Below are 57,671 nucleotides of genomic sequence, written 5' to 3'. Positions count from 1 at the left end.
TTTTGAAAATATCGGTAAAATCTGGTATGTAATTTTGTTCTCTTCCTAAAAGTCGAAATGTGGTTGTGTTTTGAAGTTTGGTTTTAAGACTTATTTTGTCACCAGTGTTAATTTAGTTGGGGAAAATTTTCTAGATATTGGGAAAAGCAATCCCGTTAATCATTTCGTAATTTCAATTCATATCAAAACCTACATATTTAACCGGTCAGATCATGTTTAACAGAAGAGATTTTTTGCGTGTTTCCGGTTTATCAGTTGCGCCGGCTCTTTCGACGATTGATGTTTTTGCTACACAGGGAAAGTCAGGAGCTCCCGCAAAGGAAAGTGTTTATTTCATGGGGGATGGCCCAATGTATTCCCCTGACGAATATTTGGAAAAATTGTATCAGATTAACAAAGATAAGCCTGTTGTCAAAGATGTATATGGAAAGGGCGGAAGCGTTGAGCAGCTTTTGAAGAAATTTTGTGAAATAACAGGAAAAGAATCCGCCATTTACATGCCGACAGGCACGATGGCAAATCAACTGGCGATTTCTGTTTTATGTGGTGAGAATACAAAGGCATTTGTACAGGACACAAGTCATGTTTATCGTGATGAAGCAGATTCAGCACAGTCGGTATTTAGTAAACGGCTTATTCCGCTGGCTGCGGGCAAAGCATATTTTACCCTGGAAGAATTACAGGGTTCGATTGAGGAACTTGCTCAAAGAGAAGTATTCAAAAGTGGGATAGGAGCAGTATCGATTGAAAATCCGGTTAGGCGCAACGACGGACAATTTGTTCCTTTAAGTGAGATTAAAAAGATAAGTGCTTTTTGCAAGGCGCAAGGTTATAAACTTCACCTGGACGGCGCGCGTATTTATCTGGCGTCAGCTTTTTCAGGAAATTCAGTTTCCGAATATGCGTCTTATTTTGATACCGTATACATTTCATTGTACAAATATCTTGGAGCCGCAGGAGGTGCTGTTCTATGTGGTCCCAAAAATATCATAGACAAAATGGAACATTTGGTGAAAGTACATGGCGGCGTTGTTTACTCAAACTGGACGAATGCAGCCATGGCCTTACATCATTTGACAGGTATTGAAGATCGTTTCAAACGTTTTGCGTCTCAATCGGAGCAGCTTTTCAAAATACTGAATCAAATACCGGAATTAACAATAACATCCATAAAAGATGGAACCAATATTTCCATATTAAAACTTTCTGCCTCTGTGAATTCTAAAAAGTTAAGTGAAACATTGTGGCAGAGATATAATATTGCATTACCGCTTGCAAAATCAGACGGAACCATAAAATTGATGGTAAACGATAGTCTGTTGACGCAATCTAATGAACAAATTGCAGCTGCTTTTAAAGATGCTCTGAGTATGTCAAAAGTTTAAAGCAGTCATGGCATTCACATCTGTTCAACCAGTTTTTTCAATACATCTACATCAATCGGTTTTTGGATAAAATCTTTTACAGGCCCAATGGACATGGCACGGTTATAATCATCCTGATCTTCGGAAGAGCTAGTCATATAAAGTGTTATGTCCTTTTTTATGATAGGAGCCAGCTTGGAATAGCCATCCAGAAACTGCCAGCCATCAAGAATCGGCATATTGATATCGAGCAATATCAATTCCGGAAGTTCTTCGGGCTGCATCTTCTTGTCTACAAAAAATTCGAGCGCTTCCAGACCATTTTTGAAAAAAATTGTGTTTTCGGCAACCTCCGCATGTTTGATTATTCTTTTGATTAGAAATGTATAGATTTCATCATCGTCGATAACACATAAAAGTTTAATTTTTCTCATAAAATGCAATTTTAAATTTGGTTCCGAAATTCAGTTTACTTTCCACAGTGATTTTTCCGCCTTGCGATTCGATCTGATTTTTAATCAGAAATAACCCTACACCGTTAGCATCTTTATGTTTGTGGAATGTTTTATAAAGTCCAAAAATTTTCTCACCATGTAATTCAAGGTCGATGCCCATGCCATTGTCACTATATTCAAGAATGGTAATCTGATTTTGATCGGTGTAAGTCTTTAATTCAATGCGTAAGTCTTCGTTTTCTTTTTTATATTTTATACCGTTGGAAACCAGATTCATAATGATACTTTCAAGATAAATTCCGGGAAACATGACTGTATCAATTTCGAAGTTAATATCCACGACGGCATGGCTCTGGCTCAGGCCGGTATCCAACACACCCAATACTTTTTCTGTTGTAGCTCTGAAACTTAATTCCTGGCTTGGCAAATAGCTTTCCCTGATTTTGATAACCGTTGAAAGATCATTTAACGTCTCGTTCAGATTTTCGGAAACACGTTTAATCTTCTGGAAAATTTCAATGTTATTCTTATCCATCGCAGTTTCATCAACGATATTCGTAAGCATCGAAATGTTACTGGAATGATTTCTAAGATTGTGCGAGAGAATATGTGTAAAATTTTTAAGCTGATTGTTTTGCTGAGCCATCAAATCAACCGATTTGCTTAGAGCCAATTCATTCGTTTTATACTTATCAATATCCATAATAACTCCACGCATTTTAACCAGATTTCCATCTGAGTCAAATAGAGGCTTGCCATAATAGCGGACCCATTTTTTATTTTGGTCGGGCGTTACAAGCTGCAATTCCATATCCCAACCTACGCCTTGGCTGTAAGCATTTTGAAGCGTTTTTCTCAGGATTTCCTGATGCGGTTTGATAAAAGAAGCTATGGACTCTTCCGGGCCGATAAAATAATCCTCGCTTTGTCCGTAAATCTCGTAAGCTGTTTTGGACCAATAGAATTCTTTGGTTTGCACATCAAATTCCCATCCGCCCACACGTCCGACATGTCCGGCTTCTGATAATAAAAATTCACTGGCTGCCAGTTTCTCTTCTACTAGCCGGCGTTCATTAATTTCATGTTCTAACTCTTTTACGGACCTTAGCAGCAAAACATTTGGTAGAATTCTATAAAGAACATACACGGTTGTCATCGAAATAATCGCCGTTAGCAGCCTAATTAAAGCACTCAGGCGATAGACCGGCCACCAGAAAATGATGGCATCAATAAAATGGGTTGTTCCGCAGAAGACAATAAATGCACCAAAGAGCCAAACCACTTTGGGAAAAGGGAAATCTTTCCTGAGCAGCACCAGGCGAAATAGGAATGTTGGAATCAGGAAATAAGCGGCCCAGATCAGAAGATCGGAGGTTATATAAAGCCACCCATGAAAATCAGACCAGTTTCCGCAGTACCATCGTGGAGGCCAGTTCGTGGTATCCAAAAGGCCTGTAAAAAACGTGATGATTTGGTCGCCGAGCCCTGCCTGAGCCACAGCGTGATGAGTATACCCGGTTGCACAAAGTGGTCCGCAATCCGGAATATTGGAAATAGTTGTGTCTTGTGGCTTCACGGTGAGTAGTTAAAGTGTGTTGTAGTTGAGAATTTACCAAATAGATAATTTTTACTTTCAATTAAAAAAGTAAAAAAGACCTGTTATTATTTCGAGATGTTGCCAGGAAATTACCAGTATTGATACCAGCGCGTCTTCTAGTCTGTCTTCAAAATTAAATTGGACTTTATTTTATCGAAGTGATGCCGGGATATGAAAATCGAAGGACTGTGCCCCTGAAAAGATAACGTATAAGTAAAGCAGTGATTCATAGTATTTTAATTGGAGGATTAAAGTAGTGACGGTCAGTGTTATGGGCTCTCGCGCGTTTATATACGATTCAAAGTTTTCTTTGGATCATTTTAATTCATTTTTTTTATTTTTTGATCATCAGGTTCAATTCCCTTATTAATACTCTTTACTGAGTGGTTACATAATAAAGAAGTTCGCAAATTAACATTTGAAAATAAATTTTTAAAACCGTAAAGTCATAAGTACCAAATTATATTAATCCTCAATTTTTTTGATTTAATGTGCTGAATTCGGCAAAGGCATAGTAATTGTATCACCAATTTTTAATTAAAATTTGGGAATGGTCTTTGTGCCTGTTTAGATTAAAAGTTATACTTCATCATGGAAAATTTTACAATGCTGCAATTTTTTGAGTGGTATTATCCTGCCGACGGAAGTCTGTGGAATCACTTTAAAAATGAGGCAGAACGACTTAAATCAATTGGTATTGATTCGGTTTGGCTTCCGCCTGCACATAAAGGAATGGAGGGAAGCAAGTCTCCTGGTTACGATTCTTACGATTTGTATGACCTCGGCGAATTCGACCAAAAAGGATCTGTAAGAACAAAGTATGGGACAAAACAGGAATTGATCGATGCCGTTAATGCCGGAAAAGAAGCAGGCCTTCAGGTATACGCCGATGTGGTTTTGAATCATATGGGTGGTGCTGACGAAAAGGAAGTGGTCACAGTAAAAAAAGTGACACCCGAAAATCGGAATGAATTCATCAGTGAGCCCATGGAAATTGAAGCTTACACAAAATTCACTTTTCCGGGCAGACAAGGAAAATATTCATCTTTTGTTTGGGATTACCAATGTTTTTCAGGTGTCGATTTTGACGCGAAAAATGAAGAAACAGCAATTTTCAGCATTCAGAATCAATATGGCGAAGGTTGGCAGGATGTGCTGGATGTTGAAAACGGAAACTATGATTACCTGATGCTTTCTGATATTGATTTCCGGAATCCATTCGTAAAAGAAGAGCTAAAACGTTGGGGAGAATGGTTTTATGAAACAGTTGGTGTTGACGGGTTTCGCCTCGACGCAATCAAACACATGGATCCGGAATTTTACAATGAATGGCTGGACCATTTAAGGGGGAAATATCAAAAGGAATTTTATACAGTAGGAGAGTATTGGGCTCCGTATGATTTGCCTTCGATGCTTACTTATATTGAGGCGACAAACAGAAGAATGTCTCTTTTTGATGCACCTCTTCAAGGCAATTTTTATAAAGCTTCAAAAGAAAACAGCGATTTCAATCTTTGTACTATTTTTGATAATACGCTGGTTCAGGCTTGTCCGGAACTTGCCGTTACGCTGGTTGAAAATCATGATACCCAGCCGCTGCAATCACTGGAACAAACTGTTGAGGCTTGGTTCCGTCCATTGGCCTATGCCTTGATTTTGTTTAGAAAGGATGGATATCCTTGCATCTTTTACACGGATTTGTACGGAACAAAATACACCGATAAAGGGAATGACGGCGAAGAGCACGAGATCACACTTGAAAGAATCGACAAGCTGGAAGTGTTTCTTTACGTTAGAAAACATTTGGCATATGGTCAGCAAAATGAATATTTCGATCATCCGAATTGCATCGGCTGGACAAGGGAAGGCGATGACGACCATGAAAATTCTGGTTGTGCCATTCTGATTTCAAACGGTGAAGACGGTACAAAAGCAATGTTTGTCGGTGAAAAACACGCCGGAAAAACATTTGTAGATTACCTCGGAAATGTGGGTGATGAAATCGTCATCGGCGAAGACGGTTCAGCAACGTTTAAGGTTAACGGTAGGTCCGTTGCCCTGTGGGGATTGAAAAATAATTGATCTACAACACTTCAGTTTAAATGAAAAGAGCGGTCGAATTTTTTCGACCGCTCTTTTCATTATTGTAATACCTCAGGACTCAGCATTTGCTCAAATTCTTTAACGGCTTTTCGTAACTGTTTTTCAGAAATCCCACTGTATTTTGTCTGAAGTGCTCTCGCTTGTTCTGCATTCAGTTTTTTAAGTTTCCAGAACTTGGGATGCGTTTCTACAATCGGTAAACGAAATTCTTCTTCTTTGGGGTCTTTAATCAGCACATTAACGGTTATTGTTATCTTCGAAAAATCTTCTGCTAGTAATCCCTCTGTTATTACTTTCAGGCATCGCCCGGTTTCGAGCATAAATATTTTTTCTTGTCTCATGTCTAAATCCATATCTTCTGAGTCGCAAAGGTATTTATTGTCCTCAGTATAAATAAGGGCTTAACAAAATGATAATTTAGAAAAATTTTAAGATGGCTGATTAAGATGAATGTATTATTTTCCCTTAAAAAAGAAATTTATTTTTAGGCCTACCAGGGCAATTCTTCGCCAAGGTGGATGAATTTGCCGGTAGGGCCATCGGCATTTAGTAATGCAAGTTCAACGCTCGTTTTAGCTCCATCCGTGATATTCATCGGTGCGCCATCACCCCCCAGTTCCGTTTGAACCCAGCCTGGATGTGCAGAATTGACTTTAATACCTGTACCTTCCAGTTCCGCAGAAAGATGGGTTGTAAACATATTCAAAGCTGCTTTTGATGCATTATAAGAAAGTACCCTAAATGAAGCAATAGGACTATTTTCCTGGGAATGAAGGGTCAGAGATCCAAGTATGCTCGACAAATTTACGATACGTCCGGCACTGCTTTTTTTGATTAATGGCAAAAGTTCTTTGGTCAGGTAAACAACGCTGAATAGGTTGGTATTGAAAACATATTCAAATTCATCGGCTGTCGTATCTATGGTTTTGTTGACAGACAATGTTTCTTTCGGAGCCACACCGGCGTTGTTGATCAGAATGTCAAGTTTGCTAAATTTATCAGAAAGATATTCTGCTACCGCTTTTCTCTCATCAGCTTTGGTAACATCCAGCTGAACACCGAAAGCGTCGATTCCCTGTGCTTTTAGTTTATCAGCGGCCTCTTGTGCTACGTTTAACTGACGCGCCGTTAACACAACAGTTACGCCTTTTTCGCCAAGTTGTTTTGCAGTTTCAAATCCGATTCCACGATTGGCACCGGTTATAAGAGCTATTTTTTGATTTTCCATTTTCTTTTATGTTTTGTAATTTTTTAGACTATTTGGTCTATTTTATTTCAAAAAAAATTCAATTTTTCTTTGCGTTTATATTCAGACAAAATAATAGACCATTTAGTTTATTTTAGCCCAGTTATTTTTGATTTATTTTATAGATATATCAAATTAATTGCAAACAATTGATAATCAATAATAAGTGTTAAAGGTGCCAAGTTTAAAAATGGGAATGACGGTTACAGTTTAGATCGGCCCGACAATAAATGTAACTTTGCGGTTTCTTTTTATACTAGCAATGTCAGAAAGCAAACTACCCAGAATATTGATTACCGGTGCTACCGGCCAGGTTGGAAACAAAACAATAGAGTTTCTCAAAAATAATAATGAAGTTGAAGTTATAGCGGCTGTACGTACACAGGATAAGGCCCGCCAATTTAAGAGGAAGGGAATAGATACTGTTCTTTTTGATTTTGACGATGAACTTTCCCACGCTGAGGCATTGAAAAATGTTGACCGCGTTTTAATTGTAACAGATTACACTGTTGACATGCTTCGTCAGAGCAAGGTTTTTCTGGATAGTGCAAAAGTTGCAGGCGTAAAACATGTTGTCCATCTGGGTGCCTGTGGACCGGATAATACCACGGTCGCACATTGGGCCTGGCATCAGCTGGTTGAAAAATATATTGAATCTGCTGGCTTTTCTTTTACCCATTTGAGACCGGAAACTTTTATGCAGAATATGCTAAGCTACGGTGGTAAGCAGGTTGTTAAGGAGGGGATTTTTAATCAGTATGTTGAAAACGCAACAAAAAGCTGGGTAGACGCAGAGGATGTTGCACAGGTTGCAGCCTTGTCTTTATTGCATCCGGATATTCATTCGGGAAAAACTTACCGGATGGGATACGACGCCAAATCGTACGATGATATTGCTGAAATGCTGACAAAAATGATAAAAAAGCCATTTCAATATCAACCGCAGTCACCAGACGTTTTTCTGAAATCCATGCAGGAATCCGGAGCTGATATGGCTTACATGCATTGTGTATACGATCATTACAAGCGTTACGCAGCCGGGACAATTCCGGGAGCGGACGAGATATTTGATAATTTTCCGCTGATCACAGGAAATAATCCTGTGACCTGGGAAACATTTATCAAAAAACACAAAGCCGAATTTGATTACTAGCACGACATTTTTTACTGGTTTTTGTAAATCTTAGAAATTCATTTCTACTGCTTTAAATGTAATATTTTTCAGGAGCTCTCATCGCCCACCTTTGAATTATCAATTTAAACAAAAGAAAACATGAGCACTTTAAAAGACAAAGTAATATTGGTAACGGGTTCTTCAAGAGGTATTGGCGCGGTTATCGCACAGAAACTTGCAGCGGCCGGTGCCAAAGTAATTGTTAATTATGCCGGGGGAAAAGACGCTGCCGAAGAAGTAGTAAGCCAGATTATCAGTAATGGAGGCGATGCTATTGCGTTTCAGGCTGATGTGAGCAAGTCAGAAGATGTGAAAAATCTTTTTGACGCTGCGATCAGTCATTATGGAAAAATTGATGTGCTGGTAAATAATGCCGGGATCCTGATCAACAAACTGATCAAGGACACAACGGATGAAGATTTTACACGTCAGTTCGATATCAATGTCAGAGGTACTTTTAATACCATGCGCGAGGCGGCCACCCGTTTGGCTGAGAACGGAAGTGTTATTAATTTTTCAACTTCGGTAAACCGTATCATGTTGCCGACGTACGCAACCTACGTCGCTACGAAAGCTGCCGTTGAACAACTGACACGCGTATTTTCGAAAGAAGTGGGAGCAAGAGGAATTAATGTTAATTCAGTTTCTCCGGGACCAACCAATACTGAGCTTTTTACCAAAGGAAAACCGCAGGAAGTAATTGACCGGCTGGCTTCACTTTCTGCTTTTAATCGCATCGGCGAGCCGGAAGATATCGCTCAGGTTGTTGTGTTTCTTGCCAGTGACGAAGCAAAATGGATTTCTGCCCAAAATATCGGTGCAAACGGTGGGATGGCATGATTTCAGGAGTTGTATAAAAAAGAAAAAGGAGCCAATTTTAAACTGACTCCTTTCTCCTTTTTTATTTATTATTTTGCCTTCTGGTTGAGCTCAATTAGATAGCCGTCCGGATCAGAAAAGTAGATTTGGGTAACACCGTCAAACCTTACTTGTTTGTGAAATTTTATGTTTTTTTCTGTCAAAAACTTTTCAGCCTGATCAATCGAAGCCACAAATAGTGCCATGTGACCTCCGTCTTTATCATGCACAATTGGTTCAGTACGTCCGGCCAATAAGTGAATCATTTGTCCGTTTCCCGCATCAAACCAGCCTCGGATCGCTTTTAAGTTGTCAGGAACCTGGACCGGTTTCATACCAATAATTTCCCTGTAAAAAGTTTTACTGGCTTCAATATCTTTCACATGAAGCGCCATATGATTCCAGCCTGTATAGCCGAGTTTTGAAGTCATGTCCTGTGCAGAAGAAGTTGCTGAATTGAATAATTGGGTCAGCAGTAATAGAAAAAATAAACGTTTCATGAATGTTAAATTAGTTTTGAACCTTAAATCAAAGGTAGGATCAGGAATAGTAATATTGGTAATATTGCTGCATTAAATTTGATTTAATACAGCATAACATGCCTACAACCGGCGGATTTTGATATTTTTATACCACATTTCCTGTCCATGATGCTGAAACATGATATGCCCCTCAGAATACTGAGCAAAGCCAACGATATCCTTATACTTACTTGCCTGAATTAATGCGTTCAACTCCGGACTGTCGATCGTATATTCGACCACTTTTCGTCCGTTGAGCCAGTGTTCAACATGTTTATCTTTGACAATCAAACGTGAGTTATTAAACGTACCAACCGGTTTGAGCACTTTGTTTTTTGGAGCGATCAAATCATATAAAGATCCGGCGGAACGTTTGGGTTCTTTGTCGTTGAAACCGATATCATCCAGAAGCTGCATTTCGAAATTGGTCAGCCAGTTTGGGCTGTTGCCATTTCCTGCTTCGTGTTTCGCATCTTCAATCACATTATAAAAAACACCGCCATTGCCACCAACAGATGTTTTCCAGTCAAATTGCAGTTCAAAATTTTTGTATTGTTGTTTGGTCAGAATGTCGGTATTTTTTACTCCGGGAATCGTTTTAAGTAAGCCGTTTTCTATCGACCAGCATTCCAAAGGAAAATCAGTTCTTTGATAAGCTCTCAGTTTTTCAACGGACTTTCCGTCAAAAAGTACGTCCCAGGAACCTGTTTGAGAATTGTTTGTAAATGAAGTAAGGGTAAAAGCCGAAATCAACAATGTCAGGGCCGAAATAAGAATGTTACGCATGTTAGAAATAGTTTTAGAGGCAAGAACAAAACTAGCAACAACAACCATACTTAAAGTAAGGGATGTTAGCCAATTTATTAAAAATCTTAGCAAGATTAGTAATTACAGACTATAATTTAGGTAAATATGAATGTTTTTCTGACAGATTTAAAATAGATTTGTATGTAACCCTTTTGTATTTACTGAATTTCAGCATGCCATGCAGCCCAGATTCCATAAAATTCTGACGCCACCATCCAACAGTATCAATGTTGTAAAAAATAAACGTCACCATTTCGTAAACCCATTTCATTATCATCCGGAAATGGAAATTTCATTGATATTGAAGAGTTCCGGATTTCGGTTTGTGGGTGATTCTGTTGAATCTTTTGAGGCCGGTGATTTAATTTTTGTTGGGGCGGACATACCTCATTGCTGGCGGAACGATCAGTCAAATATCATGAACCCGAGCCATGAAGCGGAAATTCTTACGGTTCATTTTCCCAAAGCTTTTATTGGTGATGCCTTTTATAATCTGCCCGAATGTTCCGCGATTGATCTGTTTTTGAAAAAATCAAAACAGGGAATAAAAGTGGTCGGGAAAACGCGGGACGAAGTGGCCGATATGCTTTTAGCTTTACAGGAGCAGGACGGCATGAATAGAATTATTACGCTATTATCAATCCTTGACCGGCTATCCAAATGCCTGGAAATATTGCCGTTGGCCAGCGCCGGTTTCGTGAACCGCTATTCCGAGGCAGAATCCGACCGGATTAATTTGGTCTTCCTGCATGTAATCAATAATCTGTCGGCAAAAATTACTTTGCAGGAAGTAGCAGCACTGACAAATTTAAGTGAAACTGCTTTTTGCAGGTATTTTAAATCCAAAACCGGGAAACGGTTTTCTAATTTTTTGAACGAAGTACGGATCGGATATGCCTGTAAAATCCTGATCAGCTCAAATCGGAGCGTTACCGAAATTGCTTATGAAAGCGGATATAACAGTCTGGCCAATTTCCTGATTCAATTTAAAAGTATCATGAAATTAACTCCAAGACAGTATCAGCTTCAATACCGCGCCATGTAAAATTCCAGTTTATTATGATTGATTTCACCGATATTTCTTATCTGAAAAATGGAAATATAAAACAACGTGCTGTTTTTAACCTATTGATAAATAATCGTATACTGGATTTACTGGCCACTTTTAACCCGATTCTGGCGGGAACAATTCCGTTAAATATTGATATAGAAAAAAGTGACCTGGATATAATCTGTTACTGGAAAGATAAGGATGAATTTGTCTCTGTTATTCTAAGTCAATTTTCTGATAAAGAAAGTTTTCAGATCAAAGATGCTGTTATTAATAATCAGGAAACGGTTATAGCCAATTTTTTTATTGATGATTTTGAAATAGAGATTTTTGGACAAAACATTCCATCACATCAGCAAACGGCTTTCAGGCATATGCTTGTGGAATATAAAATTTTGCTTGAAAAAGGGGAAGATTTCAGAAATGCTGTGATAGAATTAAAACGGCAGGGGATTAAAACTGAGCCGGCATTTGCAGAATTATTAGGACTTACCGGAAATCCATATGAATCTCTGTTAGCTTTTGAGGAGAAATAAAAAAATTGGCAGCGACTATTTTGTCTATACCAACTTTTTTATTTCCATACAAATATTACTATTACCAGGCGCTGGCAGAGTTCAATTTTTCAATAGCGGCTTCATCCAGATTGATGGTTGCCGCCTGGGTTAACTGTTCCAGCTGATCAAGCGTTGTCGCACTTGCTATCGGAGCCGTTACCGCAGGATGTGCGATCAGCCATGCAAGAGAAACTGTCGCCGGGTTGCTGTTATATTCAGCCGAGAGCTCATCCAGTGCTGCCAGTATTTTAAAGCCTCTTTCGGTAAGATATTTTTCAACCATACCACCTCTTTTGCTTCCTTTCAAATCGTCTTTTGAACGATATTTTCCCGAAAGAAAACCGCTTGCAAGAGAGAAATAGCTTATTACACTCAGGTTGTTGTCGACGGTGAACGGTGCAATGTTTTCTTCAAAATCCTGTCTGTCAAACAAATTAAATTCAGGCTGGAATGTTTGGTAAACGGCCAGATTTTCCTGCTGACTTACTTTAATTGATTCTTCCAGTCTTGGTATCGGGAAGTTGGATGCGCCAATAATACGTACTTTTCCTGCCTTTACAAGGTCATAATAAGCTTCCAGTGTTTCTTCAACGGGTGTTTCAGGATCATCATAATGCGATTGATACAAATCGATGTAATCAGTTTGTAATCTTTTCAATGAACTTTCAACTGCTTCCAGAATATATTTTTTACTAAGTCCTTTTTTGCCGGGACCCATCTCGGAAGCCACTTTGGTAGCTAAAATAATTCTATCCCGTTTTCCGCTTTTTTTTAACCACTTGCCAATGGCCGTTTCGGATTCTCCGCCATGATTTCCCGGAACCCATGCTGAGTAAACATCCGCTGTGTCCACAGCATTAAAACCAGCATCTACAAAAGCGTCAAGCAATTCGAATGTACGGTTATCATCTGTTGTCCAGCCAAAAACATTTCCACCAAACACAAGCGGTGCAATTTCAATATCTGAATTTCCTAATTTCCTTTTTTCCATTTTGGTAATGTTTGATTCTGAAAATATTGGTTCAATCCTTATGCCAGACAAATTTTCGCAATACTTATTTATTCTGGCCCGTCTGGCAGGACTGTTTATTTGTTACTGATCCGAAATTACGGTAGTTTTGAATTTAATAAATAAATTATGTGCGATATTCTCAATTTGTTCATCATTGCTGAACTTTATGATACAATCAGTAGAAAGAGCTTTTCAAATACTGGAATATATCGCATTTAACGGGAACTTTGTCAGGCTAAATGATATTGCAGATGCGGTGGGTTTGAAAAAAACGACTGTGCATAATTTTTTGAACACGCTTAAAGAACTTGGTTATATTGAACAGGACGAATTGACGCCTCGCTACCGGATTACCTATAAATTTCAGTGTCTGTATTCTCCTGATGTGTCGCTTTTCCAAATAAAAAAAGAATTGAAACCGGTTCTGGAAAGCATCACCGAAGTGACCAGAGAAACGTCTTACCTTGCCATTCAAATGGGGTCCTATTTTCGGCATGAACTGAAATGTGAGCCCAACCGTTCTGTACGGATTTCGTTGGAATTGGGTAAAGAATATGAGATGACAACTACTGCAATAGGCAAAGTTTTTCTATCGTATTCGGATCATCTTCAAAATAGCCTGATCAAATTTCAGGATGACAGTTTTCATGAAACATTGAGACAAGATGTTGTAAAAATTAAGAAAAACGGTTACGCACTTGACATTGAAAAATACGAGCCCGACCTTAATTGTGTGGCTGTTCCTGTTTTTCACCAGCGAAAGGTGATTGCAGTAGTTTGTGTTTCCGGACCGTCCTACCGGTTTGGGGAAAAGGAGATCAGTTTTACACTGACAAAGCTGGAAGAAATGTTATCGCGACTGGATAAATATTCTTCACGGCAGATTTAATTTCATTGTTGAACTTTCAAGTTAGTTATGGCAAGATCAAAAGAATTTGATGAAGAACTTGTGCTGGACAAAGCAATGGATTTGTTCTGGTTTAAAGGATATAATGGTATTTCGGCCCAGGAACTTGTTGACGGATTAAGTCTTAGCCGTTCAAGTTTATATGATACCTATGGCGATAAAAGAACGCTGTTTATCAGAGCTTTAAGGCGTTATCGCAGCAAGGTTACCGGAAATATGATTTCCCTTCTGGATAATGCCGGGGATGTTCCTGCTGTCATTAAAGCAATTTTTCAGGCAACGGCTGTGGAGTGTCTTGGTGATAACTCACCAAAGGGTTGTTTTATGGTTAATTCAAGAATTGAACTTGCGCCGCACGATGCAGAAATTGCAGAAATAATCACTGAAAATCGTCAGGCGATTGAAGATGGGTTTTATAAAGCAATTAAAAGAGGGCAGGAGCTGGGCCAAATTACAACAAAACAGTCAGCGAAGGCATTAGCCGGATTTTTTGTCAATAACCTCTGGGGATTAAAGGCTTACAGTAAATCTGAACCGGAAAAAGAGATCATTGAAGGGACGATTAAAATTGTTCTGTCTGTTCTGGAAAATTGATCGGACTGCATTAATACTTTTTGATATAATAAAGAAGTCAACCCCGAAATGCAAAACGCTGAGGGTTGACTTCTTTTTTTATTTCAAATTCATGCTTCAAAACCGGTGGATTTTGTCAGATCTTCCCACTTTTCATATTCTTGAGTCAAAACCTCCATTTTTTTGAATGCCCGTTCATAGGCATCTTTTCCTAGTAAAAGATATAAGGGAGGATTTTGTTCTGAAACAATCTGAATCATGGCAGCAGCGGCTTTTTCAGGGTCGCCGGCCTGGTTTCCATCCATGTTTAAGTATTTGGCATGTGAATCTCTCACAGCCTGGTATTCCTCAATCGGATTGCTGGTCATTACCAAAGATTCCGGTGTTAGGAAACTTGTGCGAAAGGCGCCGGGAGCCACAACGGTTACCTTAATACCAAACGATTTTACATCATCTGCCAATACTTCCGACAAACCGATCACAGCATATTTCGTTGCCGCATATATTGACCAGCCAGTTCCCGGCGCTATGCCCGCAATGGAAGAAATGTTGATAATATGCCCTGATTTTTGCTTTCTCAAGTAAGGCAGCGCTTTTCTGATCACATTCAGCATAGCAAATACATTGACATCAAAACTTAAACGGGTCTCTTCGTCCGTGAGCTCTTCAATGCTTCCACCGATTCCATAACCAGCATTGTTAATGACGACATCTATACTGCCGAATTGTGCATTCGTTTTTTCAAGCGCATCGGCTACACTCTTCTCGTTAGCTAAATCAACAGAAATGGGCAGGAAAGAGTCCCCGGAAGAATTTACCGCCTTGGTTAATTCTTCGATATTTCTTGATGTAGCAGCAACATTTTGCCCTGCTTCCAATAATTGTTTTACCAAACTAAGCCCCAAACCTTTTGACGCTCCTGTTACAAACCATGTTTTCTGGGAATCCATATTTTTGTTCTTTTTGTTAAAACAAAAGTACCGTCACTGCTGTCAATATCTGTTGCTTGTATCAAACGGATGATTGCAAAATTCAAACAATCCAGATTTTGATTTCCAAAAAGTAATGTATCACCACAGTTAATTATTCCTTTTTGACATTTTCAAAAAGCGGTTGATTAAAAACACGGAGGCCAAAGTAAGACCTATGATCAATCCAAGCCAGATGCCGGGAGCACCCATTTTAAAATGAAAAGCAAGTAAATAACCTGTTGGCAAACCGATCACCCAATAAGCAATGGCGATCAATATCGTTGGCGCTTTCACGTCTTTTATACCTCTCAACAAACCGGCACTGATGGCTTGCGTGCTATCAGATATCTGAAAAACGGCGGCAAATAAAAGGAGTAAAGCAGCCAACTGTAAAACTTCGGCATTGTCATTAAATGCTTTTGGTAATTCATAACGGAACACGGCAAAGGCAACGGCACAGAAGGTACCATAAATCAATGCGGTGATCATTGTACTTTTTCCAATCAGAGCAATTTTCGGCCAGTTGGATGTCCCAAAAGCGTTGCTCACCCGGATGGAACCTGCTTGCGCAAGGCCCATAGATACCATAAATGTAAAAGATGCGCTGCTTAGAGCAATCTGATGTGCTGCTTGTGCCACAGCTCCGATTGTTCCAATAATAATACCGGAAACAGCGAAAGCTCCGGCTTCCATGCCGATTTGTAAACTGCTGGGAATACCAATATGAAGCAATTCTCCAAGTGTTTTCCGTTGTAAAACCCATTGTTTACTTCTAACCGCAATATATTTGCGAAACGTTTTGTGTCTTAAAATTGTGGTACCCAAAGCAAGGAAAATGAGGGTACGGGTAATTAAAGTGGCATAGCCTGCGCCAACCAGTTCCAGTCGAGGGAATCCCCAGTTTCCATAAATAAGCAGCCAGTTCAAAAGAATATTTACAGGCATACCGGCAAGGGAAAGAAACATGGCGGTTTTTGTAAATTCCAGGCCGTCTGTAAATTGTTTCAGCGTCATAAAAAGCAACATCGGAATGATCGATAATCCCATGAGCTGCATGAAAGGAAGCGCAAGGCGTACAACCTCCGGATCCTGACCCAGATGATACAGGACATTTTTGCCAAAAACAAGAGTTAGCGAAATAAGGATTGCCGTAAGCGCGCATAAACAAAACCCGTTAAACAAATAATGGGAAACCTGCTGCCCGTCGCGCCTTCCATGTGAAAGTGAAACCATTTGAGAAACAGAAATTGTCATACCAATTCCGATCACAAAAGGAATGTTCATCGTGTTGACCACCAGGGCCGCAGCCGCCAGTTGTTTGTAACTAATGGCACCAACCATGGCCGAGTCAATCAGGTGGAGAGCCATTTGGGCTAGTTCTCCGATAATAATTGGCAATGCCAGCTTTATTGTTTTTGTAGCTTCACTTTTCATAAAATTGCAACACTGTCTTAGAATGTTACAAAGTTATCAAAGTTTGAAGGAAGCACGTCAGAGAATTAAAAAGTTATCAAAAAAGCTTCTGGAAACCATATTTAGAAAATTCGGTTCTGGAAAATTATATAAAACGTTTCAGGTTATTCTTGGTTTCAGGCAATTTCTTCTACTACTTTTCTGGAAACGACAGTAGATTTATTTTTTACGAGCAGCGATAAAAAAAGTGTTGAGATTCCTGTTATCAGCCAGAAAATATCAGTTCCCGCTACAAAATAATTAGATTTGAACAAAGCAACCCAGATCCAGTCTCCGGTTTTTAAACCATTTGTCAAAGGAATTATGAGCGAAAAAATTCCGGTCAATACCAGAAAAACTTTGGTCATTTTTGTTTCAGTTTTACAAATTAATCCTAAAATGATAAGCATCAGCCACGAGATAAAAAAGGTTGTGTTAACCCAGAATGTATGTTTGGATGACTCGGAAGATACCAGCAGTTCAGCATTGAAAAGAATAGCTGTTGCAGGAAATAATCCAAAACAAATGGAAAGGTACCACATTGTAACGCGGTGGTGAAAACGTTTTTGTTTCTCTGTATAATTCTTCTTATTTCTTGCTTCCTTCCACAACAGAACTCCGCTTATAATCACAAAACAGGTAAATAAGGCAAGGATAAAATAAACCGTTTTCAATAACAAACCTCCAAACTTTGCGAAATGCAACCGTGCAATACCATCTAGTACCGATTCTACATAAGCCTTATTGCCAGGGATTACTTCAACAACTTTTTTTCCGTCACGAAGCCTGACCGATATGATGCCGTCGCCCGTAAAATGTCTGTCGTCAACAATCCGGGTGGTCATCACACCATCTTCCCGACCATAATTGTCAATGTTTAAAAAGGTAAGATGATAATCCGGATGCTCTGTTTTGAGATTAGAAATAATTTGACTGATTGATAAATTTTTTGTTGTCTCAGGCGATTTCGGATCAAATTTTATTCCCTCGTAAGGACGAATAACGGATAATAGTTTTTGCTGATCGCCGCCGTATAAAACCATAACTGCCGGTGCAAGAATCAGCAATGTAAGTAAATAAAATGCCCCGGTGATGGCATACATCATTTGAAAGGGCAATCCTATCAATCCGAAAACGGTATGCGCATTGGTCCAAATCTGTCTCCACGTGCCTTTTAATGAATATCCGTAGAATTTGCTGAATATATTTCGCCAGTGAATAAGAAGACCGGTAAGACTTGCAAAGAAAAAGAACAATGCGATGAAACCGGCAAGGTAACGGCCAAGTAAAGGAAGCTGATCCAGAAAATGAAGCCGGTATAGTGTTTCGCCAACTGTGGTTGTATAAGGAGTGTCAGATTGCAGCTCATGGCTGACCGGGTTGTATATAAAGCCCACATAAGCTGGCTCGCTACCTTTTTTTACTTCTCTTCCACGAATATTGATTAACGGATTCTCCTTGGAAGGAATTGCGACGTACAGATCTTTATCTGTTTCAAAATAAGGATTTTTACGTTTTATCTGTCTAAAAACATTGTCATAATCAATATCGGAAACGAGAGGAACCCGCGCTTTCGGATTTTCCCACTGATAAAATTCATCTTTGAAAAGTGTAAAAGCGCCGGCGAAAAAAATAACGTACAAAGCAAAACTGATCACAATGCCAGATACAGTATGCGTATGAAACATAATATTATATGCCCGGTTTCCTAAACCTTTTAATTTCATGGCTATCGAAGAAAATAAATGATCAATGCGAATAACAAGCTGAGGGATAGATAAATACCCCAGATTTTCCATCCACTATTTGACAGAAAGGCAAGGACCATAAAGACGACCCAGCAGATAAATACCGAGAAAGCTCCTGTTAAAAGCACTTCACTGCGGAAAGGAATCAGGGCGGCCAAAGCAAGATGCAGGGCCGACGAGAGCAAGTATCCTCCCAGAATTCCTGCCGAAATTTTCAAGGCTCTCTGAGCCGGCGTGGTTAAATATTCTTTTTTTGCAGGCATTAACTTAACAGATCTAAGATTATCAGGCTATGAGCGAAAATGGCCAGACTGTAAAAATATTTTTTCCCCAGCACCGCTGTAAATTGAATCAGTATAACCGCCAGAGAACATGACACGATGGAGAGCAAAAAACCGCTAACCCAGCCTTCACGAAAAATGTTTAACCCAATTCCCGCAATCAGGATAGCTGGTGAAAACCAATCCATTGATGACGCAGGACGGAAAATTTGTAAAGGAAAATATTTTGACCTGCTGTAATAAAAGTAGCAGCCCAGCATAAAGAGATAGAATGAAATCATACAAAAGATTTTCTGCAAATATTATTCTTATTTAGGCTGAATACAAATAGTGTAATATTTATTTTTATAATCTGCGTTATGTGTATAAAAACGGACAATATGTTTCGGGGTCTATGATATTGTTGATGAAGACAGTACGTATAAATCTCAGGCTACGGGATTTCTATGAAAATGATGATGTTTCAGATTGTGGTACGGTTATTTTATATGGCTGTTACCTGACTATCAACTTTAAAATGAAACCGTTATGATACATTTACTCAAATATTCCGACACCTTTGGTCCTTATTTTTTCATGATCCTGGTCATAGCAATTACAACCGGCGCGATCTGGTTAATCGCTCAATTAAAAAGATCTACTGTCGCTAAGAATGATTGGTTTGAAAAACGTAACACTGAAGGTTTCAAGAAAATGATAATCAACTAGCTGCTTTCCGTAAGCTGGGAAATAGAATTTATCTGAAGGGAAGAAATACATTAATCGCTTACAAAGCTGGCATATCCCAATTTGCCGGCTTTTCTTATTTTATACTGCTTGTATTACGATTGGAGAGATAATGACAAGAAAGCAAAATGGATGCTGATAAGTAAATAATAATAACAATTTAGATTTTAATCCGGATCTGGTAAATCATTTCATTTTGTCTTAATATTTGAAAGTAGATGATTTACAACCGGTTACAAAATAAATTGGGCATAAAAAAACATCCCTAAGGTATCACCTACGGGATGTCCGATTTTACTCAACGTTATGAGAACCATTTAACTGGTTTTCAGTCACAAAGCTAACAAGTTTTTGCAAGATCACCAGTATTTTATTGAATAATCTATTTAAACTTTTGGTTTTTTCGTATTGTTAGGATATGGAAAGAATAAGAAAATTCATATTTTGAATTTGAAGGAGCATTAATGAATTTCTGAAATCTACTCAATTGCTATGTTTTATTATTGTTAAATTTAAAATATGAAAAATACTATATTGATTCGGTGGATACTTATTAAAGTACCGCAACTCATGTTAATGTTATATTTTTCTATCCGTTAGGCCTCGTTGGAAAGCGTAAATTCATTCGAATTCGAAGGGCGGTTTTTTAATTAAATTCTATTTCCCAGTCCGAAATGTTGATACTTTATTTTTTTAAAAATTTTTTAAATTTTTTTTGAAAAAATTAATTTTAATAGCTGATTTATACTAAAAAAAATAGGAGATAGAAATCTTTTGTAGTTAGTTTTTAACTGTTTTCACTCGTTACTTAATTTATTATCAGTAAGATGTGAAAATATTTTAGCCTAGATATAGAATTAATACTACAATCGTGCCAGCCATTATTTATTCGCTTCCATTTCGTACTGCATCGATGAATTTTTGTAAATCGGCTAAGGAATATTTGTTTCTTTCCAATTGCTCAAATTCTCTGTGTATGTTAAGCATTTTATTATATTTTGTTAATGATCTTGTACTGTGAGATTTTAACTCACGGCCTTTATATTCATGATACTCATCCATCCTGTCAACCAGGTATGACATCATATAATAATGCATCCCGCTGTTTTCATCAAATCCCTCAAATTCCAGGCTGCTGAGGTCAATCGCCTCCTTGTCGGAATCCGATAGTAATCGAATGGAGTCATTGATTGCACTGTACATTTTTAATATACTCTCAACTTCCTCGTACACGCTGATAGGTACTTCTTCATATAATGTGTTAAAAACCTTCTGATAAAGGCCTGTGTATCCCTTTTCCAGAATTTCAATTCGTCTCTCATTTAACGCCTTTTCGGTAGAATCTCCGAAAACGGATAGAATTTTGCACTGAGTAATTAATAGTTGCCGCTCCACCAAAGAGATGGTTTCGGGAATCATATTGTTACGCTTTTCTGAATCCATTAAGTTTTTACAACGCTTGTCAAGTGAATAATTTTTAAATATAATGGGTTTGTTCAAAATATAATTATAATAATTTGAGCGCATTTCATTTCAACGTTTTGTCCTAACGCCTTGGCATCTCAGGCATTGATTTTCCCTTAAATTCTAGCTATAACATAGTGAATTTCCAATTCACGATTATTTGTACAACAAAAGGCAGTTTATAGACATTTCTTTCACCATTTCATTGAGATAAGTTTGCTGATCACATTCGATTTAAATTTCATAAATTATTCACTAACTTTTTCTCTCCAATGGCACAGGTAAAATGGAAATTAGATCCGGCTCACAGCGAAATATCATTTAAAGTTAAACATTTGATGATCAGTACTATTACTGGTTATTTTAGAAAGTTTGATCTTGAAGTTGATACTGTGGATGAAGATTTCACAAAAGCTTCAAATATTCTGTTCAGTGCAGATATTGATTCGATCGATACAAAAAATGAGCAGAGAGATACGCATTTAAAATCACAAGACTTCTTTAACTCAGAGGAGCATAGCCAGATCAAGTTTGTTGGAACCGGATTCCATGAAGAAGATGGTGAAACGAAGCTAAAAGGAAATCTGACTATAAAAGGAGTGACACACCACATAAAAGTAAAGGTTGAATTCGGTGGTGTGGCGGTTGATCCTTATGGCCAGACCAAGGCAGGATTTATAATCAAAGGAAAGATAAGCCGCGAAGATTTTGGCCTGACATGGAACGCAGTCACAGAAGCCGGGAGCGTTGTGGTGGGCGATAAAGTAAAATTTTCGGGTGAAATTCAGCTGATCAGGCAGGCATGAAAAGATAGCACAAAAGAAAGGAAGGGCCATATCCTTATGTTTCTAATTTTGCCTGTATATACGCTGATAATTTGATAAAAATACCGATTCTTATGCAGATATTTGAGGGAAACTGGATGTTGACAAATAATGGCAATTGATCAATCAAATTCCCGGAATATGAATTATTCTTCTTTATTGGCAGAGGTTGAAAGTTATGTTAAGTCGGCAGAAAATGGAAATCATTCCGATGAATTGCTCTATCACAATATAGGCCATACGCAGAATGTTGTTACGCATGCAATCCAAATAGCGAAACATTATAACCTCGACGACAAAGATTATTTCACGGTACTGACAGCCGCCTGGTTTCATGACTCCGGATATTACAACGGTATCGCTGCCGGACATGAGGAAAGAGGAATCAATGTGGCCACTGCTTTTCTAAAAGAAAAGATGGTTCAGGACGAAATTATCAGCGCTATTGGCGGATGCATACGTGCCACACATATGCCTCAGTCGCCCAATAATATGCTCGAAGAAATTCTATGTGATGCCGATTTATATCACTTCGGGACAGACGATTTTCAGGAGATAAGCAAACTTGTCAGAAAGGAAACGGAGCTGCGTACCGGAAAGAAAATTGATAAGGGTGAATGGAGATTGAAAACGATCGCTTTGCTGGAATCTCATCACTTTCATACCGATTATTGCCAGCAGCTTTTAAATAGTAAAAAGCAGGAAAATCTTGAAAAATTAATAAAAAAAGCACTGAAAGAAGGCGACGAACTTCCCTCAACGAAAGTAGTTTCTGAAAAAAAGAACGAGCCGGAAAAGACTAAAAAACAAAAACCGGAGTCAGAAGATTTTCCATCAAAAAAACAGAAATCCGACCGGCCGGAAAAAGGGATTGAAACCATGTTTCGGATAACCTCCGGTAACCATCAGCGGCTGAGTGATATGGCTGATAACAAGGCCAATATTATGATTTCAACCAACTCAATCATTATTTCAGTTTTATTAAGTATCTTACTTAGGAAACTTGAAGACAATTCGCAGCTGGTTGTGCCCACCATCCTTTTATTAACCGTTTGTGTCACAACAATGGTCTTTTCAATTCTTTCAACCAGGCCCTCTGTTCCACCCGGTATTTTTACCGAGGAAGATATTGATCAGAAGAAAGTCAATCTTCTGTTTTTTGGTAATTTTTACAAAATGAGTTTTGCGGATTATGCTTCCGGAATGCAGGCTATGATGGACGACAGGGACTTTTTGTATGGAAGTCTTACCAAAGATATTTATGCTCAGGGCGTTGTTCTTGGTAAAAAATATCGTCATCTGCGGATAGCCTATAATGTTTTTATGTTTGGAATTGTCATTTCGGTGATCACATTTGTGGTTAGCTCTATATTTTTTGGATCCTGATCAAATTACTTTTACCAATGAGTGCTTATTTTTTTGCCGACAGGGATATCAGCTGGCTGTCTTTTAATGAAAGAGTTTTGCAGGAAGCAGGGAAAGATTCCGTGCCGCTGAATGAACGTGTCAAATTTTTGTCAATTTATTCGTCAAATCTGGATGAATTTTACCGCGTGCGTATGCCTGCGATGCTTGCACTGAAAAAGATTGACAAGGAAAAATCCGGATTACCAGTTTACAGGCAGGCAGTAGAAATAATTAACAGGCAGCAGGATCAATTTGGGAGAATATTCAATGAATCCATTTTGCCGGGTTTGAACAGATATTGTTTCAAACTGATTTACAACGAAAAAATTCCGGACAAGTTAAAGGAGGCTACAACACATTATTTTTTTACGCAGATAGCCGGGTTTTTACAACCTGTTCTGATAAAAGGAAATACAGATTTTTTTCTGGAAAATAATCAGCTTTATCAGGCAGTGGTGGTGCAGTACGAGTCTGCCGACGAGCAGTTGTATCTTGTTAATATTCCAACGAATAATATTTCCAGATTTTTTAAAATCACGCAGGAGGATGGCGATTATATCGTTTTTCTCGAAGATATTATCCGCCAGAATTTGCAGTATTTATTTCCCGGATCTGTTATTTCTGGCTCCTATAACCTTAAAATCACCCGTGATGCCGAACTGGATCTTCGTGATGAGTATGGTGACCTGGCGAAGAAAATAGAAAAACAATTGAAAAAAAGAGATATGGGTTTTGCCACCCGTTTTCTTTACGAGCCGGGAATGCCGCTTCGTCATTTACAGGATATGATCGAGATTTTCAGTTTGCAGAAAGCATCTGTGGTTGAAGGTGGAAAGCATCATAATCTTAAAGATCTGGCGTCGCTACCGATTTATAATGCTTCGCTTTCCTATCCATTCTGGCCACCAATTCAGAGTATAAAGGACAAGGATATTCCTGGCACTTTGTTCGCAGCGATTGAAAAAGACGACAGGATTGTTCATGCGCCCTACCAGTCTTACGATACGATTATCCGTTTTTTTAATGAAGCGGCGATAGACAATTCGGTAGAAAAAATTTATACGACCATGTACCGCGTTGCCAGTGATTCGCGCATAGGTTATGCGTTGATCAGCGCGGCCAAAAATGGTAAAAAAGTATCTGTTCTGGTTGAGCTTAAAGCGAGATTTGATGAAGCAAACAATATCCGTTGGGCTCAAAAAATGAAAGCTGCCGGTGTCCGCATTATTTACAGCAGTAACCTACTGAAAGTACATGCGAAAATCGCACTGGTCAAAAGGAAAAATTCTAAGGTGCCGTATCTTGGGCTTCTGGCAACAGGAAACCTGAATGAAAGTACCGCACGTTTTTACACAGATCACATTTTGCTGACTGCTTATCAACCGATGTTGGCAGAAATGGAATCATTGTTTAATTTTCTGAGGAAAAAGAAAAAAGGGAATCTTCAACCGCTGCTTTTCCAGCATTTGCTAGTAGCTCAGTTTAACTTGCAAACACGTTTTCTGGAAATGATTGACCGGGAAATTGATAATGCGAAGAAAGGTCTGAATGCTGCAATTACGATCAAAATGAATAACCTGGAAGAGGAAGTTTTGATATCGAAATTATACGATGCCTCTAACGTCGGTGTGAAAATAAATCTCATTGTCAGAAGTATTTGTCGGCTGGTACCAGGTGTTCCGGGGCAGAGTGAAAATATAACGATTAAAAGAATTGTTGACCGTTATCTGGAACACGGACGTATTTTCATTTTTCATAATGATGGAAAAGAAGAGGTATATATGGGTTCGGCAGACTGGATGAACAGGAATATTTATCGAAGAATTGAAGTTTGCTTTCCGATATATAATGAAGTCATCAAAAAACAAATGATTGAACTTATTGCATTGCAATGGAGCGATACAGTCCAGGCAGTTTTGATTAATAAGAATCTGGAAAATGTTCCGTTGACCAAAGAAGGCGCAAACGGTGTCAGATCTCAGGAAGCTATTTACAAGTTGTTGTCAGGTCAGGTTTGATCGCTTTTCTAATGCCAGTATTATTATAAAATACCAATTTATGCCAAACCGGATTTATTCGTTGTTGCTGACTTTTTTTTCTGTCATTTCATTAGTGGGATGCAATTCGATAAGTAGGGAAAATAATTTATTGAAAGAGTATGACCTGAGTAATCCCGAAGTATTTACGATGCCGGAAATATTAAAAGAGATTTCAGGAATTACTTTTAATAAGGGCAGAAGTGATAGTGTGTATGCTATTCAGGATGAGGAAGGTAAGTTGTTTCGGCTTGGCTGGCAAAATCAGAAAGTACAGCATGTCAAGTTTGGAGCTAAGGGTGATTATGAGGATTTGGCTATTTTGAAAGACAAGGTCATCATTCTTAAAAGTAACGGTGATCTTTATTCTTTTCCCTTTGCAGATGTTCGTTTTGAAAATATGGATAAGGCGAAAGAATGGAAAAACATTTTGCCAAAAGGCGAATATGAGGGCTTATATGCCGATCAGGTTTCAGGTGAAATATTTGTTTTGTGCAAAAATTGCAGTCAGGATAATGCTGAAAAAAAGGTTTCGGGTTATATCCTGAAAATGACCGGCGGACTTAAAAAAACCGGAAGCTTTGCGCTGGACGTAGAAAAAATAAAAGCCCTGACCAGTAAGGTAAAAAAGGGATTTAAACCATCCGCATTAACAAAGAATCCTATCACCGGAGATTGGTTTATTTTGTCTAGTTTAAATAAAGTTCTCATTGTTACGGATAAAAACTGGAAGCCCAAAGAAGCTTACCCATTGAGCAGCAATAATTTTAATCAGCCAGAAGGTATTGCTTTTGATAAAAATGGAAATTTGTACATTTCCAATGAAGGTGATGAAACATTGGATGGCAATATTCTGAAAATTAAAAGATTGATTAAATAATAATTTCGGAACTGACTGTTTGTTACTGGCTTGCTGCCTGCAAATATTTGGATCAGGGAAATTTCCCGGGTTACTCTTCGTGTTTAAAATGATTTGATATGAAAATAAAATTACATCTTCTAATGGGGATAACCGGTCTTGTACTGGCTTCATCCTGCGCTAGTTATAAAAAAAATCAGTACGCCGAAAATTCAGATCAATGGAAAAATAACAGTCCTGATCCAAATGTAAAACTGACACATACGATGTATCTGGTTGGAAATGCCGGGAATGACTCTCCTGAAAAAAAGGCTCCGGTGCTTCAATACTTAAAGACAAAATTACCCACCGAGTCCAAAAACAGCTCGATCCTGTTTTTGGGGGATAATATTTATGAAAAAGGAATGCCTCCGAAAGAGGACTCGGTTGAGAGAAAAGAGGCAGAATATCGCATCAATTCCGAATTGCAGACTTTGGATGAGTTCAAAGGAAGACCAATTTTTCTGCCGGGAAACCACGACTGGAAAGGTTGGGGATTGAAAGGATTGAAAAGAGAAGAGAATTATATTGAAAATTATTTGAATAACCGTCGTGGCAAAACGGATAAGGATGATTTTGAAAATTACTTTCTACCCGACGACGGATGCTCGGGTCCCGAGGTGGTTGAGTTAAATGATCAGCTGGTTGTTTTAGTTGTGGATTCCCAGTGGTGGCTGACGGATTGGGATAAGGAACCAACGATTAACGATGGCTGTGATGTTAAAAACCGGGAGACCTTCAAGTTCGTATTTGAAAACCTTGTCCGTAAATACAAAAACAAAAATGTGGTTATCGCGCTGCATCATCCGCCTTATACGTATGGTGAGCACGGTGGAAATTTTACGGTCAAACAGCACATCTTTCCACTGACTGATTTGAACAAAAATTTGTATATCCCTTTGCCCGTTATTGGAAGTCTGGTGGCATGGTTTCGAAGCAGTATTGGTCCCAAGCAGGATGTTTCCAACCAGTATTACAAAAATCTAAAAGCTGGCATGATGGCTGGTGTGCGTAAAAACGGAAGTTTCATTTTTACGAGTGGGCATGAGAATGCCATGGAGCTGATTGAGAACGAAAGACAGGAATTTATTGTCAGCGGAAACGGTTCAAAAACGGGTCCGGTGCGTCTTGGTAAGGGATCTAAATTTGCATCCACTGCATTGGGATACAGTACTTTGTCTTTCTATGAAGGTGGCGAAACATGGGTTCAGTTTTGGGAGGTTAGTGAGGATGGAAGTAAATCTGAAATGGTTTTTCAAAAGAAAATCAAGAGTAAGTTGCCGGTTCCCAAAGAAGAAGTTCAACCGGTTTACACTGAATATGAACAGCATAAGGATTCACTTGACAAACCTATTTTTGCCAGTGAAGTCAAGAAGGTCAACCATGCACATAATTTCTTTTTCGGGGCTCATAATCGTGCGCTTTATCAGGAAAAATATCCTTTTCCGGTACTTGATCTTTCAACATATAAAGGAGGTCTGACGCCGGTTAAACAGGGTGGGGGAAACCAGACAAATTCTCTTCGCGTCCGGGATTCAATGGGAAAAGAATATGTGCTTCGTGGTATGACCAAGGATGTTAGCCGTTTGCTGCCATTTCCGTTTAATCAAATGACGGCCGCCAAATATGTTGCAGAAGATAATTTCCTTTCCACACATCCATTTGCGCCACTTGCAATTCCGCCGCTTGCTGATGCTATAAATGTTTACCATACCAACCCAAAGTTATTTTATGTACCAAATCAGCCGGCATTAGGCGTTTTTAATCCGATTTTTGGAGGCAGTATGAGTCTGTTTGAAGAGAGGCCGGATGGGAAGAAGTGGAAAAACGATCCGTTTTTTGGTAATCCTGATAAGATCATTGGCACGCCTGATCTCATGGAAAATATTCTGAAAGACGGGAAATATAAGGTTGATGAAGAATGGGCGTTAAGAACGCGTTTGCTGGATTTTTTACTGGGCGACTGGGATCGTCATGATGACCAATGGACGTGGTCATCGATCAAAAGAGATGATGGAACGCAGCTTTATAGACCGATTCCGCGTGATCGGGACCAGGCATTTTCCAGATATGATGGTTTATTTACAAATATGGCAAAGTTGACTACGATGCCATTTTTAAGACAGCTGCAAACCTATCAGCCTGAAATAAAAAGCATGAAGTGGACGAGCTGGAGTGCGCGGCTTTTTGATAGAACTTTTTTGACTGAGCTTAGCTGGGAGCAGTGGGAAAATCAGGTAAAATTCATTCAGGCAAATCTTACGGATCAGGTCATTGAAGGTGCATTTGCCAGCTGGCCGGATAAAGCCAGGGAATTATCCGCACCATTTATTATTAAAAGTTTGAAAGCCAGAAGGGATAATCTGATGACGCTTGCGAAGCAACATTATGCCTTCATTGGGAAATCAGTAGATATTCTGGGAACAGAAGAAAGGGAACGTTTTGATATCGAACGGATTGATAATGATCATACGCGCGTAACAGTACACGAAATCAATAAAAAAGGTGAAGAAAAACGCCTCCATTATGACCGGATTTTTGATAATAAAATCACAAAATCCATCAACATCTACGGAAATGGAAATGATGATCAGTTTGTTACAAAAGGATCTTCGCATAAAGGAATTAAGGTAAGACTAATTGGGGGAACCGGAAAAGATACTTTTGCCGACAGCTCCCAGGTTGAAAGCGGGTTGAAGAAAACGGTTGTTTATGATGATCTTTCTGACAACAATGTCATTGAAGGTGAAGAGACAAATGACAAACGCACCGGCTTATACCGCTACAATATTTACGATCGCCGCGGCACTGGCAGCGATTATAATATCAATATGCCAATTCCGATTATCGGTTATAATCCGGATGATGGATTTTTAATAGGTGGAAATTTGACAATGATTCGCTACGGATTTAAAAAGGAGCCTTATGCGTCTTTGCAGCGTTTTGGAGGCAGTTTTTCTTTCAATACAAAAGCTTTGAAACTGAATTATACGGGGGATTTTATCAATGCTTTCAAAACATTCGATTTCTATCTTGATGCATTTTATCACGGTCCGGCTTATGCTTTTAACTATTCAGGTCTTGGAAATGACAGTGAGCGCCCGGTGGATGATCCGAACTTTTACCGGGTTCGTCAAAAGGCAATTCATATTTATCCAGCAATCAAAAAACGTTTTGGAAATAATGGTTTTGTAACACTGGGGCCGATACTGGATATCTCAAAAATCCAGCAAACTGCTGGCCGGTATATCACGGTAGCTGACGGAGATCTGGATAAAAGTGACATTTTCAAAACTAAATATTTTAGCGGAGGCCAGGCTACTTTTGACTTTAACAATGTAGATAATATTTATTCACCGCATTCAGGAATCCGTTTCCACACAGATTTGAGCTGGGTGAAAAATTTGAAAGAAGACAAAAACTTTACAGGACTGCGGGCGCAGCTGGCACTTTACAAAAGTCTGGATAAAAAGGAGCGTTTTGTGATAGCTTCACAGGTTGGTACCGGGCTCAATTTTGGATCGGGTTATGAATTTTTCCAGTTGCCTACGCTTGGTGGAAATCAGGATAGCCAGGGCTTGCGAGGTTACAGGACGCAGCGTTTTTATGGTAAAAGCAGCGTTTGGCATAGTACCGATATGCGTGTGAAAATCAACAGCAGTTATAACAAAACGCTGCCATTTACTTTCGGTGTTTTTGGTGGGTTTGATTATGGCCGTGTTTGGCTGAAAGAATATCCATCTGAAAACTGGCATTATGATTACGGCGGTGGTTTATGGTTTGCGCCGGTTGATATTGTGACGATTTCGGTGGGTGCGTTTTTCCCGAAAGAGAAAACGGAAGAATCGCCGAGGATTATGTTTAGGATGGGTTTCTGGTTTTAATTTGTTTTAGGTTACACGGAGAAATTAAGAGATAAAAGGAGTTACACAGAGATTTCTTATATTACAAAAAATGCTGTCAGGAAGTCCCGACAGCATTTTTCTTTTATACATATTAATAATTAGTACAACCAGTTATCTGGCAATTTCTGGTTTGTTATCTTTTTTGAATTTCCATGCCCGCCAAATATTGCATTATACTTGGATATGAAGCAATTCAGATATTGTTTTAGATCTTTTTTCATTTCCATCCGCCTCCTAACGAACGATATAAGTCTACATTAGCACCAAGTTGAGCACGTTTGATAGCAACCAGTTCCAGCTCACCTTGCAATACATTGCTTTGCGCTGTGATCACTTCAAGATAATTGGCCATGCCGCTTTGGAACAATAAATTGGAATTAGTTATAGCTTGTTCAAGTGTTTTGACACGCGTTGCGGCGATATCTTCCTGTTCTTTTAATTTTTCAATTTTTACCAAAGCATCAGAAACTTCTCCAACCGCATAAAGCACTGATTGTCTGAATTGGATCACCGTTCTTTCACGTTCCACTTTTGAAACTTCGTACTGGGTTTTCAAAAGATTTCTCTGGAAAAGCGGTTGTGTGATTCCTCCTGATGCAAGGCCGAATAACGATGCAGGAATACTAAACCAGTTTGACGCTTTGAAAGAGTTAATCCCACCACTTGCTGTGATTACCAACGATGGATACATACTCGCCTTGGCAATACCCACATTTGCATTGGCAACATCCAACGCAAGTTCGACACGTCTGATATCCGGACGACGATTTAACATGGCTGTCGGTACGCCGGCTGACAAAGTTTTTGGAAAAGAAACCTGATCCAGATTGATGTCACGCTGTGTTCTGCCGGGCAATTCTCCTGCCAAAATACTAAGTGCATTTTCTTGCAGAATGATGCTTTGCTGCAATTGCGGGATCAGTTTTGCTGCGGTCAATCGCTGTGCTTCGGCTTGCTGGATGGCAAGGGAAGTTACTTGTCCGGAAGTAAACTGGAATCCGAAAATTCTTAGCGTGCTATCATTCAGCGCCAGATTTTTTTGTGCAATAGCAAGCTGTGCATCCAGCATCAAAAGATTGTAAAATCCTTGCGAAACGGTCGCAACAAGATTTGTCTGAATTGCGTTTTTTGCTTCAATCGTTTGCAGGTATTCAGCCAGTGCTCTTCCGTTTCTGTTGCGGATTTTGCCCCAGATATCGGCTTCCCATGACAAACCTACGTTTGCTGTGAAATCCTCAATATGTGAAGTTCCCAAAAATGAACTTGCACTCAAACCATTCAAACTGTTATCAGAAGGACGATTGGAGCCAACGGCAATGTTGAGATTGGCGCTGGGCAAGTATGCAAATTTCGTTTGTTTGAAAAGCAACTGCGCACTTTCGATATTTTTAAGAGCCACTTGCATATCGTAATTTTTTACGATTGCGCTGTCAAGTAATCTTTGAAGCGAAGCGTCTGTAAAAAAGCTGTCAAGCGGCAAATCTGCTATACTGATTGTGTCGGCTGCTGCGGCAGCATTCCTGAAATTCTCAGGTAATGCTGCATTAGGCGTTTCAACGTTTTTCGAGATTTTACAAGCGCTCAAAGCGGCCAGCAAAACAAGAAAGGATATTTTATTAACGTACTTTTTCATGATTGTTTTACTTTAAATTGCTTCGGCCATTTCATGAATTTCTTCATGTTTGACAGCTGCATGGGGTTCTCCTGTTACCAATTCCTGCAAGTATTGGAAGATGATGAACAAAACGGGAATAATAAATACGCCTAGGATAACTCCGGTAACCATACCACCTGCGGCGCCTATACTGATCGAGTGATTTCCTTGCGCCGATGGGCCCGTTGCTGTCATCATAGGAATCAAACCAACGACAAAAGCAAGAGAAGTCATGATGATCGGACGAAGACGAAGTTTGGCTGCTTCAATCGCTGCATGCAATAGTTGTTTTCCTGCTCTTCTTCTTTGAACAGCATATTCTACGATCAAAATCGCGTTTTTGGCAAGCAAGCCGATAAGCATAATCAGGGCAACCTGAACATAGATATTGTTTTCAATTCCAGTCAAACCAATCGCTGCAAATACTCCGAAAATTCCTGTTGGTATTGATAAAATAACAGCGAAAGGAAGAATATAACTTTCATACTGCGCAGCCAAAAGGAAGTACACAAACAGCAAACAAAGTGCAAAAACAACAACTGATTGTCCACCGGATGAAATTTCTTCTTTTGTCATCCCTGAGAATTCATACTTGAATCCGTTAGGCAGATTTTTAGCAGCAACTTCTTCCACCGCTCTGATCGCATCTCCTGAACTGAATCCTGGTTTTGCAATCGCATTGATTCCGATCGAGTTAAACAGGTTATATCGTGAAGCTGTTTCCGGACCGTAAACTCTTTTCAATTTGACCAAAGTATTAATTGGCACCATGTTACCAAGACGGTTTTTGACAAGCACACCATCCATGGAAGTTGGATCTGTACGGTCAGCTTTTTCCGCTTGTACCATCACGCGGTAATACTTTCCAAAACGGTTGAAATCAGATGCCTGTGAGCTACCAAAATATGCCTGCATCGTTTGCAGAATATCTTTTACATTAACGCTCAATTGTTCCGCTTTCACTTCATCAACCTCCATTTCAAGCTGAGGGTAATCGGCACGGAAAGCTGTAAAGGCTACTGCGATTTCCGGACGTTTCATCAATTCTCCGATGAAATTATTGGCAACTCCGCTGAACTTGTTAAGCGTTCCACCATTTCTGTCTTGCAGAACAAAATCAAGTCCGTCAACATTACTGAAACCAGGCACGGTAGGGAAGGTAAAGACGAAGAAATTAGCTCCTTTGATCGCGCTCAGTTTACCACGAATTTCATTCATGATCTCGTTGATATCTTTGGTTGCACCTCTTTCTTTTGCAGGTTTCAAAAGTACAAATGCTACGGCCGAAGAAGGGCTGGATGACTGCGTCAGAATATTAAAACCTGAAAGTCCCATCAATGTTTTCTTCGAATCCATCGAACCTAAAATCTGTTCAGCGCGATGGATTGCTTCTGTTGTTCTGTCAAGTGACGCACCAACTGGCATTGAAAGTGAAATTGCAATAAATCCTTGATCCTCAGAAGGGATAAAACCTGTTTTTGTAGTTTTAACCATATAGCCGGTGGCTATCACAACCAGCGCCAATGCGCCCATACTCAACCATCTGTAATGAATCAGGAATCTCAGACTGTTCACATATTTGTTGGTCAGTTTGTCAAAACCAACGTTAAACCCGATGAAGAATTTTTCCTTGAAGCTTTTCTTAACATAAACACCTGTTTCAGGATGATGTTCTTTCAGAAAAATCGCGCAAAGTGCAGGACTCAATGTCAAGGCGTTCACTGCGGAAATTACAATTGCAATGGCCAGCGTAAAGGCAAATTGTCGATAAAATACACCTGTTGAACCTTCAAGGAAACCAACCGGCAAAAACACAGCCGACATAATCAATGTAATCGAAATAATCGCACCTGTAATTTCACTCATCGCAGAAGTCGTTGCTGCTTTTGGCGACATACCTTTTTTCTCCATTTTTAAATGCACGGCCTCGACGACGACAATGGCGTCATCGACGACAATCCCGATGGCAAGTATAAGGGCAAAAAGTGTCAGAAGATTAATCGAAAATCCGAAAAGTGACATGAAAAAGAATGTTCCCAAAATCGCTACCGGTACTGCAATCGCAGGAATCAAAGTAGAACGGAAATCCTGAAGGAAAAGATATACAACAAGGAAAACCAGAATGAAAGCCTCGATTAAAGTATGTTCTACCTGCTCAATTGACTGATCCAGAGAATCTTTTGTATTGTAAAGGATCAAATATTTCATTCCTTTCGGGAAATCCTTTGAAGCTTTTACCATCAAATCCTGAATCGCAATCTGGATCTCGTTTGCATTCGATCCGGCAAGCTGCATAGAAGCAATATTGACACCTTGTTTTCCATTTACACGGGTAAAGTTTCCGTAAGTATAAGAACCAAATTCAATTCTTGCTACATCTTTCAATCTCAAAAGCGAACCGTCAGCGTTTGAACGAATGATGATATTTTCATATTCTTCCGGCTTGTTCAGTTTTCCTTTGTACTTGATTACGTACTCAAAAGATTCTGTACTGTTTTCTCCGAATTTACCCGGCGCAGCTTCAAGGTTTTTATCTTTAATCGAAGCCATTACTTCGGCTGGTGTCAGATTATAGGTGGCCAATTGACTAGGATTAAGCCAGACACGCATCGAATAATCTTTATTTCCACCAAAAATAAGCGACTGACCAACCCCTTTAATACGTTTGATTTCAGGAATAATATTGATCTGTGCATAGTTGGCAAGGAACGTCTGATCGTAAGTTGCTTCGTCTTCTGAATAAAGGTCAACAACCATTAAAAGACTGTTTTGCTGTTTTGCGGTCGTCACACCCGCCTGAACAACTTCCGCTGGTAACTGGCTTGTAGCCTGTGCAACACGGTTTTGAACATTCACCGCTGCCTGGTCCGGATTGGTACCCAGTTTGAAATAAACCGTGATCACCAAAGATCCGTCATTACTCGCCGTTGAGCTCATGTAGCTCATGTTTTCAACCCCGTTTATGGATTCTTCCAAAGAAGGAGCAACTGAGCGCAGAACAGTTTCAGCATTTGCACCTGGATAAAGTGCGGTAACCTGAACCGCAGGCGGAGCAATATCCGGAAACTGCTGCAAGGGTAAGTTTGTAAGTCCGAGCACACCGAGGATGACCAGCAATATGGAAATTACGGTGGCTAAGACAGGTCTGTCTATGAATTTCTTAAACATGATTTTGACTTTAAGTTTTTAATTTTGGGCAAGAGCCGGTTTTGCTTTTTCAGGCGTAATCGCAGTACCTTCCTGTAAAATGTCAAGGCCTGAGAAAACAATTCTGTCACCCGCTTTGACACCATCTTTTACCAGATAATTCTTGCCGCTTTTCCCAACAATGGTGATCGGAATTTTCTTCACTTTATTGTCTGACGATACAGTATATACGAACACTTTGTCCTGCATTTCAATTGTTGCCGACTGAGGTACCAGAATTGCAGAATCATGTTGGAGGCTCAATCTTACTTTTCCAGTATTTCCGGAACGCAACAGACCTTGCGCATTTTTAAAAGTCGCACGCATTGTGATCGCACCGGTGTTTTTATCAAACTGTCCATCGATCATATCAATTTTTCCTTGTATCGGATAAACGGTCTGATCAGCCAGAAGAAGTGAAATCGGTTCCAGTTTTTTCAATTTGTCATTCAAAGTTGCTCCGCTGTATTGTTTTTTGAAATTGATGAAATCATCTTCTCCAAGTGCGAAGTAAACATGAACTTCCTGAATATCTGAAAGTTGAGTCAATGCTTCCGGATCAGTGGGTGAGACCAGACTTCCTTTTTTCTTTGGAAATCTTCCAACAAATCCGTTAACCGGCGCTTTTACTGTGGCATATCCAAGATTGATCTGAGCCGTTCCTACCATTGCTTTTGCCTGTTCAACATTGGCAAGTGCCACACTATTAGCTGCTTTCGCAGATTTAAGCTGATAATCAGAAATTACTTTATTTGCTACCAGCGGTGTGAATTTGTCTATTTCAAGCTGCGTATTGATTACCGATGCATTTGCAGCGCTCAAACTTGCCTTTGCATTGTTAAGCTGCTCGCGGAAAGGCTGGTCGTTGATTTTGAAAAGTGGCTGACCTGCTTTTACATAAGCGCCTTCGTCAACAAAAACTTTTTCAAGGTATCCGGCTACCTGCGGGCGGATTTCCACATTTACAGTTCCTTCAACCGAAGCTGGATATTCCTGATATGTTGTGGCAAGTCCTGATGTAATTTCAACAACGGGTAAGGTTGGTGGGGGAGGTGTTGTTGGAGCCTCCTGTTTTGGTGCACATCCGTAAAGGAAAATAGCAAGTGCTAAAAGAATATTTTTCATGATTGCGGTATTAGTATTAATTAAAAAATTGTGTTTTCTGAATTGGAGATTTGTCACTCTTTTATAGGTTTTGAGTAATAATGTTTATTTTGGAATGATCGTTCAATAATTTTACGATATCTTCGAAAAAAGTTTTAATTCATGTTAAATAAGAATCTGGGTGCTGTTTTTGTCAGGAAATTCCTGATGTTAATTTATTGTGAAAGTACTTTTTGAAATAAGATTTTGGACCTTTGGTTTGTAGCCGCGCTTTAATTTTGCAAATGTTTTACACCGATCCTCAAAGCTTTCAGACCAATAACACCTTGCAATTCTTCGAGTTCAAGATATTCAAGATTATCGTCAAGCAATCCCATTTGCTGTAAATCGCTGATGTATTCAACATATTCGTCAGCTTCATGGTCGTTGAAATAAACCAGTGCGATTTTTCCAGGTTGTGTCAGTCGTTCGCGGCTTTCACTTACAAGTGCTTTGTCAATCCGTTTTTTGATGATTTCGTATCGAATATTATAGGCTCCTTCCACATCAAATCTTCTTTCATCATTTCTGAAATTGATATTGATCGGGTTGGAATGAATAAATATCATCTGCGTGGTTCTGAGCGGCTTTTCCATTTGCGGCAAAAGCTTTTCAGTTAACCTTGCGATTTCAGCCATGGAAGTTAATTGCCACAAACGCAGGTTTTTCAGATAAATCTCGTCAAACTGTTTTTCCGGCGCCATCGATTGCCCGATATACATATCATATTCAATACCATCCGTTCTGAATTTTTCAAAATAAAACGGATAAGCCGATTTTAAGGATTTCTGAGCATTATCTATGTAAGCTGCCACTGACGTGTTGATCAGCTGAAGAGAACTTTCCAGTTTTCTTCGGTTTTCAAAAGCAAGTCCTGATGCTTCGTCCAGCGCTGCAAAATAGAAATCAACGATATCTTTTACGATCGGATATTCTTCTGCTACACGGTTCAAAAACGGATTAACTTCGGCAGCCAAAAAACGGTTTAATGCAATTTCATCCGCGGACGACATGTATTCGTTAATTTCCGAAGACCATTTATCGCAGGCACAAACAAATATCTCGCCAGTTTCTGTTTTTATAACTTTTTTAACCGATGTTAAGGTTTCTAAAAGTAAGGCAAGCTGATTTTTGATGTCTTCTTTAACAGCCCGGTTACGTTCAAAAGTTGAATTTCTTATATCAATTGCTCCATACAAGGGATGAACTTTTTCAAATGTAACTGTTTCTATATCAGCTATTTCTTTTTTGCCAATGCTGTTTTCAAGATAATGCCATGCCGCTTGGTTAAATTTCCATTGTACCGAGGGTTGAAGTGGCGTAAACTTGTCGCGGATAATTGTTTCAATTTTCGCATCAAATTCCTCCGTACTATATTTCAATAATTGGGCAACAAGCGGAAGTGCGGTTTGAAGTCTTGAAAAAATCGCATCGTCAAGTAAAACGTCATCTTTTGAAAATACTTCCAGAATACCCGCCATCTTTTTGTTATAAAAAACAGGAACGAGCGCATAAGAAGATATTCCTTCTGCAAGAAGTAATTTAAAAATAGGATGTTCGGATTGTGCGCTATTTGACAAATCGTTTAAAACGACCGTTTCCGGGTTAGCAAAATATTCGTTAACCATCATTTCAAAAGCTTCCTGCGACATGCCATATTTTTTGGCAGCCTCTACAACCATGCTTTGTGAACATTCCGCTTTAGCGACAACAAACTTTCCGTTAATTTGAAAAGAAGGTATCAGTCCAAAATCAATCTTGTCATTTCCAGCCAGTGTTTTTAGTGCCTGGATGACTGATTCATTTTTACACGCATGATATTCATGATTAACCAAAACATCTCTGATCACTTGCGTGGCCTGGGAAGCGGTTACGTCTATCATTGTGATTACCGAAAAACCTTCAAACCGGAAGTTTTTCAATGGTAATAACACTTCAAGCTGCGTAGTATCGGCTCCTTCCAAAAGGTAAGGTTCCAAGGCTTTGTAATCAAGATTTGGCAATTTTCCTTTTGGCTGAATATCGATGAAACGGGTATCAGTATAAATCGAATAGAATTTGGGCAGATTTGTTGCTGCATCTGTGTATTGATACAAAACCTCATTTTTAGCATGCGTCGGTATTTTGTAAAGACGATCAAGAATAAGTCTGTACAAATACTGCGTCTGCTGGTTTTTATATAGTTCTACCGGGCTGATTGTGACATCAGGGCCGGATGAAGTTTGCTGGGTCAGAAAATTGTAAAATCCGTCTGTGCTGAAAAATATCTTATCAGGAATTGGTGTGCTCAATGCCCAGAAATGCTCTTTTTCATTCGTAGCCAAAGGCGTCAGAATCATGTAGACCAATTCCATCAGCTCCTTATAGCTTGCTGAATCCCGGATCATAACAGCAGATCCTTTTGTCTCATTTTCAAATTTGCTGATTACATACCGGTAAAATTCAGATTTTACGGAAGGCTGATCTTTCAGCATATTTTTCAAATGCGCCACAAACGGCCGGAAAGATAAAGCAGGTTCCATTGCAGCAGGCCTGAAATCATTATTTTTGATTTCAAAGGATTTCCGCTGTATGGAAGATTGGTCGGTATAAGATTTAGCCAGATACATTTCCTTTTGCTTTACACTTGGTTTTTAGATCTCCTTTATCCGGTGGCTGAATTCGGGATATAAATAGATAAGCGATATTATTGAATGATCGTTCCAGATGTGAGGATTAATATTGTAATAATTCAAAATTCCTTTAAATAGTTAAATTTTTTAATAGAAGGATTAAATAATTTATGCAATTTCGTTATTTGAAATTGATAGGTATTTTTGTATGTAACCATTAGATACAATAATGAATACTATCGAATAAGTATATACGTTATTGGTTTTTAGCTTCTAATAATTAAATAAAATCTTCCCATCGACTTATTTAACATTGATTTACCAGCAAAAGTAGAGCGAAATATTGCCAACGTTGTGGCTATATAGTCCTTTGTTATAAGCCGTACTAGGTTTTTGTGTGTAGGAAATGCTGAAATTACCTTTGTTTATTACGGCGCCAAAATCCATTTCGGCCAGGTAATGATTTATATTGGAAGTGAAAGCTGGCTCCGTTTCTCGTTCCAATTCGGTTTTTCTTTGAATACCGCCGTGCATAATGGCGTTGCTTGCCAGCAAGGTCAGTTTTGGTTTTATAAAGAAGTAAAACTGCATTTTCTTTTTAGTATCGCCGGTTGTGGTTGTACTGAACTGGCTGATAAAGCCATTAAAATAAGGATTTATTTTTCCAATACGAATTAAGGGATATATTGTAAGGGAATTGGTCATGGTACCCGCTGATATTTGGGCGCCTCCGATAATTTCTGCAAACTTTTTAATTCCTGCCAATTGCTTTTCGGCTGCAAAATTCAGATTTATTAAAGCTTTTGAATTACACTGATTTTGCCACCCCATGGGTTTTTCGTCGTTTATAACATGATGGATCCATTCCTGTGTTTGTTTGGCAAATGAAGCAGGGCCACGCATTCCGGCAATCAGTTCGGTCTGAAAATTATATTTTTTCTCTTGGTTGGAAGAAAACAGCGAGTGCGTTATGAAAAGCGCTCCCGAGTATGGATAATCGTTTGACTGATATTCAGGAATGGTTAGATTATTTGGTGTGATCATGATTTGCATTACCGACCAGCCGTAAGTATCAACACTGTTTTTACCGGCTTTGGGCATCAGGTAATCAATTGGCAATTTGGAAGGACTTTTTCTTTGATAAAAAATATCCAGTCTGACTCCGTTAGTGTAAGCCCTGTCGGTCCCGTCACCGCGAATATTTAGAAAATCATTGTCTTCATAAAACCTGAATATTCTTGTTGGTTCCGGCGACTGAGCGTTTGCAGACGAAGTATTCTTCAGGGTAAGAAGCAATGAAAAAAACAGAAGATTTAGAATTTTTTTCATATCTGCTTAGATGAAATTTTATCTGATAAAATAGTTAATAGTATGGCCGAAGTGATAAAGCCGATAGGCTAAAAAAGTGCGGTCAAAACAGATAATAGTAATTTGAGAAGAGGATTTATCTGGCGATAAGAATCAGATTTCTTGACAACAAAACTGAAAATTTTAAAAAGACGGTTGCATATGCAGCAAATGTAAGTGAGCGAGCGGTCCGCCAAGTTGCTGCATTCTGCCTCCGTTGACCAGGTTTCCTAAATCGACTGGCGCGAAACCTATTCTTTTAACAATTTCCGAACATTGTTTTTTGGCATACCGGTCATCACCCGACATGAAGATCACCCGCTTTCCGTGTTCTTCCTGTCGGTGGTTTTCAAGCAGCTTGTAATAAATTGTATTAAATGCTTTGACGAGTCGGGCACCCGGAACCAGTTCTGCCACCAATTCACTGGACGTTTTTTCGCCAAGGTCCGCCGCATTAGCAAAAGGTTCAAAAGCCAGGGATGGGTTGGTAGCATCAATGACGATTCGCCCGTCCCAAGGCGGCAGATTTGCAAGTGCCTGTGGCAAGTGAGCCCATTGTACTGCGAGCAAAACAATTTTAGCCTGTGCAGCTTCCTGCGTCGTAACGGCCTGAATGCCGGATCCAAGATCGTTAATCAGCCCTTGCATGGATTGTGGTCCGCGGCTGTTACTGATCGCTACCTGATAGCCGGATTTGATAATTTGTCTGGCAAAAGCTTTCGCGATTCTGCCAGCTCCAATGATTCCGATTGTCATGATGATTGCTTTTTGTGAGAGAGTAAAATCTTTCGCTGACTATAACTAACAAAACAAAAATACAATCTAACACGCTGATATAAAATAGCTTAATGACGGTTGTTGATGTATATATGATTGCTGCCCTAATCAGCAAATTGCTTGTTATCCGCGCGCACCTTTTCTTTTTTTCTGGCAAAGTCGGAAAGGAAAATTTTATCCCAGAAAACGGAACTGACGCCGTATCCTTTGTGTGCATCTGCATAATGATGCAGCATGTGGTGATCTTTTAATTTTTTCCAGTATTTGTTTTTAAAATTGGCATGGTGAAAAGCATAATGCATCATGTCATAACAAAGATAGCCGGTGATAAAAGCGGAGAAAAAAGCAGCCAGCTGAGCCTGATCAAGAAACAGGGAGAACAAAAAATAAAACCCTGTTGAAAGCGGAATACTTACCGAAGGCGGAAGCACCAGCCGCTGCGCATCGCTTGGATAGTCGTGATGAACACCGTGAAATATAAAATGAATTCGCTCCATCCACTTTACACCGGGTATCGGTTCAAGATGGAAAATAAAGCGATGCATGACGTATTCTGTAAGCGACCAGATAAATAATCCAAGCATATAATAGCTCAGAAATGGAACCAGAGGCATTTTTTGCACCACAAGTGCCTGATAAGTGAAGTAAATTATAACAGGAATGAAAATAAAAAGCGGCACAGAAAAGTGCACTTTGGAAAGTGATTCCAGAAAATTGCTTTTGAACATCCTGACAGAATCTTTCGAATTTGAAATGTAGTTTCGGGCCATCTCAGTTTATACTTTTTTTAGATTTTGTGTTTATTATTACGCAAGAGAAGCAGTGATGCAGCAGCTATTTTTTTCTGGCACGAAGTGAATTCTTACGGCGGATTTTAGCAAAAGAATCGCGCCAAAGTTTAACAGAATTTGGTAAAAAACCAGGTTACCGACCTTTTAAAATACTTTTTCTTTGTTTTGGTCAATATTCCAAAACCAGATTAAAGAATTTTAATCAGCTGAATTTCTGCATTGAACCTTATTTCATCTCCAATGGCCAAAATTCTTAATTCAGAAATCGAGTGACAAGTTAAATCGTAGTCTTTCCTGCTTATTTTGCCCTGAGCAGAAAAACCGACTTTTGTATTTCCGTCAGGTTCGACAATTTTGCCGCTAAATTCTATTTGAAGTGAAATGGGTTTGGTAACATTTCTGATCGTTAGGCTGCCACAGAGTTTATCTTCGTCCTGTTGGTTTTCATATTTTTTACCAACAAATTTGAGTTGTCCGAATTGCTCTTCGTCAAAGAAAATATTTGATTTCAAGAATTCATCTCTCTGTTGATCTGCTGTGTCCAGTGAATTGATATCAGCGGTGAAAACGATTCCATAAAATCTCGTAAAATCGTCATCCTCGGTTGCTACTTCCAGTTTTATCTTTCTGAAATATCCTGTAACATTATCAAGAAGCAAATGGGAAGCATTGAAAAGTACCTCGCTTGTTTCGGGGTCGGCAATCCATTTAGTTGTGGCCATGATAGAAATAATTGTAGGATAGTTAAAAAGTTACCCTCACAAATATCAGTTTTGGAAATACTTTAATAAATGGCTAATCAAAGGTTAAAGATGTATATATGCCAGCTATCATTACTTATTAAATTAACAAATGGTTACATTTCATGAAAAAGTGAAATGTAACCATTTATTGAAATGTTAATTAGGAATTTGCTACGTTGAATTGCTAATTCTGGTTTTAAACCAGAACGGCGCCTCCGTCAACAACAATTACCTGTCCTGATATAAATTCTTCTTTCATCAGAAAAAGGTAAGCCTTTGCAAGGTCATCACTCTCGCCAACCCGTTTAACAAGCAATGAGTTTCCAATATTTTCATACATCGACTCACGGTCGTCTTCCGGTATGCTTGTCCATAAATTTGTTTTGACTACCCCCGGTGAAACTGCATTAACCCGTATAGGAGAAAGCTCGACGGCAAAGGCCCTGGTAAGTCCTTCCATTGCACCACAAATACTGGCGCCCAATGACCAGCCTGCGCCGGGACGTAAACTGGCAATGCCCCCTGTAAGAACAATGGAACCACCTGGTTTAATGAATTTGCTTCCATATTTTACAGCCATAACAGCGCCCCAATATCTCAGATTGAAATAATTTCGTGCATTGTCAATTTCCAAATCATCCAGATTTATCAGCTGTATCGCTTCCCCCGCGGTGTAAACGAGGTGATCGAATTCTCCAATGCTGTTAAAAAATGAAATAATCGCTTTTTCGCTTGAAAGATCCAGCATATAACCTTCTGCATCTGATGGCAATTGCAACAATGCATTGTCAACACTGGATCCTCTGCTGGATGCGACAACAACTTTTGCTCCTTCTTTTGCAGCGGCCTGTGCCGTAGCGAAACCCAATCCGGAAGTGCCTCCCAGCAGCACGATCCGTTTTCCATTTAAGTCCATTTTCTTATCGTTTTTTATTGAATTTTGACGGATCAAAGGTGCCGGAAAGACGTGGGCTTACACTTAACAAATGGTAAAAAGCAACCGGAGAAGAAATTAATTTCATTCAAACGATTTTAACATAGGTGAAATTTATTGATCCGGATTCTGCGGAGTTTTGCCTCATCACAAATAAACAAATACTAAAAAACAAGATCATGAAAAACGAAACCCTTACAACAGGAAATTTGGTACCTGCTTTTGTTCTTAAAGACCAGGATGGAAATACTTTTTCGAGTGCCGATTATTTAGGTAAGAAAAAGATGGTTATTTACTTTTATCCAAAAGATGAAAGTGCAATCTGTACAAAAGAAGCTTGTGCTTTCCGCGACAGTTATGCCGATTATCAGGATGCAGGTGCCATAGTTGTCGGAATAAATTCCGGGTCAATTGAAAGTCACAAGAAATTCCAAACACATCACCGTTTGCCATTTACATTACTAAGTGATCCGGATAATCAAGTGCTTAAATCTTTTGGTATTAAAAATGTGCTTTTCCTCACCGGGCGGGAAAGCTTCGTAGTAGATTTAAATGGAGAAATCGCTTTTAAATTCCGTGGGTTTTTGAACGGAAATGAGCATTCCGAGAAAGTTTTGGAATTTTTAAATTCAACGAATTTTTAATTACAGAATTAAATCCTAAAAAATATTTAAAAAGTTTAACAGTAGAAAACATTCTACAAATAAAAGTTATTAATACTACTTATTTTGAAGAATTGCTTACGTACTTTTGCCCCCGTTCTAATATACATTATTGTATTTAAGCACAGTTCCTTTATTCTTTCTTCTGGAAAAAGGAATACAAAACGTTGAGTGTAATGCATAACACCTACCTTGAACTCAAAGTAGGTGTTTTTTTGGGTACAAAACCTAAATTTTGGAATTCATTTAATGGCTTGCCTGTCTGATTTCATTGCGTCAAAATTCCGGTTTTATGAGTAATTGAAATCGGTATCAGGCTGAAAACATAGAAGCATAATCTTTTACAAAATAATCAAAACTTTTTGCTTCGTTTCCAATGGCTTCCCGGACGCCAAACTTCACTTCCGAAGCTTCGCCAAGTTTGTAATGTGCATAATCTTCAACCAGTCCTTCGGCTTGCCATTCAGGAAAGCCAACATGTAAAAGTGTTTGTTTTAAAGCTTTTGGGGTGATATCAATAAACTCAATTTTTCGGCCAAGCGTGGCTGAAAGTTTTTCCGCCATTTCATGATGCGTCAGCGATTCAGGTCCGGTAAGATTGTAGATTTTACCTTCATGACCAGGCGAAGATAAAACTTCTCCGGCCACAGCTGCGATATCGCGGGTATCGACAATGCTGATTTTTGCATTACCTATTGCTCCGAAAAACTGATTTTGTTTGATGATGGTTTCACGAAAACCCAGAAGTCCCTGCATAAATAAATTTGGTCTTAAAAATGTGTAAGCCATTCCGGATTCTTTGATCAGATTTTCAATGACAGCATGGTATCTCAAAAAGCGGACGGGAGAATTAATATCCGCAGCCCACTGCGAAAGTTTTACAATGTGTTTTACACGGGCATCGGCGGCTAAATTGACAAACGTGGCTTGTTGCTGTTCAGCCTGTTCGGAGGAATTTGTCAGTAAAAATGCCTTTTCTATTCCTTTTAACGCATTTTGCAACGATTCTGGATTGTTAAAATCTCCTGAAATAACTTCTGCACCGGAGAAATTTAAGCCTTCAAAATCTTGCAAGTTATCCATCGAACGTACCATCGCCCTGAACGGAATTCCTTTTGAAGCTAAATGTTTTGTGAGCTCTTTTCCGATATTTCCTGTGGCGCCTGTGATAAGAATACTGGCTGATGTGGATTGTGACATGTTTTTTAATTTAGATGATAAATGATTTATATGTCAAAAGTATCACAGCGTTTCAACTGGAAATTGTAAGAAAACGAAATCCGGTTTTTTGGAAAGTCTTCAAGCTAATTATTTCTTACTTTCACTGTCCGTTATTTTAAAAATTCATACACAAAGCAGTCTGAAATTGAAAAAGCCAGAACCTTACGGAATTCATATTGATGTAGAAGCGCCACTGAATGAGGTGGTTAAGCACATATACTGCATTCGGACTCCTGTGGATTTTCAAACTACATCCCAGCATTTATCTCCAAATCTGGAAATGATGCTGGTTTTTAATTTTGGAAAAGCGTTAAACTTTTCTTTTGCTGACGATCCATTTACAGGTTTGCAAATGGATAAAGTTGCGGTGATCGGGCCGCTGAGGAAAATGCTTAAATATGAATTGCTGCCTGAAACAAATCTGATCGTAGTGGTTTTTAATCCGCAAGGTTTTTACAGATTAATGCAGCTTCCGATGGACGAAATAGGGGAGAATGATCTGATTGATCCGGATGAATTATTACAGATTGAAGGTTTTCACGCCCTCTGGGAGTTGTTGGCTAATCTGCCTTTATTGGAAGAAAAAATAAAATTACTGAAAGAATACGGACGCAATTTTTTTCAGGATCCTGATCCCGCCTCGTCTCCGTTGTTAAAAGGAATGGATTATTTCCAAAATACGTCAATTCAGCCTGTACGTGCCATAGCCATGGATTCGGATCTTTCTGAACGGACCATTCAGCTGCGTTTTAAAAAATACCTGGGTTATTCGCCAAAGGAACTGCTCCGGTTTTTACGTTTTAAAAAAGTGATAAACAGTATTTTAAATCTTGAAAATCAGGAGGTTGATTGGTATGGACTAATCGAAGAATTTGGCTATCACGACCAAAGTCATCTGATTAAAGATTTTCATCATTATCTGGGTACAACGCCGCATAAGTTTGTCAGGGAAATTGTCGGGAAGGAGTTTTGTGTGAGCCGGGAAGGTAAATTTTACCTCTGAAAAGGAATTCTGTAATTGTGATAATACGGGAATATTAAGTTAACTAGCGCCATTTCTCAGCTTAACTTACCCGTAATGGCGAATTTTCAGGTCTTTAAAAGCAACACAAAAAACCAGTATTATTATCTTTTAAAGGCAACCGGAAATTCCCGGTTAATTCTCTCCGGTGAAGGATTTTCTTCTAAACAAAAATGCCTGGATGCCATAAAATATATCCGTGAGAATGCGGAGAATGATGATTTCTACGAAAGAACAAGCAGTTATCTAAATTACATTTTCGTGGTAAAAGCAGCTGATGGAAGCGTGATTGGTAAAGGCGAACATTATACGATTGAAAGCGCAAGAGAAAATAGCATCGAAATGATTAAAAGCGGTTTGGAAAAAGCAGTTGTTCAGGATTTCTGTTGATGATGGATGCCGGGAGTTTGATTACAACAATCAAATTTTATATACTTGTAAAATCATTGATTAGTCAAGCACATGTCAAACATTAATAATTCGCTCACGGTTTTGATGAATCTGGCGAAAATCCAAGCCATTGTTTCACGGCGTTTTGATCGTTTGAATATGCATGGAATAGGGTTTACGGATTTTATGATTTTGTACTTCTTAAACCAGTCGGCCGGACAAAGTATGCGCCGTATCGATCTGGCAGAAAAAGCGGGAATAACTGCCTCGGGTATAACCAGGATACTTTTGCCTTTGGAAAAAATCGGACTTGTGAGCAGGGAACTTAACGAGAGGGATGCGCGGGTAAGCTATGTATTACTAACGGAAGCGGGAAAACAGCTGTTTAATGAAGCAAGCGAAACCGCTAATGCATTGGCAGCCGAGATAATACCTGCTGAAAAATTAATAAATAACGTGGCGTTGGCCGAATTACTGATACAATTAGGAGGCAATATTAATTGAAACAGAGACTGATGGAAACTTCATTTTTACCAACAACAATACCAGCTGCAAAATTGAAAGCAGTAGAAATGGCATTGCTGGAAACATTTGGTGATATAAATCTTACTGACGTTACTCCGCTTAAAGGCGGACTTTCCGGTTCCCTGGTTTTCAAGATTGCCATGGATGACCAGAGTTATATTTTAAAAATCGCTATGGATGAAAGTCCGGTTTTAGATGACAATTCATTCAATTGTCTGGAAATTGCTTCTCAGGCTGGTGTGGCGCCGGCTATTTTTTATATTGATAGGAGGGAAGGGATATCCATCACAGCATTTATCACGAACGTGCCTTTACGTGCCGTTTTTAATTCACCGGATTCATTGTTGCCTGAGCTTGCAAAAACGATCAGGCAAATACATCAAATGCCACTTTTTGAAAAGGAAAATAATTTACTGCTGACAGTTGATACACTTGTTACCAATTTTAGAAATTCAGGAATGCTGGCAGGGCCGGAAGTGAACGAAAGTTTGCATTATTTTGATATGATCCGGAAACATTATCCCTGGCATGAAGGTGATAATGTTTCCAGTCATAATGATTTAAATCCAAGTAACATTACCAGTGATGGAGAAAAAATCTGGGTTATAGATTGGGACATGGCGTCTCAAAGTGACCGTTATGTTGACCTTGCCATCGTCGCAAATTTTTTCGTGCATACGGATGAAGATGAAAGACTTTTCCTGGAAAATTACTTTGGTTCCGCTCCGGATGAATATAAAAAAGCCAGATTTTTTTTGATGCGACAAACTTGCCGGATTATATATGCCGCACTGATGTTTAAACTGGCGGATAAATTGAAACCAGCCGGAGAGGAGCATAACGCTGACATGCAGGTTCCCGATCTAAAAGAGATAGGCGAGCGGATGCGTGCAGGTACTATGCAATTATCATCGTATGAAGGTCAGTTGATTTATGGAAAAGCAATGATAAACGAAGCATTGAAAAAAATGCAATCTCCGCGATTCAATAAATCGCTAAAAGATATGGAACAGGCTGGTTAACTACCGAACATTTTTTCTTATCAAGCTGAAAAATCTGGAAATTTCGTTGCCGAATTACCTAGTCTGTCCGAGTGGTCTTAATACGATTTCGTTTACAGTGATATTTCCTGGTTGACTGATAGCATATATAACAGCGTTAGAAATAGCATCTTCTTCCATTTTTGGCATGTTTTGTAAATTTCCGAAAGCTGCTTTTATTTTTGGACTAGTAATATCATGACCTAATTCTGACTGCGTTGCACCCGGAAATATGGTGGTTACCTTTATAGTTTGAGCAACTTCTTCCCGCAGGGTTTCCATGATTGCTTTTACTGCAAACTTGGTACCGCTGTACACACCAATGCCAGGAGTAGTTTTAATGCCTCCAACAGACGAAGTTGCAAGAATATGGCCTTCGCCTCTTTCAAGCATGTGCGGCAAAACTGCATTGATTCCGTACAAAACGCCTTTAATATTGATATCAATCATTCGGTCCCATTCCTCAACTTTTCCCTCATCAAAAAAGGAAATCGGCATGATACCTGCATTATTCCAAAAAACATCAATCTTCCCAAATCTGTCTATGGTTTTCTTTACAAGATTATCCAGGTCCGGACGTTTGCTTACGTCCGTTGTCACTGACATCGCATTTTCGCCCAATTCTTCTACCAAAAGTTTTAACTGATGCTCTCTTCTGGCTGCCAGAACTACTTTTGCTCCAAGTTTAATTAGTTTGCGTGCGGTTGCTGCGCCTATTCCGCTGCTTGCTCCGGTAATGACAATTACTTTATTCTCAATATTTTCCATTTCTGATTTTTTTTGACATTTCATTTTTTATAATGCTGGAAAAACTTACCAATTCCAACAGTACAAATTTAGATTCTGCCCCAGGTATTAAATTATGCCAATCAAACATATACTTATGAATTAGCGATAGTGGATTCTGCTATCAATTATCATCCGTTCGAAACGAAGGATTTTGCACGAATCCCTCAGCAATGACAGCAACGAGCAACCCATATTGGATACAACAATACGAGATTTGGACACTTTTTTATTTTCTGATCTGTCGACTTTTGTTGCCTACTTAAATCAACAAAATTATGAGCAGCCAACAAGTATGGTTTATTACAGGAGCGTCGAAAGGAATCGGGCTGGCGCTGACCAAATTAGCATTATCCCAAGGTCATAAGGTAGTCGCTACTTCAAGAAACATTGAAGATTTTAAAACTTCTATTACGGAACATCAGAATAATTTTTTGCCATTGAAGGTAGATATTACTTCGGATTCAGAAGTCAAAAATGCTATTCAGCAAAGTATCGACAAATTTGGAAAATTAGACGTCATCGTTAATAATGCAGGTTATTCTTTGGTAGGCAGCATGGAGGAAATGACAAACGAAGAATTCAGACAAACTTTGGATGTCAATTTTTTCGCAACCGCAAATGTAATCCGACACGTCATGCCGCATTTGAGGGGACAAAAATCCGGGCACATTATCAATATTTCTTCCATTGCAGGTTATGTAGGTTTTGCCAATGCGGCAAGTTATAACGCGGCCAAGTTTGCTGTAATCGGACTTTCCGAAGCGCTGGCTCAGGAAGTTCAGCCTTTTGGAATTAAAGTGACGGTAGTTGCGCCCGGGCAGTTCAGAACCAATTTCATGAATAAGGGCTCTATTACTTATGCAAAAAATAAAATTCCTGTTTATGGTCTGGATAAGGCGGAAGAAATGTGGACCCAATTCAGCGGACAACAAACCGGAGATCCTGCCAAGTTGGTAAAAATTCTTACAGAAATTGTAGCTTTGGAAAATGCGCCATTGCGCCTGTTATTAGGTCCGGATGCCTATGAACTACTCAAAGAACATCGGGCTAAAGAAATGGAAGAATTTCAGGCGTGGAAAGATTTAACTTTATCGACAGATTTTGACTGATCATTATTCTGGTTGAAGTAAAACTAAGTACCGTAGGCGGAAGGTTTTGAAAAATAAATTAGAAGCTTAAAAAATGAGTGAATTAAATGAAAATGACGTCTGGACTTCCCGGTGGAACGACAGATATAGTAATGAGGAATTTGCATATGGCGAAACGCCAAACAATTATTTAAATGAACAATTAGTCAAATTACCCGTTGGGAAAATACTTTTCCCGGCAGAAGGTGAAGGACGAAATGCAGTTTTCGCTGCTAAATCCGGTTGGGCAGTTTCAGCATTTGATATTAGCATTGAAGGTAAAAACAAGGCACTCAAACTGGCCGAAAAAAATGAAGTAAATATTGATTATCAGGTTGGGGAGCTGCAAAATCTAAATCTTGAAACCGGATACTTTGATGTAATTGCACTAATTTATGCGCACTTTCCGGCCGACATTAAATCCCTTTACCACAAAACATTTGACAAATATCTGAAACAAGGAGGAAGCATTATTTTTGAAGCTTTCAGCAAAAAACACATTGACTATATCGCGGCAAACCCAAAAGTGGGGGGACCGAAAGACATTGAAAGTTTGTTCTCAATGGAAGAAATAAAATCTGATTTTGCAAATTATGAGATTATTGAATTAACAGAGACGGAGATTCAATTGAATGAAGGAATTTTTCACAATGGCAAAGGCTCAGTGATCAGATTTGTCGGGCGAAAAAAATAAAATATGATTAAGAGAGGTCCGACGCTCCTCTCTTAATCATGTCTTATTTTTCCTGATCCGTAATAGCCCGACCGATTGTGATAGCGTCAAGTGATTTAGGGTAATTGCCCTGTCCAAAAGTGATAAAAGCAATTTGACACACTGGTCGCCAATGGGTAAAATCATGAATTAAACATACTGATGGCATAATATTTGAGCTTTTTTTATTAAGTGAATGATTTAATTTGAAACAATAAACCAACATTATGGCAAACATTGCACTGTATGGCTTTGGCCGCATCGGCCGCCAATTCCTCCGCATCGCTCTTGAAAACAAACTTTTTGTTCCTGTTTCTGTTTCCGATATTCATGACGTCGGGATTCTGGCCTCGCTTTTCAGCGTAGATACAAATTATGGAAGGTTTGGCGAGAAAGTTTCACATGAAGGAGATGATCTTTTGATTGGCGACAAAAGAATTAAATATGTAAATTCCAAAGCGGAAGTTCCTGACTGGAAAGCACTTGGCGTGGACATTGTAGTAGATTGCACAGGCCGGGCCACCACAAGAGCTGGTGCTCAGGCGCATATAGACCGCGGCGCGAAATATGTATTGATCAGTGCAGCAAGCAAATCGCTGCAAGATTGTGACGCAGTTCTTTTAAAAGGTATTAATCTGGATACTTTTGATCCGTCAAATCACAAAATCATCAGCATGGGCAGTTGTACAACCAACGCTCTTGCGGCCGCAGTGAAAGTTATTCTTGACAATTTCGGTATCAAATATGGTTTGTTCTCAACCGTTCATTCCTATACGAATACGCAATCACTGACCGATCAGCCAATGAAAGATCGTCGTGATTCATGGGCGGCAGCAGAAAATATTATCCCTTCTGCATCCGGGGCGGCGCGGGCACTTCAATTCATCTGGAAGGACTTGCAAATCACCGGAAAGGCATACCGCGTTCCGACCCGCACGGGAAGTATTGCAGAACTTAACCTGGTAACAGAGAAAGAATGTACGGCTGAACAGGTTAACGAAGCTTTCCGTAAAGCCGCAACCGAAGGCTCATTAAAAGGAGTACTTGATGTATTGGAAGAAGAATGGACCTCCGCACGCATTGTTGGCGATCCGCATTCATCGATCATTGATTTACCGCTTACCGTAAAACAGGGCGAACTACTTTCAATCGCTGCCTGGTATGACAACGAGTGGGGATTCACTTGCAGACTTGCCGAAGTAGCGCAATTTATATCACAAAAAATTTAAGTCAGATCGATAATATTTATGCCATCCCATTATTCCCAAAATTGCCATCGATTTAGTTCAGGCAGTTTCAGGAGATAGTGAGATGGCATAATTGTATTTAAAAGTCAGAAATGTTTTCAGATTATACCTCAGTTTTATTTTTGAAGAGTAGTTATTTTAATTTTTCAATGTGTGTAATTTCAAAAGATTCTGGACCCGTCCAGAATCCATGAGGAAAAACACATTTCGTTTTTATATTTCCGTTTACCAGATAATCGGGAATCTTCTGATCCGGACTTGCAACCAGGGAGCTATCCAGGTTACAGACACTGGCCGTTATGATTACTGTGATACCATCATTACGTTTCTCAAAAATTATCAGAGCTCCAATTCAGGATCTTCTATTTTATCTTTTTTGCAGGAAAGTGAGATTGCTATGATGAGAAAAATGAAAATTAATTGTTTCATAGTTTTTTAGTCAAGGCGGGTAATCAATATTTTGGCTAAATAATATCAAATGCTGTTTAGAGAAATCTCTACTTCCGGACCTTTCTGGGACAACTGGTTTTGACACAAATTCAACATAAATTAAACAAAAATCAATAATTTCGGCTTCATGAAAATCAGAACATGCTCTAACAGATCAGACGTATGGAAGCGAAGGAAATATTAAAACAACACATCGCCAAAACAGCAACCCTGACAGACGAGCAGTTCGAATATCTTTTTTCTTTTTTCAAACCTCAATCCTATAAAAAAGGCCAGGTAATCATCAGTCAGGGACAAAAAGTGGATCATGAATATTTCGTGGTTTCAGGTTGTTTAAAGGCATTTTTTATAAACGATGAAGTAAAAATGTATATTCTCCAGTTTGCCATGCCAACCTGGTGGACTTCGGATTATGGCGCGTTGTATAATCAGACAAAAGCGACCATCAATGTTGATTGTATTTCGGATTCGGAGGTACTTTGTCTCTCCAATCAGGACCGGGAAAAAATTTGTAATGAACTGCATCAGGCTGAGCATTTTTTTCGCTGGCGGACAAATAAAGGCTATCTGGCCTCACAAAAAAGGTTATTGTCTTTTATGAATAATGATACCCGCGCACGCTATGAAGAACTGCTGGCTTTGTATCCGCACCTTTACAATCTGGTACCAAAACATCTGATAGCGGCTTATCTGGGCGTGTCCCGGGAAACGCTTAGCCGACTTTATAATTCCCACAAATAACACCCGCCGAATGTGATCTACATCACGTAATGGCCTCCATTTTCCTGCGGTCCTTTGTGCTATCAAATTATTTAACAATTGATAACATAAAAGAAAATGGAAACTAAAAAATTTGAAGTTGTAAGCGCTGAAAGCAGCATTGACTGGACTGGAAAAAAAGTAACCGGAGCGCATAATGGCACAATCGCCATAAAAGAAGGAACGCTTGATCTGACAGACGGAAAGCTGAGCGGTGGACATTTTGTAATTGATACCAGGTCGATCATCATACTGGACGTCACAGATTCTGCAACGAACACACAGTTTGCCGACCATCTTTTCTCAGAAGATTTCTTCGCCACAGAAAATTTTCCCGAGGCATTTTTCGCTGTAACTGATTCAGCATTTATCAGCGAGACGAATTATCAGATTACTGGAAATTTAACCATTAAAGGAATCACTCACCCAGTCGTTTTTCGGGCTGTTGTAAATATTACGGATGGCAAAATTACTGCATCTGGTAAAATCATTGTAGACCGCACGAAATACGAAATGAAATTCCGCTCCGGAAATTTCGTCACCAATCTGGGAGATACGCTGATCTATAATGAGTTTGAACTGGATGTAAAATTAGTTGCCACTCTTTAATCACAAAGCCATGCCATACATAAAAATAGACGTAACCCGTGAAGGTGTTACCCGCGAGCAAAAGCAAAAACTAATTGCAGGAGTTACTGATTTGATCACAGAAGTACTGGATAAAGATCCAAAATTAACACATGTGGTGATTCAGGAAATTGAGCTGGACGATTGGGGTTATGCAGGAGAGCAGGTATCTGTGCTGCGTGAAAAAGGAATAACAGCTAAAAAGCAGTAGGGCATTTTAAGTAGAAAGATCATGAAAACACAAACAATAATTGTAACAGGCGCTTCAACCGGTATTGGTAAAGCAATCGCTGGTTTATTTTTGGAAAAAGGATATAACGTTGTGATAAACGCTGCAAACGAGGATAATTTAAATGCAACGTTTAGTGAGTTAGGTCACCACGACCGGCTTGTAAAAGTCGCTGGTGACATTAGTAAAACGTCAACCGGTCAGCAGCTTATTGATGCGGCTGTTAGTCATTTTGGATCGGTGGACGTGCTGGTAAATAATGCGGGAATTTTCGAACCAAAGGGATTTTTAGAAGTGGATGAAACTTATCTCGACCGGTTTTTAAGTATCAATCTAAAAGGGACGTTTTTTACCAGTCAGGCCGCAATCAGACAAATGCTTAAGCAAGGCGAGGGTTCCATTATCAACATCGGAACTGTTTTGGTTGATCACGCCATTGGAGGTTTTCCGGCTACGGCTCCAATTTCCAGCAAAGGCGGAATTCATGCTTTGACCAGACAGCTGGCTGCTGAATTTGGAAAAAATAATATCCTTGTCAATGGCATTGCACCGGGTATTATCAGAAGTCCTTTACAGGCGAAAACTGGCATAAGTAATGCCGACAGTCTTGCAGGTCTGCACTTGCTTAATCGAATTGGTGATACGAAGGATGTTGCGGAACTGGCACTTTATCTGGCAGAAAGCAACTTTGTTACCGGTGAAATAATCAATCTGGATGGGGGACACGTCTCAGGTCATCATATTGCTTAATACAGAATATTCACTTTTATGCTTGGGGATTTTTTTATCCCTAAGCATAACTAAATCCGAGTAAAAATGAATACTTATAACGATAATGCAACGGCCATTTCAGCCGTTTTATCCGATTATTTTAGAGGTGTTTTTAATGGAGATGTAACGCTGTTAGAACATATTTTTCATCCACAGGCATTGGTTAGCGGGGACATTAACGGGCAGGAATATTTCAAAACACTGGAACAATATCTGAATGGTGTGAAAAACAGAAAAAGTCCTCACACTCTGGGAGAAACGTTCAGAATGGAAATATTATCGATAGAAATTATCAATGCAATTGCGGTTGCTAAGGTACATCTTCCTATGTTTGAATTTAATTATTATGACCTTCTCAGCCTTAGTAAGGTCGGAGGGCAGTGGGTTATTGTCAACAAATTATTAACCAATGTGAACCTGTAAAGCTATGTGGAACCAAACCAGAATCACAGAACTGTTAGGCATCAAATACCCTGTTTTATTAGGGCCAATGGGTGGTGGATTTTCAACGCCTGAACTTTTATCGGCCGTTTCAAATGCAGGCGGACTTGGAAGCCTTGGCGCTTATACACTCACGCCTGAACAGATACTGCAAACCAATAAAATCATAAAAACCCAGACCGATAAGCCTTATAATATCAATCTCTGGGTTGAGGATGTCGATGCGAGTTTAGCGGATTATCCGGTTGAAAGTCTTCAAAAAGTTACGACACTTTTCAAACCTTACTTTGATGAGCTTGGTATTCCGTTGCCGGATCTTGATCCCAATATCCCTTCCAAATTTCTAAAACAGGTTGAAGTCATATTTGAAATAAAGCCAAAAGTTTTCAGTTTCATCTTTGGGATTCCGTCAAAAGAAATTCTGGATGAATGCCGCAGACTGGGTATCAAAACAGTTGGCGCAGCGACAACGCTGGATGAAGCTCTGGCATTGGAGGAAGCAGATGTTGACGCCATCGTCGCAGCCGGATTTGAGGCTGGCGGGCATCGTTCTTCATTTTTAAAACCTGCTTCTGAATCTCTTACAGGCTTGTTTTCCCTTATTCAGCAATTAAAAGGTAAAATTAAAAAACCGGTGATTGCAGCAGGTGGAATTGCGGATGGAAAAGGAATTGCCGCTGCCTTGACCCTGGGCGCCGATGCAGTACAGCTTGGAACTGCATTTTTGGTAACGGACGAATCCAACGCAACACCTGTTCATAAAGCCAGGTTATTCTCTGATGAAGCGAAATACACAGTACTTTCCAAATCGTTGACAGGCAGAATGGGGAGAATGATCCGCAACCGGATTTCGGAAGAGGTAAAATATGAAAATGCTGTGCTGCCTTTTCCTTTGCAAACACGTTTAATCGGACCACTCAGAGAAGCTGCAATAGCGCAGGGAAAAACAGATATGATCAACTTCTGGTCGGGTCAAAATGCTGTTAATTTGAAACATACCAAAGCGGATGAATTAATGCGAAGTCTCATCGCGGAAACAGAGCAGATTTTTAATCGGTAAATTAATAAATCACTTCAAATTTCACTTTTGTATCGTCGGAAAATTGTTTCAAAGCCGTTTGTTATCATTTATTCCCCAACTATTTCAGAAAGATATTTTTCAAGTCTTTCAATATTTTGTCTCTGTCCTTCATCGGCTTTATGCGCCTTGACTATGATATCATACATTTCCTCCTTATCAAATAACATTGTCCAGTGAAGTCGTGTTTGCAGATTTTCAGTTTCAAATAGAATGGTGGTAATAAAATGCGGGTTAAAATGCTCAAAAACGATTTTCTTTAATGGAATAATTTCTTTGAAAATACTCCTGTTTGGAAAATTTGTTCCATCGGGTCCGTGCATCGTCAACTTCCATTCTCCGCCTTCCTGAACGTCCATTTTGTGAATCGTGTTGGTAAATCCATTCGGTCCCCACCAGTTTGCGATGTGTTCGGGATTTGTCCAGAGCTTCCACATAAGGTCAACAGGAGCCTTGAAAATATGGCTGATTCGTAATTCACGGTTTTCAGTTTTTTCCATTTTTTACAAAATTAATAAAAAACAAAAGTGAGTTTACGCCCACCTGAACAATAGTTAAAGTCTGATTTATTTAATTTCTCATCATCTGTTTCAGAAATGTCATACTCTCAATAAACCGCGAAATCCTCTGGCGGCGTAATAAGAATCGGCGCCGTTATGATAAATGAAAACTCTTCCAAAACGACGATCACCAAAAATAGCTCCGCCTAATTTTCTCATCTCGGACGTTGTTTTCAGCCAGCTTGATGTTTTAAGATCGAAATTGCCGAGTTGCTGCAATTCATGATATTGTTCTTCTGTCAAAAGTTCAATACCCATTTTGGCTGCCACATCCATGGCAGTGTTTTCCGGTTTATTTGCTTTTCTGGCTTCCCAGGCGTCCCGGTCATAACACAAGCTTCTGCGATCTTTCGGACTTTCAGGTGAACAATCGTTAAAAATATATTCACCTGATTTTTGGTCAAAACCAACAACATCAGGCTCTCCGCCAGTAAATTCCATTTCATTCAGCGACCAAAGTTTTCCGGGATTTGCTTCCAGTTTCTTTTGTAGATCAGTCCACTCAATACCTTTATGGCGCCCCATATTTTTCTCAAAACGGGTTTTTAAAGTTTGGAGAAGGTCTTGGCTCTGTTCCTTGGATAGTTCTTTTTTAGGATTCATTTTGTGAGTGCTGTTTTTATCTTTGATTATTATTGCTGCCCTGATGACCGTAGGAGATTCTTAACTATATATGATTTGTAATAACTAATCATCCAACCCCTTCCCATCCAAAATCTTCGGAATACTTTTTTCCACCCTTGCTTCACGGGTTTTTGATTGTTTGGGTTGGGAAAAATGAAGAAGATAAGCTCTTTGACGCCCGGGTGTTAACTTTTCAAAAGCGGTTTTAAGGGCTGGTTTTTCGTCCAGTTTATTTTGGAATTCTTCCGCTACAACAAAATCAGACGGCTTTTTT

53 protein-coding genes (1 of these 53 cut by a window edge) are annotated in these 57,671 nt (G+C 39.2%); 27 read left to right on the top strand and 26 right to left on the bottom strand.

All coding sequences use genetic code 11. The features are described from left to right. Positions 1-212: 212 nt before the first annotated feature. On the top strand, positions 213-1,385 hold the full coding sequence (locus IEE83_RS16005; RefSeq protein ID WP_194121540.1) for a threonine aldolase family protein: 1,173 nt from the start codon (positions 213-215) through the stop codon (positions 1,383-1,385). Positions 1,386-1,399: 14 nt separating this feature from the next. Here the strand turns inward: IEE83_RS16005 and IEE83_RS16000 are convergent, their stop codons facing one another. Beyond that, on the bottom strand, positions 1,400-1,798 hold the full coding sequence (locus IEE83_RS16000; RefSeq protein ID WP_194121539.1) for a response regulator: 399 nt from the start codon (positions 1,796-1,798) through the stop codon (positions 1,400-1,402). After that, positions 1,785-3,395, bottom strand: a complete 1,611-nt coding sequence (locus IEE83_RS15995; RefSeq protein WP_194121538.1) for a sensor histidine kinase — start codon at positions 3,393-3,395, stop codon at positions 1,785-1,787. The genes IEE83_RS16000 and IEE83_RS15995 overlap by 14 nt, the downstream gene beginning before the upstream one ends. Before the next feature lie 612 nt (positions 3,396-4,007). Between IEE83_RS15995 and IEE83_RS15990 the strand changes: the two genes are divergently transcribed. After that, on the top strand, positions 4,008-5,498 hold the full coding sequence (locus tag IEE83_RS15990) for an alpha-amylase (RefSeq protein WP_194121537.1): 1,491 nt from the start codon (positions 4,008-4,010) through the stop codon (positions 5,496-5,498). 59 nt (positions 5,499-5,557) lie between these two features. Here the strand turns inward: IEE83_RS15990 and IEE83_RS15985 are convergent, their stop codons facing one another. Further along, the gene (locus IEE83_RS15985; protein WP_194121536.1) at positions 5,558-5,860 is read right to left on the bottom strand and encodes a hypothetical protein; all 303 of its coding nucleotides are present in this window, start codon (positions 5,858-5,860) and stop codon (positions 5,558-5,560) included. Positions 5,861-6,009: 149 nt separating this feature from the next. After that, positions 6,010-6,747, bottom strand: coding sequence for an SDR family oxidoreductase (locus IEE83_RS15980; RefSeq protein WP_194121535.1), 738 nt, complete (start codon positions 6,745-6,747; stop codon positions 6,010-6,012). A 280-nt stretch (positions 6,748-7,027) separates the two neighbouring features. On the opposite strand from IEE83_RS15980, the gene IEE83_RS15975 reads away from it, so the two are divergent. Continuing rightward, the gene (locus IEE83_RS15975; protein ID WP_194121534.1) at positions 7,028-7,918 is read left to right on the top strand and encodes an SDR family oxidoreductase; all 891 of its coding nucleotides are present in this window, start codon (positions 7,028-7,030) and stop codon (positions 7,916-7,918) included. A gap of 120 nt (positions 7,919-8,038) precedes the next feature. Continuing rightward, on the top strand, positions 8,039-8,779 hold the full coding sequence (locus IEE83_RS15970; RefSeq protein ID WP_194121533.1) for an SDR family oxidoreductase: 741 nt from the start codon (positions 8,039-8,041) through the stop codon (positions 8,777-8,779). Positions 8,780-8,847: 68 nt separating this feature from the next. Here the strand turns inward: IEE83_RS15970 and IEE83_RS15965 are convergent, their stop codons facing one another. Next, complete coding sequence (locus IEE83_RS15965; protein WP_194121532.1) at positions 8,848-9,297, bottom strand: VOC family protein; 450 nt, start codon at positions 9,295-9,297, stop codon at positions 8,848-8,850. 102 nt (positions 9,298-9,399) lie between these two features. Beyond that, positions 9,400-10,104, bottom strand: coding sequence for a 3-keto-disaccharide hydrolase (locus IEE83_RS15960; RefSeq protein WP_228101833.1), 705 nt, complete (start codon positions 10,102-10,104; stop codon positions 9,400-9,402). 199 nt (positions 10,105-10,303) lie between these two features. On the opposite strand from IEE83_RS15960, the gene IEE83_RS15955 reads away from it, so the two are divergent. Together IEE83_RS15955 and IEE83_RS15950 are read left to right on the top strand one after the other, a co-directional pair. Beyond that, complete coding sequence (locus tag IEE83_RS15955) at positions 10,304-11,170, top strand: AraC family transcriptional regulator (RefSeq protein WP_194121531.1); 867 nt, start codon at positions 10,304-10,306, stop codon at positions 11,168-11,170. 14 nt (positions 11,171-11,184) lie between these two features. Continuing rightward, a complete protein-coding gene (locus IEE83_RS15950) occupies positions 11,185-11,712 on the top strand; it encodes a DUF4269 domain-containing protein (protein ID WP_194121530.1) in 528 nt (175 codons plus the stop codon). A 61-nt stretch (positions 11,713-11,773) separates the two neighbouring features. Here the strand turns inward: IEE83_RS15950 and IEE83_RS15945 are convergent, their stop codons facing one another. Continuing rightward, positions 11,774-12,724: an aldo/keto reductase gene (locus tag IEE83_RS15945; protein WP_194121529.1), complete on the bottom strand. Its 951-nt coding sequence runs from the start codon at positions 12,722-12,724 to the stop codon at positions 11,774-11,776. A 187-nt stretch (positions 12,725-12,911) separates the two neighbouring features. Between IEE83_RS15945 and IEE83_RS15940 the strand changes: the two genes are divergently transcribed. Both IEE83_RS15940 and IEE83_RS15935 read left to right on the top strand, forming a co-directional pair. Then, the gene (locus IEE83_RS15940; protein WP_194121528.1) at positions 12,912-13,634 is read left to right on the top strand and encodes an IclR family transcriptional regulator; all 723 of its coding nucleotides are present in this window, start codon (positions 12,912-12,914) and stop codon (positions 13,632-13,634) included. 27 nt (positions 13,635-13,661) lie between these two features. Next, positions 13,662-14,246 (top strand): TetR/AcrR family transcriptional regulator, encoded by a 585-nt coding sequence (locus IEE83_RS15935; protein WP_194121527.1) that lies wholly within the window; start codon positions 13,662-13,664, stop codon positions 14,244-14,246. An 89-nt stretch (positions 14,247-14,335) separates the two neighbouring features. Here IEE83_RS15935 and IEE83_RS15930 read toward each other — a convergent pair whose 3' ends face one another. The 5 genes from IEE83_RS15930 to IEE83_RS15905 form a co-directional block, all read right to left on the bottom strand. Beyond that, positions 14,336-15,175 carry an oxidoreductase gene (locus IEE83_RS15930; protein ID WP_194121526.1) on the bottom strand — a complete coding sequence of 280 codons (840 nt, stop codon included), beginning with the start codon at positions 15,173-15,175 and terminating at the stop codon, positions 14,336-14,338. A gap of 129 nt (positions 15,176-15,304) precedes the next feature. Continuing rightward, the gene (locus IEE83_RS15925) at positions 15,305-16,630 is read right to left on the bottom strand and encodes an MATE family efflux transporter (RefSeq protein ID WP_194121525.1); all 1,326 of its coding nucleotides are present in this window, start codon (positions 16,628-16,630) and stop codon (positions 15,305-15,307) included. Positions 16,631-16,785: 155 nt separating this feature from the next. Next, positions 16,786-18,447, bottom strand: coding sequence for a PepSY-associated TM helix domain-containing protein (locus IEE83_RS15920; RefSeq protein WP_228101832.1), 1,662 nt, complete (start codon positions 18,445-18,447; stop codon positions 16,786-16,788). A 211-nt stretch (positions 18,448-18,658) separates the two neighbouring features. Beyond that, on the bottom strand, positions 18,659-18,958 hold the full coding sequence (locus IEE83_RS15910; protein WP_194121522.1) for a hypothetical protein: 300 nt from the start codon (positions 18,956-18,958) through the stop codon (positions 18,659-18,661). Positions 18,959-20,288: 1,330 nt separating this feature from the next. Continuing rightward, a complete protein-coding gene (locus IEE83_RS15905) occupies positions 20,289-20,846 on the bottom strand; it encodes a YfbU family protein (protein WP_228101831.1) in 558 nt (185 codons plus the stop codon). Positions 20,847-21,139: 293 nt separating this feature from the next. Here IEE83_RS15905 and IEE83_RS15900 point away from each other — a divergent pair, with 293 nt between their 5' ends. The 5 genes from IEE83_RS15900 to IEE83_RS15880 all read left to right on the top strand — a co-directional run bounded on the left by IEE83_RS15900 (position 21,140) and on the right by IEE83_RS15880 (position 29,916). Further along, positions 21,140-21,673: a YceI family protein gene (locus tag IEE83_RS15900; protein WP_194121521.1), complete on the top strand. Its 534-nt coding sequence runs from the start codon at positions 21,140-21,142 to the stop codon at positions 21,671-21,673. Positions 21,674-21,832: 159 nt separating this feature from the next. Continuing rightward, complete coding sequence (locus IEE83_RS15895) at positions 21,833-23,077, top strand: Pycsar system effector family protein (protein ID WP_194121520.1); 1,245 nt, start codon at positions 21,833-21,835, stop codon at positions 23,075-23,077. Positions 23,078-23,094: 17 nt separating this feature from the next. Beyond that, complete coding sequence (ppk1, locus tag IEE83_RS15890) at positions 23,095-25,116, top strand: polyphosphate kinase 1 (RefSeq protein WP_194121519.1); 2,022 nt, start codon at positions 23,095-23,097, stop codon at positions 25,114-25,116. Positions 25,117-25,156: 40 nt separating this feature from the next. Then, positions 25,157-26,014, top strand: coding sequence for an SdiA-regulated domain-containing protein (locus IEE83_RS15885; protein WP_228101830.1), 858 nt, complete (start codon positions 25,157-25,159; stop codon positions 26,012-26,014). 98 nt (positions 26,015-26,112) lie between these two features. Further along, positions 26,113-29,916, top strand: a complete 3,804-nt coding sequence (locus tag IEE83_RS15880) for a metallophosphoesterase (protein ID WP_194121518.1) — start codon at positions 26,113-26,115, stop codon at positions 29,914-29,916. A gap of 238 nt (positions 29,917-30,154) precedes the next feature. Here the strand turns inward: IEE83_RS15880 and IEE83_RS15875 are convergent, their stop codons facing one another. The 9 genes from IEE83_RS15875 to IEE83_RS15835 form a co-directional block, all read right to left on the bottom strand. Further along, entirely contained in the window at positions 30,155-31,570 is a 1,416-nt protein-coding gene (locus IEE83_RS15875) for a TolC family protein (protein WP_194121517.1), read from the bottom strand. Between the two features lie 12 nt (positions 31,571-31,582). After that, positions 31,583-34,759 (bottom strand): efflux RND transporter permease subunit, encoded by a 3,177-nt coding sequence (locus IEE83_RS15870; RefSeq protein WP_194121516.1) that lies wholly within the window; start codon positions 34,757-34,759, stop codon positions 31,583-31,585. Positions 34,760-34,777: 18 nt separating this feature from the next. Beyond that, positions 34,778-35,902: an efflux RND transporter periplasmic adaptor subunit gene (locus IEE83_RS15865; RefSeq protein WP_194121515.1), complete on the bottom strand. Its 1,125-nt coding sequence runs from the start codon at positions 35,900-35,902 to the stop codon at positions 34,778-34,780. A 251-nt stretch (positions 35,903-36,153) separates the two neighbouring features. Further along, positions 36,154-38,529, bottom strand: a complete 2,376-nt coding sequence (locus IEE83_RS15860; RefSeq protein ID WP_194121514.1) for a GAF domain-containing protein — start codon at positions 38,527-38,529, stop codon at positions 36,154-36,156. A gap of 321 nt (positions 38,530-38,850) precedes the next feature. Then, positions 38,851-39,861, bottom strand: coding sequence for a lipid A deacylase LpxR family protein (locus IEE83_RS15855; protein WP_194121513.1), 1,011 nt, complete (start codon positions 39,859-39,861; stop codon positions 38,851-38,853). A gap of 162 nt (positions 39,862-40,023) precedes the next feature. Further along, positions 40,024-40,635 (bottom strand): NADPH-dependent F420 reductase, encoded by a 612-nt coding sequence (locus IEE83_RS15850; protein ID WP_194121512.1) that lies wholly within the window; start codon positions 40,633-40,635, stop codon positions 40,024-40,026. A 125-nt stretch (positions 40,636-40,760) separates the two neighbouring features. Continuing rightward, positions 40,761-41,426 (bottom strand): sterol desaturase family protein, encoded by a 666-nt coding sequence (locus tag IEE83_RS15845; RefSeq protein ID WP_194121511.1) that lies wholly within the window; start codon positions 41,424-41,426, stop codon positions 40,761-40,763. Between the two features lie 209 nt (positions 41,427-41,635). After that, positions 41,636-42,169, bottom strand: coding sequence for a YceI family protein (locus tag IEE83_RS15840; RefSeq protein ID WP_194121510.1), 534 nt, complete (start codon positions 42,167-42,169; stop codon positions 41,636-41,638). Positions 42,170-42,386: 217 nt separating this feature from the next. Next, positions 42,387-43,106 (bottom strand): SDR family oxidoreductase, encoded by a 720-nt coding sequence (locus IEE83_RS15835; protein ID WP_194121509.1) that lies wholly within the window; start codon positions 43,104-43,106, stop codon positions 42,387-42,389. Between the two features lie 197 nt (positions 43,107-43,303). On the opposite strand from IEE83_RS15835, the gene IEE83_RS15830 reads away from it, so the two are divergent. Beyond that, positions 43,304-43,768 (top strand): peroxiredoxin, encoded by a 465-nt coding sequence (locus IEE83_RS15830; protein ID WP_194121508.1) that lies wholly within the window; start codon positions 43,304-43,306, stop codon positions 43,766-43,768. Positions 43,769-44,098: 330 nt separating this feature from the next. Here the strand turns inward: IEE83_RS15830 and IEE83_RS15825 are convergent, their stop codons facing one another. Continuing rightward, on the bottom strand, positions 44,099-44,986 hold the full coding sequence (locus tag IEE83_RS15825; protein ID WP_194121507.1) for an SDR family oxidoreductase: 888 nt from the start codon (positions 44,984-44,986) through the stop codon (positions 44,099-44,101). Between the two features lie 166 nt (positions 44,987-45,152). On the opposite strand from IEE83_RS15825, the gene IEE83_RS15820 reads away from it, so the two are divergent. The 4 genes from IEE83_RS15820 to IEE83_RS15805 all read left to right on the top strand — a co-directional run bounded on the left by IEE83_RS15820 (position 45,153) and on the right by IEE83_RS15805 (position 47,965). Then, complete coding sequence (locus IEE83_RS15820; RefSeq protein WP_194121506.1) at positions 45,153-46,010, top strand: helix-turn-helix domain-containing protein; 858 nt, start codon at positions 45,153-45,155, stop codon at positions 46,008-46,010. A gap of 75 nt (positions 46,011-46,085) precedes the next feature. Next, positions 46,086-46,418 carry a YegP family protein gene (locus tag IEE83_RS15815; protein WP_194121505.1) on the top strand — a complete coding sequence of 111 codons (333 nt, stop codon included), beginning with the start codon at positions 46,086-46,088 and terminating at the stop codon, positions 46,416-46,418. A gap of 72 nt (positions 46,419-46,490) precedes the next feature. Then, entirely contained in the window at positions 46,491-46,922 is a 432-nt protein-coding gene (locus tag IEE83_RS15810; protein ID WP_228101829.1) for a MarR family winged helix-turn-helix transcriptional regulator, read from the top strand. 11 nt (positions 46,923-46,933) lie between these two features. Next, entirely contained in the window at positions 46,934-47,965 is a 1,032-nt protein-coding gene (locus tag IEE83_RS15805) for a phosphotransferase (RefSeq protein ID WP_194121504.1), read from the top strand. 54 nt (positions 47,966-48,019) lie between these two features. Here the strand turns inward: IEE83_RS15805 and IEE83_RS15800 are convergent, their stop codons facing one another. Then, positions 48,020-48,751 (bottom strand): SDR family oxidoreductase, encoded by a 732-nt coding sequence (locus IEE83_RS15800; RefSeq protein WP_194121503.1) that lies wholly within the window; start codon positions 48,749-48,751, stop codon positions 48,020-48,022. A 296-nt stretch (positions 48,752-49,047) separates the two neighbouring features. On the opposite strand from IEE83_RS15800, the gene IEE83_RS15795 reads away from it, so the two are divergent. The 9 genes from IEE83_RS15795 to IEE83_RS15755 all read left to right on the top strand — a co-directional run bounded on the left by IEE83_RS15795 (position 49,048) and on the right by IEE83_RS15755 (position 56,195). Further along, a complete protein-coding gene (locus IEE83_RS15795) occupies positions 49,048-49,881 on the top strand; it encodes an SDR family NAD(P)-dependent oxidoreductase (protein ID WP_194121502.1) in 834 nt (277 codons plus the stop codon). A 73-nt stretch (positions 49,882-49,954) separates the two neighbouring features. Further along, positions 49,955-50,593: a class I SAM-dependent methyltransferase gene (locus IEE83_RS15790; RefSeq protein ID WP_194121501.1), complete on the top strand. Its 639-nt coding sequence runs from the start codon at positions 49,955-49,957 to the stop codon at positions 50,591-50,593. Positions 50,594-50,838: 245 nt separating this feature from the next. After that, the gene (locus IEE83_RS15785) at positions 50,839-51,840 is read left to right on the top strand and encodes a type I glyceraldehyde-3-phosphate dehydrogenase (RefSeq protein WP_194121500.1); all 1,002 of its coding nucleotides are present in this window, start codon (positions 50,839-50,841) and stop codon (positions 51,838-51,840) included. Between the two features lie 630 nt (positions 51,841-52,470). Beyond that, on the top strand, positions 52,471-53,049 hold the full coding sequence (locus IEE83_RS15780; protein ID WP_194121499.1) for a Crp/Fnr family transcriptional regulator: 579 nt from the start codon (positions 52,471-52,473) through the stop codon (positions 53,047-53,049). Between the two features lie 96 nt (positions 53,050-53,145). Then, positions 53,146-53,676 carry a YceI family protein gene (locus IEE83_RS15775; RefSeq protein WP_194121498.1) on the top strand — a complete coding sequence of 177 codons (531 nt, stop codon included), beginning with the start codon at positions 53,146-53,148 and terminating at the stop codon, positions 53,674-53,676. A 10-nt stretch (positions 53,677-53,686) separates the two neighbouring features. Continuing rightward, entirely contained in the window at positions 53,687-53,905 is a 219-nt protein-coding gene (locus IEE83_RS15770) for a tautomerase family protein (RefSeq protein WP_194121497.1), read from the top strand. A 21-nt stretch (positions 53,906-53,926) separates the two neighbouring features. Then, positions 53,927-54,673, top strand: a complete 747-nt coding sequence (locus tag IEE83_RS15765; protein ID WP_194121496.1) for an SDR family NAD(P)-dependent oxidoreductase — start codon at positions 53,927-53,929, stop codon at positions 54,671-54,673. A gap of 66 nt (positions 54,674-54,739) precedes the next feature. Beyond that, complete coding sequence (locus IEE83_RS15760; RefSeq protein WP_194121495.1) at positions 54,740-55,117, top strand: nuclear transport factor 2 family protein; 378 nt, start codon at positions 54,740-54,742, stop codon at positions 55,115-55,117. 4 nt (positions 55,118-55,121) lie between these two features. Next, the gene (locus IEE83_RS15755) at positions 55,122-56,195 is read left to right on the top strand and encodes an NAD(P)H-dependent flavin oxidoreductase (RefSeq protein ID WP_194121494.1); all 1,074 of its coding nucleotides are present in this window, start codon (positions 55,122-55,124) and stop codon (positions 56,193-56,195) included. A 68-nt stretch (positions 56,196-56,263) separates the two neighbouring features. Here the strand turns inward: IEE83_RS15755 and IEE83_RS15750 are convergent, their stop codons facing one another. The 3 genes from IEE83_RS15750 to IEE83_RS15740 all read right to left on the bottom strand — a co-directional run. Next, entirely contained in the window at positions 56,264-56,713 is a 450-nt protein-coding gene (locus IEE83_RS15750; protein WP_194121493.1) for an SRPBCC family protein, read from the bottom strand. A gap of 99 nt (positions 56,714-56,812) precedes the next feature. Next, positions 56,813-57,376: a DUF4256 domain-containing protein gene (locus IEE83_RS15745; RefSeq protein ID WP_194121492.1), complete on the bottom strand. Its 564-nt coding sequence runs from the start codon at positions 57,374-57,376 to the stop codon at positions 56,813-56,815. Between the two features lie 84 nt (positions 57,377-57,460). Further along, positions 57,461-57,671, bottom strand: the final stretch of a protein-coding gene (locus tag IEE83_RS15740; RefSeq protein ID WP_194121491.1) for a YdeI/OmpD-associated family protein. Its footprint extends 368 nt past the window's final position; the window shows 211 of its 579 coding nt (coding positions 369-579); the start codon falls outside the window, past its right edge; the stop codon is at positions 57,461-57,463.

This window comes from Dyadobacter subterraneus (genome assembly GCF_015221875.1).
Taxonomy (GTDB): Bacteria; Bacteroidota; Bacteroidia; order Cytophagales; family Spirosomataceae; genus Dyadobacter; species Dyadobacter subterraneus.
Note: the sequence above shows the minus strand (reverse complement) of the source record. Positions and strands in the feature narration are given on the sequence as shown.

Coding starts and splice junctions, on each gene's coding strand:
- IEE83_RS16005 (WP_194121540.1), top strand. CDS start 213: ATGTTTAACAGAAGAGATTTTTTGCGTGTTTCCGGTTTATCAGTTGCG.
- IEE83_RS16000 (WP_194121539.1), bottom strand. CDS start 1,798: ATGAGAAAAATTAAACTTTTATGTGTTATCGACGATGATGAAATCTAT.
- IEE83_RS15990 (WP_194121537.1), top strand. CDS start 4,008: ATGGAAAATTTTACAATGCTGCAATTTTTTGAGTGGTATTATCCTGCC.
- IEE83_RS15985 (WP_194121536.1), bottom strand. CDS start 5,860: ATGAGACAAGAAAAAATATTTATGCTCGAAACCGGGCGATGCCTGAAA.
- IEE83_RS15980 (WP_194121535.1), bottom strand. CDS start 6,747: ATGGAAAATCAAAAAATAGCTCTTATAACCGGTGCCAATCGTGGAATC.
- IEE83_RS15975 (WP_194121534.1), top strand. CDS start 7,028: ATGTCAGAAAGCAAACTACCCAGAATATTGATTACCGGTGCTACCGGC.
- IEE83_RS15970 (WP_194121533.1), top strand. CDS start 8,039: ATGAGCACTTTAAAAGACAAAGTAATATTGGTAACGGGTTCTTCAAGA.
- IEE83_RS15965 (WP_194121532.1), bottom strand. CDS start 9,297: ATGAAACGTTTATTTTTTCTATTACTGCTGACCCAATTATTCAATTCA.
- IEE83_RS15960 (WP_228101833.1), bottom strand. CDS start 10,104: ATGCGTAACATTCTTATTTCGGCCCTGACATTGTTGATTTCGGCTTTT.
- IEE83_RS15955 (WP_194121531.1), top strand. CDS start 10,304: ATGCAGCCCAGATTCCATAAAATTCTGACGCCACCATCCAACAGTATC.
- IEE83_RS15950 (WP_194121530.1), top strand. CDS start 11,185: ATGATTGATTTCACCGATATTTCTTATCTGAAAAATGGAAATATAAAA.
- IEE83_RS15945 (WP_194121529.1), bottom strand. CDS start 12,724: ATGGAAAAAAGGAAATTAGGAAATTCAGATATTGAAATTGCACCGCTT.
- IEE83_RS15940 (WP_194121528.1), top strand. CDS start 12,912: ATGATACAATCAGTAGAAAGAGCTTTTCAAATACTGGAATATATCGCA.
- IEE83_RS15935 (WP_194121527.1), top strand. CDS start 13,662: ATGGCAAGATCAAAAGAATTTGATGAAGAACTTGTGCTGGACAAAGCA.
- IEE83_RS15930 (WP_194121526.1), bottom strand. CDS start 15,175: ATGGATTCCCAGAAAACATGGTTTGTAACAGGAGCGTCAAAAGGTTTG.
- IEE83_RS15925 (WP_194121525.1), bottom strand. CDS start 16,630: ATGAAAAGTGAAGCTACAAAAACAATAAAGCTGGCATTGCCAATTATT.
- IEE83_RS15920 (WP_228101832.1), bottom strand. CDS start 18,447: ATGGAAAATCTGGGGTATTTATCTATCCCTCAGCTTGTTATTCGCATT.
- IEE83_RS15910 (WP_194121522.1), bottom strand. CDS start 18,958: ATGATTTCATTCTATCTCTTTATGCTGGGCTGCTACTTTTATTACAGC.
- IEE83_RS15905 (WP_228101831.1), bottom strand. CDS start 20,846: ATGGATTCAGAAAAGCGTAACAATATGATTCCCGAAACCATCTCTTTG.
- IEE83_RS15900 (WP_194121521.1), top strand. CDS start 21,140: ATGGCACAGGTAAAATGGAAATTAGATCCGGCTCACAGCGAAATATCA.
- IEE83_RS15895 (WP_194121520.1), top strand. CDS start 21,833: ATGAATTATTCTTCTTTATTGGCAGAGGTTGAAAGTTATGTTAAGTCG.
- ppk1 (WP_194121519.1), top strand. CDS start 23,095: ATGAGTGCTTATTTTTTTGCCGACAGGGATATCAGCTGGCTGTCTTTT.
- IEE83_RS15885 (WP_228101830.1), top strand. CDS start 25,157: ATGCCAAACCGGATTTATTCGTTGTTGCTGACTTTTTTTTCTGTCATT.
- IEE83_RS15880 (WP_194121518.1), top strand. CDS start 26,113: ATGAAAATAAAATTACATCTTCTAATGGGGATAACCGGTCTTGTACTG.
- IEE83_RS15875 (WP_194121517.1), bottom strand. CDS start 31,570: ATGAAAAAGTACGTTAATAAAATATCCTTTCTTGTTTTGCTGGCCGCT.
- IEE83_RS15870 (WP_194121516.1), bottom strand. CDS start 34,759: ATGTTTAAGAAATTCATAGACAGACCTGTCTTAGCCACCGTAATTTCC.
- IEE83_RS15865 (WP_194121515.1), bottom strand. CDS start 35,902: ATGAAAAATATTCTTTTAGCACTTGCTATTTTCCTTTACGGATGTGCA.
- IEE83_RS15860 (WP_194121514.1), bottom strand. CDS start 38,529: ATGTATCTGGCTAAATCTTATACCGACCAATCTTCCATACAGCGGAAA.
- IEE83_RS15855 (WP_194121513.1), bottom strand. CDS start 39,861: ATGAAAAAAATTCTAAATCTTCTGTTTTTTTCATTGCTTCTTACCCTG.
- IEE83_RS15850 (WP_194121512.1), bottom strand. CDS start 40,635: ATGACAATCGGAATCATTGGAGCTGGCAGAATCGCGAAAGCTTTTGCC.
- IEE83_RS15845 (WP_194121511.1), bottom strand. CDS start 41,426: ATGGCCCGAAACTACATTTCAAATTCGAAAGATTCTGTCAGGATGTTC.
- IEE83_RS15840 (WP_194121510.1), bottom strand. CDS start 42,169: ATGGCCACAACTAAATGGATTGCCGACCCCGAAACAAGCGAGGTACTT.
- IEE83_RS15835 (WP_194121509.1), bottom strand. CDS start 43,106: ATGGACTTAAATGGAAAACGGATCGTGCTGCTGGGAGGCACTTCCGGA.
- IEE83_RS15830 (WP_194121508.1), top strand. CDS start 43,304: ATGAAAAACGAAACCCTTACAACAGGAAATTTGGTACCTGCTTTTGTT.
- IEE83_RS15825 (WP_194121507.1), bottom strand. CDS start 44,986: ATGTCACAATCCACATCAGCCAGTATTCTTATCACAGGCGCCACAGGA.
- IEE83_RS15815 (WP_194121505.1), top strand. CDS start 46,086: ATGGCGAATTTTCAGGTCTTTAAAAGCAACACAAAAAACCAGTATTAT.
- IEE83_RS15810 (WP_228101829.1), top strand. CDS start 46,491: ATGTCAAACATTAATAATTCGCTCACGGTTTTGATGAATCTGGCGAAA.
- IEE83_RS15805 (WP_194121504.1), top strand. CDS start 46,934: ATGGAAACTTCATTTTTACCAACAACAATACCAGCTGCAAAATTGAAA.
- IEE83_RS15800 (WP_194121503.1), bottom strand. CDS start 48,751: ATGGAAAATATTGAGAATAAAGTAATTGTCATTACCGGAGCAAGCAGC.
- IEE83_RS15795 (WP_194121502.1), top strand. CDS start 49,048: ATGAGCAGCCAACAAGTATGGTTTATTACAGGAGCGTCGAAAGGAATC.
- IEE83_RS15790 (WP_194121501.1), top strand. CDS start 49,955: ATGAGTGAATTAAATGAAAATGACGTCTGGACTTCCCGGTGGAACGAC.
- IEE83_RS15785 (WP_194121500.1), top strand. CDS start 50,839: ATGGCAAACATTGCACTGTATGGCTTTGGCCGCATCGGCCGCCAATTC.
- IEE83_RS15780 (WP_194121499.1), top strand. CDS start 52,471: ATGGAAGCGAAGGAAATATTAAAACAACACATCGCCAAAACAGCAACC.
- IEE83_RS15775 (WP_194121498.1), top strand. CDS start 53,146: ATGGAAACTAAAAAATTTGAAGTTGTAAGCGCTGAAAGCAGCATTGAC.
- IEE83_RS15770 (WP_194121497.1), top strand. CDS start 53,687: ATGCCATACATAAAAATAGACGTAACCCGTGAAGGTGTTACCCGCGAG.
- IEE83_RS15765 (WP_194121496.1), top strand. CDS start 53,927: ATGAAAACACAAACAATAATTGTAACAGGCGCTTCAACCGGTATTGGT.
- IEE83_RS15760 (WP_194121495.1), top strand. CDS start 54,740: ATGAATACTTATAACGATAATGCAACGGCCATTTCAGCCGTTTTATCC.
- IEE83_RS15755 (WP_194121494.1), top strand. CDS start 55,122: ATGTGGAACCAAACCAGAATCACAGAACTGTTAGGCATCAAATACCCT.
- IEE83_RS15750 (WP_194121493.1), bottom strand. CDS start 56,713: ATGGAAAAAACTGAAAACCGTGAATTACGAATCAGCCATATTTTCAAG.
- IEE83_RS15745 (WP_194121492.1), bottom strand. CDS start 57,376: ATGAATCCTAAAAAAGAACTATCCAAGGAACAGAGCCAAGACCTTCTC.